Source organism: Rhodoplanes azumiensis, from assembly GCF_042682915.1.
Taxonomy (GTDB): Bacteria; Pseudomonadota; Alphaproteobacteria; order Rhizobiales; family Xanthobacteraceae; genus Rhodoplanes; species Rhodoplanes azumiensis.
In genome coordinates this window covers 113,642-170,458 of the sequence record NZ_JBHUIW010000003.1, presented here as the reverse complement: position 1 = coordinate 170,458, position 56,817 = coordinate 113,642, and the positions used below count along the sequence as shown (strand labels likewise).

49 protein-coding genes, 1 tRNA gene and 1 pseudogene (2 of these 51 only partly in view) are annotated in these 56,817 nt (G+C 71.0%); 32 read left to right on the top strand and 19 right to left on the bottom strand.

Annotated features, from left to right (window positions below):
• From ACFSOX_RS04355 to ACFSOX_RS04345, 3 genes are all read left to right on the top strand, one after another.
• Window positions 1–659: the 3' portion of an AraC family transcriptional regulator gene (locus ACFSOX_RS04355; protein WP_378476558.1), read on the top strand. It extends 145 nt beyond the left edge of the window; only the last 659 of its 804 coding nucleotides appear in the window; its start codon lies off the left edge, out of view; the stop codon is at window positions 657–659.
• Between the two features lie 44 nt (window positions 660–703).
• The gene (locus tag ACFSOX_RS04350) at window positions 704–1,627 is read left to right on the top strand and encodes a glycine/sarcosine/betaine reductase selenoprotein B family protein (RefSeq protein WP_378476557.1); all 924 of its coding nucleotides are present in this window, start codon (window positions 704–706) and stop codon (window positions 1,625–1,627) included.
• A gap of 193 nt (window positions 1,628–1,820) precedes the next feature.
• Entirely contained in the window at window positions 1,821–5,432 is a 3,612-nt protein-coding gene (locus tag ACFSOX_RS04345) for a hydantoinase B/oxoprolinase family protein (RefSeq protein ID WP_378476556.1), read from the top strand.
• 230 nt (window positions 5,433–5,662) lie between these two features.
• Here the strand turns inward: ACFSOX_RS04345 and ACFSOX_RS04340 are convergent, their stop codons facing one another.
• Window positions 5,663–6,559 carry an NmrA family NAD(P)-binding protein gene (locus tag ACFSOX_RS04340; RefSeq protein WP_378476555.1) on the bottom strand — a complete coding sequence of 299 codons (897 nt, stop codon included), beginning with the start codon at window positions 6,557–6,559 and terminating at the stop codon, window positions 5,663–5,665.
• A gap of 264 nt (window positions 6,560–6,823) precedes the next feature.
• On the opposite strand from ACFSOX_RS04340, the gene ACFSOX_RS04335 reads away from it, so the two are divergent.
• Complete coding sequence (locus ACFSOX_RS04335; RefSeq protein WP_378476723.1) at window positions 6,824–7,198, top strand: winged helix-turn-helix transcriptional regulator; 375 nt, start codon at window positions 6,824–6,826, stop codon at window positions 7,196–7,198.
• A gap of 75 nt (window positions 7,199–7,273) precedes the next feature.
• Here the strand turns inward: ACFSOX_RS04335 and ACFSOX_RS04330 are convergent.
• Window positions 7,274–7,358, bottom strand: a tRNA-Leu gene (locus ACFSOX_RS04330).
• 126 nt (window positions 7,359–7,484) lie between these two features.
• On the opposite strand from ACFSOX_RS04330, the gene ACFSOX_RS04325 reads away from it, so the two are divergent.
• Window positions 7,485–8,180: a flavin reductase family protein gene (locus tag ACFSOX_RS04325; RefSeq protein ID WP_378476554.1), complete on the top strand. Its 696-nt coding sequence runs from the start codon at window positions 7,485–7,487 to the stop codon at window positions 8,178–8,180.
• 22 nt (window positions 8,181–8,202) lie between these two features.
• On the opposite strand, the gene ACFSOX_RS04320 is transcribed toward ACFSOX_RS04325, so the two are convergent.
• The gene (locus ACFSOX_RS04320; protein WP_378476553.1) at window positions 8,203–8,724 is read right to left on the bottom strand and encodes a hypothetical protein; all 522 of its coding nucleotides are present in this window, start codon (window positions 8,722–8,724) and stop codon (window positions 8,203–8,205) included.
• A gap of 260 nt (window positions 8,725–8,984) precedes the next feature.
• Here ACFSOX_RS04320 and ACFSOX_RS04315 point away from each other — a divergent pair, with 260 nt between their 5' ends.
• Together ACFSOX_RS04315 and ACFSOX_RS04310 are read left to right on the top strand one after the other, a co-directional pair.
• Window positions 8,985–9,278, top strand: coding sequence for a hypothetical protein (locus ACFSOX_RS04315; protein WP_378476552.1), 294 nt, complete (start codon window positions 8,985–8,987; stop codon window positions 9,276–9,278).
• Between the two features lie 38 nt (window positions 9,279–9,316).
• Window positions 9,317–9,826: a hypothetical protein gene (locus ACFSOX_RS04310; RefSeq protein WP_378476551.1), complete on the top strand. Its 510-nt coding sequence runs from the start codon at window positions 9,317–9,319 to the stop codon at window positions 9,824–9,826.
• Between the two features lie 10 nt (window positions 9,827–9,836).
• Here the strand turns inward: ACFSOX_RS04310 and ACFSOX_RS04305 are convergent, their stop codons facing one another.
• The gene (locus ACFSOX_RS04305; RefSeq protein ID WP_378476550.1) at window positions 9,837–10,193 is read right to left on the bottom strand and encodes a DMT family protein; all 357 of its coding nucleotides are present in this window, start codon (window positions 10,191–10,193) and stop codon (window positions 9,837–9,839) included.
• Window positions 10,194–10,400: 207 nt separating this feature from the next.
• Between ACFSOX_RS04305 and ACFSOX_RS04300 the strand changes: the two genes are divergently transcribed.
• Window positions 10,401–11,321 carry a hypothetical protein gene (locus tag ACFSOX_RS04300; RefSeq protein WP_378476549.1) on the top strand — a complete coding sequence of 307 codons (921 nt, stop codon included), beginning with the start codon at window positions 10,401–10,403 and terminating at the stop codon, window positions 11,319–11,321.
• Here the strand turns inward: ACFSOX_RS04300 and ACFSOX_RS04295 are convergent.
• A complete protein-coding gene (locus ACFSOX_RS04295; RefSeq protein ID WP_378476548.1) occupies window positions 11,272–12,600 on the bottom strand; it encodes an NnrS family protein in 1,329 nt (442 codons plus the stop codon). The genes ACFSOX_RS04300 and ACFSOX_RS04295 overlap by 50 nt on opposite strands.
• A 402-nt stretch (window positions 12,601–13,002) precedes the next feature.
• Here ACFSOX_RS04295 and ACFSOX_RS04290 point away from each other — a divergent pair, with 402 nt between their 5' ends.
• Window positions 13,003–15,297 carry a TonB-dependent receptor family protein gene (locus tag ACFSOX_RS04290; RefSeq protein ID WP_378476547.1) on the top strand — a complete coding sequence of 765 codons (2,295 nt, stop codon included), beginning with the start codon at window positions 13,003–13,005 and terminating at the stop codon, window positions 15,295–15,297.
• A 363-nt stretch (window positions 15,298–15,660) separates the two neighbouring features.
• Here the strand turns inward: ACFSOX_RS04290 and ACFSOX_RS04285 are convergent, their stop codons facing one another.
• The 3 genes from ACFSOX_RS04285 to ACFSOX_RS04275 form a co-directional block, all read right to left on the bottom strand.
• Entirely contained in the window at window positions 15,661–16,251 is a 591-nt protein-coding gene (locus tag ACFSOX_RS04285) for a cupin domain-containing protein (RefSeq protein WP_378476546.1), read from the bottom strand.
• Between the two features lie 54 nt (window positions 16,252–16,305).
• Window positions 16,306–18,111, bottom strand: a complete 1,806-nt coding sequence (locus tag ACFSOX_RS04280) for a CocE/NonD family hydrolase (protein WP_378476545.1) — start codon at window positions 18,109–18,111, stop codon at window positions 16,306–16,308.
• A gap of 94 nt (window positions 18,112–18,205) precedes the next feature.
• Window positions 18,206–19,579 (bottom strand): MFS transporter, encoded by a 1,374-nt coding sequence (locus tag ACFSOX_RS04275; protein ID WP_378476544.1) that lies wholly within the window; start codon window positions 19,577–19,579, stop codon window positions 18,206–18,208.
• Window positions 19,580–20,109: 530 nt separating this feature from the next.
• Here ACFSOX_RS04275 and ACFSOX_RS04270 point away from each other — a divergent pair.
• Window positions 20,110–20,808, top strand: coding sequence for a TetR/AcrR family transcriptional regulator (locus ACFSOX_RS04270; protein ID WP_378476543.1), 699 nt, complete (start codon window positions 20,110–20,112; stop codon window positions 20,806–20,808).
• Window positions 20,809–20,847: 39 nt separating this feature from the next.
• Here the strand turns inward: ACFSOX_RS04270 and ACFSOX_RS04265 are convergent, their stop codons facing one another.
• Window positions 20,848–21,069: a hypothetical protein gene (locus ACFSOX_RS04265; RefSeq protein ID WP_378476542.1), complete on the bottom strand. Its 222-nt coding sequence runs from the start codon at window positions 21,067–21,069 to the stop codon at window positions 20,848–20,850.
• Window positions 21,070–21,355: 286 nt separating this feature from the next.
• Between ACFSOX_RS04265 and ACFSOX_RS04260 the strand changes: the two genes are divergently transcribed.
• A complete protein-coding gene (locus tag ACFSOX_RS04260; protein ID WP_378476541.1) occupies window positions 21,356–22,804 on the top strand; it encodes a hypothetical protein in 1,449 nt (482 codons plus the stop codon).
• A gap of 16 nt (window positions 22,805–22,820) precedes the next feature.
• Here ACFSOX_RS04260 and ACFSOX_RS04255 read toward each other — a convergent pair whose 3' ends face one another.
• Both ACFSOX_RS04255 and ACFSOX_RS04250 read right to left on the bottom strand, forming a co-directional pair.
• On the bottom strand, window positions 22,821–23,390 hold the full coding sequence (locus tag ACFSOX_RS04255; protein ID WP_378476540.1) for a cytochrome b: 570 nt from the start codon (window positions 23,388–23,390) through the stop codon (window positions 22,821–22,823).
• A gap of 91 nt (window positions 23,391–23,481) precedes the next feature.
• A complete protein-coding gene (locus tag ACFSOX_RS04250) occupies window positions 23,482–24,117 on the bottom strand; it encodes a glutathione S-transferase family protein (protein WP_378476539.1) in 636 nt (211 codons plus the stop codon).
• Between the two features lie 771 nt (window positions 24,118–24,888).
• Here ACFSOX_RS04250 and ACFSOX_RS04245 point away from each other — a divergent pair.
• The 9 genes from ACFSOX_RS04245 (at window position 24,889) to ACFSOX_RS04205 (ending at window position 31,837) form a co-directional block, all read left to right on the top strand.
• A complete protein-coding gene (locus tag ACFSOX_RS04245) occupies window positions 24,889–26,091 on the top strand; it encodes a pyridoxal phosphate-dependent aminotransferase (protein ID WP_378476538.1) in 1,203 nt (400 codons plus the stop codon).
• 229 nt (window positions 26,092–26,320) lie between these two features.
• Entirely contained in the window at window positions 26,321–26,731 is a 411-nt protein-coding gene (locus ACFSOX_RS04240) for a hypothetical protein (protein WP_378476537.1), read from the top strand.
• Window positions 26,732–26,770: 39 nt separating this feature from the next.
• Window positions 26,771–27,070, top strand: a complete 300-nt coding sequence (locus tag ACFSOX_RS04235) for a hypothetical protein (RefSeq protein ID WP_378476536.1) — start codon at window positions 26,771–26,773, stop codon at window positions 27,068–27,070.
• Between the two features lie 108 nt (window positions 27,071–27,178).
• A complete protein-coding gene (locus tag ACFSOX_RS04230) occupies window positions 27,179–27,724 on the top strand; it encodes an NUDIX hydrolase (protein ID WP_378476535.1) in 546 nt (181 codons plus the stop codon).
• An 89-nt stretch (window positions 27,725–27,813) separates the two neighbouring features.
• On the top strand, window positions 27,814–28,056 hold the full coding sequence (locus tag ACFSOX_RS04225) for a hypothetical protein (protein ID WP_378476534.1): 243 nt from the start codon (window positions 27,814–27,816) through the stop codon (window positions 28,054–28,056).
• A 76-nt stretch (window positions 28,057–28,132) separates the two neighbouring features.
• Entirely contained in the window at window positions 28,133–28,870 is a 738-nt protein-coding gene (locus ACFSOX_RS04220; RefSeq protein WP_378476533.1) for a phosphatase PAP2 family protein, read from the top strand.
• A complete protein-coding gene (locus ACFSOX_RS04215; RefSeq protein ID WP_378476532.1) occupies window positions 28,867–29,484 on the top strand; it encodes an NAD(P)H-dependent oxidoreductase in 618 nt (205 codons plus the stop codon). The genes ACFSOX_RS04220 and ACFSOX_RS04215 overlap by 4 nt, the downstream gene beginning before the upstream one ends.
• Window positions 29,485–29,564: 80 nt before the next feature.
• Window positions 29,565–31,292 (top strand): thiamine pyrophosphate-binding protein, encoded by a 1,728-nt coding sequence (locus ACFSOX_RS04210; RefSeq protein ID WP_378476531.1) that lies wholly within the window; start codon window positions 29,565–29,567, stop codon window positions 31,290–31,292.
• A gap of 8 nt (window positions 31,293–31,300) precedes the next feature.
• A complete protein-coding gene (locus ACFSOX_RS04205) occupies window positions 31,301–31,837 on the top strand; it encodes a carboxymuconolactone decarboxylase family protein (protein ID WP_378476530.1) in 537 nt (178 codons plus the stop codon).
• Between the two features lie 22 nt (window positions 31,838–31,859).
• Here the strand turns inward: ACFSOX_RS04205 and ACFSOX_RS04200 are convergent, their stop codons facing one another.
• Both ACFSOX_RS04200 and ACFSOX_RS04195 read right to left on the bottom strand, forming a co-directional pair.
• Complete coding sequence (locus ACFSOX_RS04200; protein ID WP_378476529.1) at window positions 31,860–32,885, bottom strand: NAD(P)/FAD-dependent oxidoreductase; 1,026 nt, start codon at window positions 32,883–32,885, stop codon at window positions 31,860–31,862.
• A 13-nt stretch (window positions 32,886–32,898) separates the two neighbouring features.
• A complete protein-coding gene (locus tag ACFSOX_RS04195; protein WP_378476528.1) occupies window positions 32,899–33,117 on the bottom strand; it encodes a DUF1328 domain-containing protein in 219 nt (72 codons plus the stop codon).
• 207 nt (window positions 33,118–33,324) lie between these two features.
• Here ACFSOX_RS04195 and ACFSOX_RS04190 point away from each other — a divergent pair, with 207 nt between their 5' ends.
• Both ACFSOX_RS04190 and ACFSOX_RS04185 read left to right on the top strand, forming a co-directional pair.
• Window positions 33,325–33,939 carry a hypothetical protein gene (locus ACFSOX_RS04190; RefSeq protein ID WP_378476527.1) on the top strand — a complete coding sequence of 205 codons (615 nt, stop codon included), beginning with the start codon at window positions 33,325–33,327 and terminating at the stop codon, window positions 33,937–33,939.
• Window positions 33,940–33,970: 31 nt separating this feature from the next.
• On the top strand, window positions 33,971–34,447 hold the full coding sequence (locus ACFSOX_RS04185; protein WP_378476526.1) for a hypothetical protein: 477 nt from the start codon (window positions 33,971–33,973) through the stop codon (window positions 34,445–34,447).
• Window positions 34,448–34,464: 17 nt separating this feature from the next.
• Here the strand turns inward: ACFSOX_RS04185 and ACFSOX_RS04180 are convergent, their stop codons facing one another.
• A complete protein-coding gene (locus ACFSOX_RS04180) occupies window positions 34,465–34,860 on the bottom strand; it encodes a VOC family protein (RefSeq protein WP_378476525.1) in 396 nt (131 codons plus the stop codon).
• Window positions 34,861–35,187: 327 nt separating this feature from the next.
• On the opposite strand from ACFSOX_RS04180, the gene ACFSOX_RS04175 reads away from it, so the two are divergent.
• On the top strand, window positions 35,188–36,444 hold the full coding sequence (locus ACFSOX_RS04175) for a DUF1015 domain-containing protein (RefSeq protein ID WP_378476524.1): 1,257 nt from the start codon (window positions 35,188–35,190) through the stop codon (window positions 36,442–36,444).
• Between the two features lie 17 nt (window positions 36,445–36,461).
• Window positions 36,462–37,364: a phosphoserine phosphatase SerB gene (gene serB / locus ACFSOX_RS04170; protein ID WP_378476523.1), complete on the top strand. Its 903-nt coding sequence runs from the start codon at window positions 36,462–36,464 to the stop codon at window positions 37,362–37,364.
• Between the two features lie 186 nt (window positions 37,365–37,550).
• Here serB and ACFSOX_RS04165 read toward each other — a convergent pair whose 3' ends face one another.
• The gene (locus ACFSOX_RS04165) at window positions 37,551–41,168 is read right to left on the bottom strand and encodes a YhdP family protein (protein ID WP_378476522.1); all 3,618 of its coding nucleotides are present in this window, start codon (window positions 41,166–41,168) and stop codon (window positions 37,551–37,553) included.
• 408 nt (window positions 41,169–41,576) lie between these two features.
• Here ACFSOX_RS04165 and bcp point away from each other — a divergent pair.
• Window positions 41,577–42,080: pseudogene (gene bcp / locus ACFSOX_RS04160) on the top strand (thioredoxin-dependent thiol peroxidase); the annotation flags it as partial.
• A 444-nt stretch (window positions 42,081–42,524) separates the two neighbouring features.
• Entirely contained in the window at window positions 42,525–43,913 is a 1,389-nt protein-coding gene (locus ACFSOX_RS04155) for a M23 family metallopeptidase (protein ID WP_378476722.1), read from the top strand.
• A 167-nt stretch (window positions 43,914–44,080) separates the two neighbouring features.
• Here the strand turns inward: ACFSOX_RS04155 and ACFSOX_RS04150 are convergent, their stop codons facing one another.
• Window positions 44,081–45,676, bottom strand: a complete 1,596-nt coding sequence (locus ACFSOX_RS04150; protein WP_378476521.1) for a glycosyltransferase family 39 protein — start codon at window positions 45,674–45,676, stop codon at window positions 44,081–44,083.
• A gap of 220 nt (window positions 45,677–45,896) precedes the next feature.
• Complete coding sequence (aptA, locus tag ACFSOX_RS04145; protein ID WP_378476520.1) at window positions 45,897–47,249, bottom strand: omega-aminotransferase AptA; 1,353 nt, start codon at window positions 47,247–47,249, stop codon at window positions 45,897–45,899.
• A 300-nt stretch (window positions 47,250–47,549) separates the two neighbouring features.
• On the opposite strand from aptA, the gene hisS reads away from it, so the two are divergent.
• Entirely contained in the window at window positions 47,550–49,100 is a 1,551-nt protein-coding gene (hisS, locus tag ACFSOX_RS04140) for a histidine--tRNA ligase (protein WP_378476721.1), read from the top strand.
• A gap of 361 nt (window positions 49,101–49,461) precedes the next feature.
• On the opposite strand, the gene ACFSOX_RS04135 is transcribed toward hisS, so the two are convergent.
• The gene (locus tag ACFSOX_RS04135; RefSeq protein ID WP_378476519.1) at window positions 49,462–50,340 is read right to left on the bottom strand and encodes a DMT family transporter; all 879 of its coding nucleotides are present in this window, start codon (window positions 50,338–50,340) and stop codon (window positions 49,462–49,464) included.
• Window positions 50,341–50,386: 46 nt separating this feature from the next.
• Window positions 50,387–51,286, bottom strand: coding sequence for a bifunctional DNA-formamidopyrimidine glycosylase/DNA-(apurinic or apyrimidinic site) lyase (gene mutM, locus ACFSOX_RS04130; RefSeq protein ID WP_378476518.1), 900 nt, complete (start codon window positions 51,284–51,286; stop codon window positions 50,387–50,389).
• 459 nt (window positions 51,287–51,745) lie between these two features.
• Between mutM and ubiE the strand changes: the two genes are divergently transcribed.
• From ubiE to ACFSOX_RS04105, 5 genes are all read left to right on the top strand, one after another.
• Window positions 51,746–52,525, top strand: coding sequence for a bifunctional demethylmenaquinone methyltransferase/2-methoxy-6-polyprenyl-1,4-benzoquinol methylase UbiE (ubiE, locus tag ACFSOX_RS04125; protein ID WP_378476517.1), 780 nt, complete (start codon window positions 51,746–51,748; stop codon window positions 52,523–52,525).
• A 196-nt stretch (window positions 52,526–52,721) separates the two neighbouring features.
• On the top strand, window positions 52,722–54,287 hold the full coding sequence (ubiB, locus tag ACFSOX_RS04120; RefSeq protein WP_378476516.1) for a 2-polyprenylphenol 6-hydroxylase: 1,566 nt from the start codon (window positions 52,722–52,724) through the stop codon (window positions 54,285–54,287).
• A 181-nt stretch (window positions 54,288–54,468) separates the two neighbouring features.
• Window positions 54,469–55,704: a bifunctional phosphopantothenoylcysteine decarboxylase/phosphopantothenate--cysteine ligase CoaBC gene (gene coaBC, locus ACFSOX_RS04115; RefSeq protein ID WP_378476515.1), complete on the top strand. Its 1,236-nt coding sequence runs from the start codon at window positions 54,469–54,471 to the stop codon at window positions 55,702–55,704.
• On the top strand, window positions 55,701–56,168 hold the full coding sequence (dut, locus tag ACFSOX_RS04110; protein WP_378476514.1) for a dUTP diphosphatase: 468 nt from the start codon (window positions 55,701–55,703) through the stop codon (window positions 56,166–56,168). Before coaBC ends, dut begins: the two co-directional genes overlap by 4 nt.
• Before the next feature lie 511 nt (window positions 56,169–56,679).
• Window positions 56,680–56,817, top strand: the 5' portion of a protein-coding gene (locus ACFSOX_RS04105) for a sensor histidine kinase (RefSeq protein ID WP_378476513.1). It continues 2,307 nt past the right edge of the window; only the first 138 of its 2,445 coding nucleotides appear in the window; it begins with the start codon at window positions 56,680–56,682; its stop codon lies beyond the right edge, outside the window.

The following is a 56,817-nucleotide window of genomic DNA, read 5'->3' as shown; positions in this document are numbered from 1 at the left end:
CGACGTCGGGCACGATGTTCGCCGCGATCGAGAACACCTGGTACGTGATCTCGCCGGAGCAGGCCTATTGGGTGCCGACCGGCGTCGTCCACATGACCGGCGCGCTGCAGGACGCCGAGTTCCGCAGCCTCTACATCCGCGACGACGTCGCCGCGAGGCTGCCGCGCGAGAGCATCGTGTTCTCGGTGACGCCGCTGATGCGCGCCCTGATCGTCGAGCTCACCGAGCTCGGCCGGACCGGCGAGCAGAGTGATTACGTCGAGCGCGTCGAGCGTCTGATTCTCGATCAGATCGTGCGGCTGCCGGGCGAGAGCTTCCACCTGCCCTGGCCGCAGAGCCCGATGCTCCTGAGAATGTGCCAGGAGCTGTTCGACAATCCGTCCGACGAGCGCGACATCGCGGCGTGGGGCCGCGAGCTCGGCGCCTCGCCGCGCACGCTGCATCGCCGCTTCGAGCGCGAGGTCGGCATCGGCCTGCGCGAATGGCGCAACCGGCTGCGCGTCTTCCGCGCCATCGATCTGCTCGGCGCCAGCGACAACATCACCGAGATCGCGCTCGAGCTCGGCTACAGCACGCCCTCCGCGTTCACCTACATGTTCCGCCAACGGATGGGTTGCGCGCCGAGCGAATGGCGTCGCACAATCCGCGCGACGCAGTAGCGCCGGCGCCTCCGCGGGCGGCGCCGCGTCGCCCGCGAGGCACGATGACCGAAGGTTCGCTGGACGCTCAGATCGACGCGCCGATCCCCTATATGGCGCGCACCCGCGCCTATTATCTCGCCCTCGGCTACGACACGCCCTATGTCTGGGCGCAGCACGACGACGTGCCGTTCACGCCGCTCTCGCAGCCGCTGGCGCAATCGCGCGTCGCGCTGGTGACGACCGCCGCGCCCTATCAGCCCGACAAGGGGCCGCAGGGGCCGGGCGCGCCCTACAATGCGGCGGCGAAGTTCTACACCGTCTACTCGGGCGACAGCGCGGTCGATCACGACCTGCGCATCGCCCATGTCGGCATCGATCGCCGTCACACCAGCATGGAAGACTCCGGAACCTGGTTCCCGCTGCCGCTGCTGCGCGCCGCCGCGGCGGAGGGGCGGCTGCGCCTCGCCCCGCGCTTCCACGGCTTCCCGACCAATCGCAGCCATCGCCAGACGACCGAGGTCGACGCACCGGAGCTGTTCGAACGCTGCTTCGCCGACCGGGTCGACGCCGTGATCCTGGTCGCCAACTGCCCGGTGTGCCACCAGTGCCTGTCGCTCGCCGCGCGCCTTCTGGAGGAGAACGGCATCCCGACCGTGGTGATGGGCTGCGCCCGCGACATCGTCGAGCACTGCGGCGTGCCGCGCTTCGTGTTCAGTGATTTCCCGCTCGGCAACGCGGCCGGCCGGCCGCACGACCCGGACTCGCAGCGGCTGACGCTGGACCTCGCCCTCGACCTGCTGGCGACCGCCACCGCGCCGCGCACCACCGTGGTGTCGCCGCTGCGCTGGAGCGACGACCCCGCCTGGAAGCGCGACTACGCGAATCCGGACCTGCTCGCGCCCGGAGAGCTGGCGCGGCTGCGCGCCGAGGCCGAGGCCGCCCGCCTCGCCGCCCGCGACATCCGCATCGCCGAGACGACGCGCTGACCCGGCGGCCGCGGGGCCGCCGACAGCCGCTCGGCAAGGCATCGTTTCGGCACGGCGCTTGCTCGTCCGCGATGTGCCCGGCAGCACGTCGTGGTGGGCGGCGTGCATGGATCATCACGGCGTCGACGACCGGCGGCGCGGCGACGCCGTCACGCGCACGAGCGTTCGGAAGCAGGTTGCAAAGAGAGTTTCGATGAGTTGGGATTTCTGGATCGACCGCGGCGGCACGTTCACGGACGTGATCGGCCGCGACCCGGCGGGCGCGCTTCACGCGGTAAAACTCCTCTCCGAAAACCCCGGCGTGTATCGCGACGCCGCGGTGGCCGGGATCCGCAAGCTCCTGGGGCTCGGGTCCGACGCGCCGATTCCGACCGGGGCGATCGGCGAGGTGCGCATGGGCACCACGGTCGCCACCAACGCGCTTCTGGAGCGCAAGGGCGAGCGCACCGTCTTCGTCACCACGCGCGGCCTCGCCGACGTGCTGGAGATCGGCTACCAGGATCGCCGAAACATCTTCGCCAAGCGGATCACGAAGCCCGATCAGCTCTACGAGCGAGTGATCGAGGCGGACGAGCGCGTGCTCGCCGACGGCACCGTGGAGCGCCCGCTCGACGAGGATCTCGCGCACCGCGATCTCCAGGCCGCCTATGACGCCGGCATCCGGGCCGTCGCCATCGCGCTGATCCACGGCTTCCGGTTTCAGGACCACGAAAAGACACTCGCACGCATCGCGCGGGACATCGGCTTCACCCAGATCTCGGTGAGCCATCAGGTCTCGCCGTTGATCAAGCTGGTCGGGCGCGGCGACACCACGGTGGTCGACGCCTATCTGTCGCCGATCCTGCGCCGCTACGTGGCGCAGGTGTCGGAGGAGCTCGACGTCGCGCGCACCGGCGCCCGGGTGATGTTCATGACCTCGGCCGGCGGCCTCACCGGCGCCGGCCTGTTCCAGGGCCGCGACGCGATTCTGTCCGGTCCCGCCGGCGGCGTGGTCGGCATGGCGGCGACCGGCGAGGCGGCCGGCTTCGACGCCGTGATCGGCTTCGACATGGGCGGCACCTCGACCGACGTCGCGCATTTCGACGGCACGTTCGAGCGCGCCTTCGAGACCGAGATCGCCGGCGTGCGGCTGCGCGCCCCTATGATGCTGATCCACACGGTCGCAGCGGGCGGCGGCTCGATCCTGCATTTCGACGGCGCCCGCTTCCGGGTCGGCCCCGACTCGGCCGGTGCCGTGCCGGGCCCGGCGAGCTACCGCCGCGGCGGCCCGCTCACCGTCACGGACGCCAACCTGATGGTCGGCAAGCTGGTGCCCGAGTTCTTCCCGGCGATCTTCGGCCCTGATCAGGACCAGCCGCTCGACGCCGAGGTGGTTCGTGAGAAATTCGCCACGCTCGCCGCGCAAGTCGGTGACGGGAGAAGCGCCGAGGAGGTCGCCGACGGGTTCCTGAAGATCGCCGTCGCCAACATGGCCGAGGCGGTGAAGAAGATCTCGGTGCAGCGCGGCTACGACGTCACGACCTACGCGCTCAACTGCTTCGGCGGCGCCGGCGGCCAGCACGCCTGCCTGGTCGCCGATGCGCTCGGCATGGACAGCGTGCTCGTGCATCCGCTCTCCGGGCTTCTCTCGGCTTACGGCATGGGGCTCGCGAGCATCCGGGCGACACGCTTCGAGAGCATGGGCGCGCCGCTCGACGGCGCCGCCGCCGCGCTGCGCGCGGCGCGTGAGAAACTCGGCCGCGCGTGCCTGGACGAGCTCGCCGGCCAGGGTGTCGCGGCGGCGGACGCGAGCGTCGCCGTGACGGCGCATGTCCGCTACGAAGGCACCGACACGACGCTCGACATCCCGGTGCCGTTCGACGGCGACACCCTGCCGCCGGCTGCGCTCGAGCAGATCGGCGAAAGTTTCCTGACGCAGCACGCGACCCGCTTCGGCTTCGTCGATCGCGAGAAGACCCTGGTCGTCGATGCCGTCTCGGTGGAGGCGGTCGGCGGCGCCGCGCCGCAGAGCGAGGCGACGCTCGCCGAAGCGCGGCACGAGCCGCCCACCCCGCACACGACCGGCCGCTTCTTCTCGGGCGGCGTCTGGCACGACGCCGGCATTTTTCTACGCACGCAACTGCTGCCCGGCGACGCCGTCACGGGTCCGGCGATCGTCATCGAGCCGAATCAGACCATCGTGATCGAGCCCGGCTGGCAGGCCCGCCTCACCGGGCACGATCATCTGGTGCTGCGGCGCGTGGTCGCGCGTCCGCAGCGCGAGGCGGTCGGCACCAGGGCCGACCCGGTGATGCTCGAGATCTTCAACAACCTGTTCATGTCGATCGCCGAGCAGATGGGTGTCGCGCTGCGGAACACCGCCTATTCGGTGAACATCAAGGAGCGGCTCGACTTCTCCTGCGCCGTGTTCGACGCCGCGGGCGCCCTGGTCGCCAACGCGCCGCACATGCCCGTGCATCTCGGCTCGATGGACCGCTCGGTCGAGACCGTGATCGCGCAGAACGACGTGATCAGGCCGGGCGACGTGTTCGCCCTCAACGCGCCCTACAACGGCGGCACCCATCTGCCCGACATCACGGTCTGCACGCCGGTGTTCGACCCGACGGGCGAGCAGATTCTCTTCTGGGTGGCGAGCCGCGGTCACCACGCCGACGTCGGCGGCATCGCGCCCGGCTCGATGAGTCCCAAGGGTACGACGATCGAGCAGGAGGGCGTCTACATCGACAACTTCAAGCTGGTCGATCGCGGCCGGCTGCGCGAGACGGAGCTGATCGCGCTCCTCGGCGGCGGACCCTACCCGGTCCGCAACGTGGTGCAGAACGTCAACGACCTGAAGGCCCAGATCGCCGCGAACCAGCGCGGCGGCGCGGAGCTGAACAAGATGATCGCCCATTTCGGGCTCGACGTCGTCCAGGCCTACATGGGCCACGTTCAGGACAACGCCGCCGAGAGCGTGCGCCGCGTGATCGACCGCCTCTCCGCCGGCAGCTTCGCCTACGAGATGGACGACGGCTCGGTGATCCGCGTCGCCATCACGGTCGACAAGGAGAAGCGCGAGGCGACCGTCGACTTCACCGGCACGCAGGCGCAGCGGCCCGACAACTTCAACGCGCCCGCGCCGGTGACGCGCGCGGCCGTGCTCTACGTGTTCCGCGTGATGGTCGACGCCGACATCCCGATGAACGCCGGCTGCCTGCGCCCGGTCCGGCTGATCGTGCCGGCAGGCTCGATGCTGTCGCCCGTCTATCCGGCCGCCGTCGTCGCCGGCAACGTGGAGGTGAGCCAGGCCGTCACCAACTGCCTGTTCGGCGCGCTCGGCGCGCTCGCGGCCGCGCAGGGGACGATGAACAATCTCACCTTCGGCGACGATCGTTATCAGTACTACGAGACGATCTGCTCGGGCTCGCCGGCCGGGCCGGGCTTCGATGGCGCCGCGGCCGTCCACACCCACATGACCAATTCGCGCCTCACCGATCCGGAGATCCTGGAGACGCGCTTTCCCGTAGTGCTGGAGGAGTTTTCCGTCCGCCGCGGCTCGGGCGGGAAGGGCCGCTGGAACGCCGGTGACGGCACGCGGCGCACGATCCGGTTCCGCGAGGCGATGGAGTGCGCGCTGCTCTCCGGCCACCGTCGGGTGCCGCCCTTCGGCCTCGCCGGCGGCCTGCCGGGCGAGACGGGCAAGAACCTCGTCCGCCGCAACGACGGCACGCTGGAGGAGCTGCCCGGCGCCGCCTCGACCATTCTCGAGGCGGGCGAGGCCATCACCGTGATCACGCCGACCGGCGGCGGCTACGGGATGGGGTGAATCGGACAAAGTGAGAGACTCCGGCTGCGGCTATGGGCGAACCGCCTCGCGCCTCATGGTGAGGAGCGCTCCGCAGGAGCGCGTCTCGAACCATGCGGCCACGAGGCCGATCTCGTCGATCGCCTCGTCGAGCAGCCGGGAGCGGAGAGCCGCCCCGCCCTTCGCGGCTCGCCTTCGGCGAGCACCTCAGGACGAGGGCGGAGGCGGCGGCAGCGCGGCGGTTCGTCTGCTCAATGCCCGCCGGTCAGCATCGCCTTGTTCTCGGCGAGCCAGGCGTCGAAGCTCTGCGGCCGGCGGCCCGTGATCGTCTGATAATCGTCCGTCACGTCGGCGAAGCGGCCGGCCGCGGCGGCCGCGTCGAACGAGGCGAACACGCGGGCGATCGGCTCCGGCATGCCGTGCGCCACCATGCCGGCGATCAGCGCGTCGATCGTCACCGGCACCACGGCGAGCGGCTTGCCGAGCGCCGCACTCACCTTCGCGGCGATCTCGTCGCGCGTCAGCGCCTCGGCGCCGGACAGCGTCCAGGTATGGCGCCCCGTCTCCGTGCCGGCCAGCACGGTCGCGGCCGCGCGGGCGAGGTCGTCGCGGGCGATGTCGGCATAGCCGCCGGCACCGGCGGCCGAGTACCAGTGCCCCGACGCGAGCGCGGCCGGCAGCGCATGGGCGAGGTTCTCGAAGTACCAGTGATTGCGCAGCACCGTGAAGCCGGGCAGCCGGCTCGCCGCCAGCGCAGCTTCCGTGCCGAGATGATCCGGCGCGAACAGGATCGGCGAGTTCTCCGGCAGCGGCATCGACGTGTAGACGACGTGGCGCACGCCGGCCCGCTCGGCCGCCGCGACGGCGGCCTCGTGCTGGGCGAGCCGCACCCCGGGACGATCGAGCGTGTCGGTCGAGATCAGCAGCACCCGGTCGACACCGGCGAAAGCCTTGTCCAGTGACGCCGCGTCGTCGAAGTCGGCGGCCCGCACCGTGACGCCTTCGGCGGCGTAGTCGGCGAGCACCGCGGGCTTGCGGGTCGTCGCGACGATGCGGCCGGCCGGCACGTTCAGGGTGTCGAGGAGATGGTGAAGGACGCGGCGGCCGAGATGGCCGGAGGCGCCGGTGACGAGAAGGGTGTCGGACACGGGGAAGGCTCCTGAGCGGGGATCGGACAGGCCGATGTGAAAGCTGGTCTCGTCTAAAGACCTGCTCTATATTGGAGCCCGACACCACCGGTAAAGACGGCAGCTTTTCGTCACCTGGTCACCCGCAGGGAACCACCCCACCAGGAACCGTCCACGAGAACCACCCGGGAGGAGCCCCCCATGGCTCGCCGCACCACCGCCCCGCCCCCCGACTGTCCCGTCGCCCCGGCGCGCAGCGCCGCGGTCGACACGCTCGTGCGCATCATGGCCGGCTTCAAGGGGCTCGACTTCGACGCCGCCAACTGTCCCGTGCGTGACGTGCTCGACCACCTCGCCGGCAAGTGGACGACGCTGTTGCTGATCCTGCTGGCCGAGCGGCCGCACCGCTTCGGCGAGCTGCGCCGCGGCCTGCCCGACATCTCGCAGCGGATGCTGACCCAGAGCCTGCGCGACCTGCAGCGCGACGGGCTGGTGAGCCGCCACGTCCACCCGACGGTGCCGCCGAGCGTCGAGTATCGCCTCACCCCGCTCGGCGAGTCGCTGCTGGCGCCGCTCGCGGCGCTGATCGGGTGGGCCGCCGACAACCACGCCGCGATCCGCACGGCCCGTGCCGCCTTCGCGGGCGCCGCGGCGGCATGAGGCGCCACGCGCGACACGGCGGCATCCGCGGCGTGCCGAAGGCCTTTCGAGGGGGGCTGTCAGGCAGGACAGTCGTGGTGCCGGTGGTCGGGATCGAACCGACACTCCTCGCGGAACACGATTTTGAGTCGTGCGCGTCTACCAGTTCCGCCACACCGGCGCGGCGCGGACTATAGCGGCGCGCGACGCCGCCGCCAACCGGCGACGCGGCATCCACGGCCGGGGTCGGCTATGATGACGGCGCCGCCGGAGTCGCTGCTCCGCCGTGCCGCCCCGGAGCCCGCCGATGCACGCCCGCAAACCTGTCCGCAAACCTGTCCGCAAGCCCGCCCGCAAGCCAGCCTCGACGGTCGCCTCGAAGCCCGCCGCGGCATCCGCCCGCGCCACCGCGACAGCGCGCCCCGTGGCGCCGCGACCGCGCCCGGTGAAGAAGGTCGACTTTCCGGTCGAGGACGTCCGCCGCTTCCTGGAGCCGGGGCCGATCGTGCTGGTCTCGTCGTGCTTCGAGGGCGAGACCGACATTATGACGCTCGGCTGGCACATGGTGATGGGCTTCGAGCCGTCGCTGGTCGGCTGCTACATCTGGAACGCCAACCACTCGTTCGGCCTGATCCGCCGCAGCAAGGTCTGCGTCATCAACGTGCCGACCGTCGACCTTGCCGAGACCGTGGTCGACATCGGCAACTGCTCGGGCCGCGACACCGACAAGTTCGAGACGTTCGGGCTGACGCCGCTGCCCGGCGTGATGGTGTCGGCGCCGCTGATCGCGGAGTGCGTCGCGAGCTTCGAGTGCCGGCTCGCCGACGCGAGCCTGATCGACCGCCTCGGCCTGTTCGTCTTCGAAGTGGTGAAGGCGCATGCCGCGCCCACCGCGATCCGGACGGCGCCGAAGACCCTGCATTATCGCGGCGACGGCGAATTCATGATCGCCGGCGAGACGACCCGCAAATGGCGCCGCCGCTTCCGGCCCGAGATGCTGTGAGCCGCGCGACCGGCCCCCGACCTCACCGCCGCTTGAGCGTGTAGATCACGTCGTCCCAGGCGAACAGCGCGGTGTTGCGGTCGCGGAAGTGGTAGGTGAAGTAACCGCCGGCGCAGTCGACGTCGACGCTCGGCACGTCGGCGCCGGCCTTGGTCAGGCCGAGTTCGCGGGCGATGCGATCTTGGCTGCCGTCGGGCAGCAGGCCGCGGAACAGCGCGTCGGTCGGATAGGTGCCGACCTGGTACATGGCGCGCTTGCAGGCGAGGCCCTGGTTGGTCGAGGCGATCGAGCCGGGCTCGAACGTCACCTCGGTCGCGACCAGCTTGCGGGCGTGCTCGACAAGCGTGTTGCGCTCCTTGCTGCGCACCCACGGCGCCGGCGCCGCCTCGACGATCGACCACTTGCCGATCAGCCCGTTCCGCTCGGCCGTGCCGGTCCTGTCGACCTTCTCGGTCTTGCCGGCCTTCTCGGCCGCCTGGATCTGGAGCGCACCGCCTGCACAGAGCACGAGCGCCGTCACGCACGTCAGCGTCCAGGTTCTCATCTGCTCCGGCTCCCCCCAGTCGTCAGTCCACCCGTGGAAGAAAAGCCAAAGCGCGGCAAAATTACGAACGCGCCGCGGCGGGGCGACCCGCGCCGGCGCCATGAATCCTGTGACGAGCGCCGACCGACCCGAGGTCGTTAACCCGCCGTTAAGAGGATGCCTCGCCTTTGCCCGATCGGGGCCGAATGCCCGCCCCGATGTCCCGGTACGAGGCTCCCGCGGCCCGACCGCGACGCACAACCGATCGTACCGGCAGTTCCATGACCCCGCCCACCCTCGCCCGCTGCGGCTTCGACGTGACCCGCGCATCCCGCTTTCCGCGCTTTCGCGCCGCCGTGCTGGCCGAGCTCGTCGCCAGCGCCGCGCTGGCCCTGTCGATCGTCGTGCTGATCACGATAGTCGGGCTGCAGATCGTCGAGGCGGCACCGCTCCAACCGCAACCGTCCGAGCGCGGGCTGCCGATCGCCGGGCTGGTGAGCTTCGGGCTCGTGGCGCTCGGCGGCCTCACGGTGCTGATCGCCGGCCGCGGCCGCGCACTGCACCCGCGCGAGTGACGGCGCATGATGGGACGGTCCTCACCGGAGGTCTTTCCATGCGCTTACCCCGCGCCCGGCTCCGACGCCTCGGCCTGACCGGCCTCGTGATCCTCGGCATGGCGATCGCGGCCGTGACGACCGCGACGGCCGGGTGGTCGACCCGTCGGGGCGGCGAGCTGGGCCAGCTGGTGACCACGTCGACGGCGGCCGGCGACGAGCTCTTCCTGTTCTGCGGCAAGGACGGCCTCGGCGTCGGCATCGTGGCGCGCCTGTCGCCGCGGCCAGGCGGACCGAGCGACCTCACCCGCGTGCCGCTCACCGTCGCGGTCGACGACCGGCCGGCGGTCGCGCTCGCGGTCGAAGGCTTCGAGGGCGCCTGGGTGGCGTTCGATCGCGACGCCGCGACGCTGGCGTCGGCGATCGCGACCGCCCGCACCCTCGTCGTGACCATCGCGCCGAGCCATGCCGACGCCTTCGCGGCGGGCCGTCAGGTGTTCGTGCCGGGCGGCGGCTTCACGACCGCGCTCGACAAGGCGCGTTTCCCGGCCCGCTGCCGCCCCGGATAGAGCCCGCCGCTCACCACTTGTGGAAGATGAAGAACGCCCCGACCGCCACGAAGGCGAAGCCCAGCGCGTGGTTCCAGGCGAGCGGCTGGTTGAGATAGAGCCACGAGAAGCCGGCGAAGATCACCAGCGTGATCACCTCCTGGATGGTCTTGAGCTGGGCCGGCGCATAGACGGTGGCGCCCCAGCGGTTGGCCGGCACGGCGAGGCAGTACTCGACGAAGGCGAGCCCCCAGGAGATCAGCACCACCTGCCACAGCGCCACCTCCTTGAATCGCAGGTGCCAGTACCACGCCGTCGTCATGAACAGGTTGGAGGCGATCAGGAGGACGACCGGCAGCACGTAGGGCGAGGTGACGAAGGACGGCATCTTGCAACCTTTCGGGGGCGACGGCGCGGACGGCCGGGCCCGCCGCGGGTCCGAGTCGTCGATGTGCGGTCCGTCATCTGATCACGCCGCGACGGAAATACGGCGGGCCGGCCGTAACGGGGTCGTAATTCGTGCCTAGCGTCGCGGTTCGCATCGAGACCGACGATGCCCAGCGCGATTGCCGCTCGTCACAACCGCGGAGCCCGCATGCGTCCCGTCCGTCCGTTCCCGACCGCCCTGCTCGCTGCCATCCTCGCCGCCGGACTCGCCGGTCCGGCGCCTGCCCAAAACCCCGCCCAGAGCCCCGCCCAGGCGCCCGCCCGGGCCCCTGCGAAGCCTCCGTCGGCCTCCGCCCCGCCGACCGCCGCACCCCGCCCCTATGCGTCGATCGCCGTGACGATGCCGAAGCCGGTCGCCGATCCGAGCTTCGAGGCGTTCCGAAAGCAGCTCGGCGAGATCGCCGGGCGCAAGGACCGCGCCGCCCTCGCCGGCCTGGTGGCGAAGGGCTTCTTCTGGACCGCGGCGCAAGGCGAGAAGGCCGACCGCAAGAAATCCGGCATCGACAATCTCGCCGCCGCGCTCGGGCTCGACGCCGCCGACGGCGAGGGCTGGGAGGCGCTGGCGAGCGCCGCCGCCGATCCGACCCTCGAGGCCGTGCCGCAGAAGAAGGGGGTGTCCTGCGCGCCGGCGGCCCCGGCGTTCGACGGCAAGGCGTTCGAGCAGCTCCTCAAGAGCACGCGCAGCGACGTCTTCGACTGGGCGTTTCCGGCGCTCGCCGATCTCCCGGTCCGCTCCGGCCCCGCCGCCGACGCGCCGGTGGTCGAGACGCTCGGCGCCGTGCTGGTGCGGGTCGTCGCCGAGCCGCCGCCGGGCGGTGCTCCGGGCGCGGCTCCGGCCGGCCCCGGCACCCCGCCGCAAGCGGGCGCTCCGCCAGCCGGTGGACCGCCGGCCGACCCGCCGGGCGCGTCCCAAACTGCCGCCGCCGCGCCGCCCCTCAAGGTGGTGACGCCGTCGGGCAAGACCGGCTTCGTATCGGCCGACGCGGTGCTGCCGCTGGTGTTCGAACAGCTCTGCTACATCAAGGACGCGAGCGGCTGGAAGATCGCCGGCTATCTGGGTGGCGAGTGAGCGCCGCGGCCGGCGGCGCCTGGACACCGGCCGGCGCGGCGCCCGACCGCTCCGGCGTCACGCCGGGCCGCACCAACAGCGGCCCGTAGACGACCAGAAAGCCCACATAGGCGGCGATCCACAGCCCGCCGGCGAGCGGCAGCAGCGGCAACGTCCAGGCCGGCACGAGCCCGCTGCCGGCCCGCGCCGCCGCAGCGAGCGCGATCGCCAGAACGATGGCGGTCGAGCCGCGCAGCGCCCGCGGCGGCCGGCCCGTGTGGCCGAGGCTCACCCGCGTCATCAGGGCGAGCGTCATCAGGCCGATGCCGCCGATCGCCCAGACATGGATCACGGCCGCCGCCAGCGCCCCGTCGCCCAGGAGCGCGCCGGCGCCCGCGATGAAAAAGCCGAGGGGCGTCATCGCGGCGCCGAGATGCAGGCTCCAGACGAGCGGCTCGTCGAGCGTTTTCAGCGGCGCCCAGCGGGCCTGACGGACGACGAGCAGCACGGCGGCGACGAGCAGCACGACGCCGGCGGCCGGCGCCGCGTCGTCGAGCCAAGGCGATCCCAGCCAGACGACGAGGGCAAAGAGGCCGAGCCCGGCGGCCGCCGTGTCGAGCCGGCGCACCGAGTCCGGCATCGGGGCGCGGCCGGTCTCGACGAGATAATCGCGGGTGAAGGCCGGGACGATGCGGCCGCCGAGCAGCATCATCTGAGCCGTGACGCCGGCGAGCGCGAGGCGGCTCGCGAAGGCACCGTCGTGGCCCGACGCGGCGGCGGCGTGGAACAGGATCTGGGCGACGACCAGGACGGCGAGCGACACCACGGCGGCGGCGGTGGCGACGCTTCGCGCCGCGACGATCTCGTGCGTCACCACGGCGGCGAGAGCGACCGTGAAGGCGGTCGCGACCGCGGCCACGGCGAACGGGCCGAGCCCGAGAAAACCGGCCACCGCGAGGCGGCCGACGATCCACAGCACGACGAGGGCGGCGAGTGGCGCAGTGGCGAGCGGCCGCCGACCGGTCCAATGCGGCACCGCGGTGAGCAGGAACCCGGCCTGGACGGCCGGCACGTAGCCGAACAAGAGCTCGTGGGCGTGCCAGGCGGCCGGCCCGAGCGGCGGGTCGAGGCGCGCGACCAGCGGAAAGGCGGCGCCCCACAGCCCGATCACCGCCACGGCCTGGAGCGCGCCGGCCAGGAAGAACGGCCGGAACGAGGCGCCGTGCCGGGCCGCGCCGGGGGCGCCGCTGCGGTCCGGGGGCGACCGGCCGGAGCGAGACGCAAGTGACGCGAACGACATGAGAGAGACCAACGTCGACCGCTCTACGTATTTATGCGCCATCAATGCAGCTTATAGCTATAGTTTTGAATCGCTTCAGATCGAGATACTTAGTTTTCATTGTTTCTAAACTTTGTAATTAGGGTTTGACTCGCCCTAAGCCAAATTCCTACTCAAGGCAACACGCTTGTTCCGGCGTCGCCCCCGCGCCGCGATCGCCCGCCAGCCAGCGCCTCGTCCGCGCCCGCCAGCCCCGCATTTCAACTCCGTCGCCACCGGCCGCCCCGCCGGGCCGGGCGTCGCATCGTCCGGACCGCCGACGCCGGCCGCCGTCGCTGTCACCCGCGGAGCGCAGGGGACCGCGAATGGCGGCCCTGCCCGGCGCGGCCGGACAAACCCGGATTGCAAAGGAGCCGGTTCGTGATGAGTGTCGTGTCGATCACCCGGAGCCCGACGACCGTGCCCGCCCATTCGCTGCCGATGATCCCGCATGCGCCGGCACCGCTCGCCGGCCGCGCCCGGCCGCGCGCCGCGCTCTCCGCCGCCGTCTCGGCCCTCGCCGTCACGGCCGCGCTGGGGCTCGCCCCGACCGACGCACCCGCCCAGTCGGCGGCGCCGGGCGCCACCGTGACGCTCGACGAGCTGGTCGTGGAGGCGGCGGGCGGCCAGCCGGGCGCCCCGGCGACCACCACCGAGGCGGAGGCGCGCCGAAGGCTCGCGGCGACCCCGGGCGGCACCGCCGTCGTCGATCAGCGTCAGCTCGAGGCACGCTCCGACGTGTCGATCGCGGATTCGCTCAACATCGTGCCGGGCGTCATCGCCAACAGCTTCCTCGGCGGCAACGACCAGCCGAAGATCCACATCCGCGGCTCCGGCCAGCAGACCAACCCGACCGAGCGCGGCCTCCTGATCCTGCAGGACGGGCTGCCGCTCAACCGCGCCGACGGCTCCTACATCGTCGGGCTGATCGACCCGCGGATGGCCGACTTCTTCGAGGTCTATCGCGGCTACACGGCGAACCGGCTCGGTGCCACCGTGCTGGGCGGCGCCATCAACTTCGTGTCGCCGACCGGCTCGGGCTCGCCCGGCGCCCAGCTGAGCGTCGAGGGCGGCAGCTACGGCTATGTCCGCACCCAGGTGCAGGGCGGCGACCGCAAGGGCGACTATGACGCCTTCGTCCAGTACTCCTACGACCAGCGCGACGGCTACCGCACCTGGAACGGCTCCGACCGCACCATCTTCAGCGCCAATGCGGGCGCCAGGATCAACGACACCATCGCGACCCGCGTGTTCGTCGGCTACACGGATCTCGGCTTCGAGATCGCCGGCCCGCTGTCGTGGAACCGGATGAAGGCCGATCCGACCCAGGCGGCGCCCGGACCGATCACGGTGAACGGCGTCGCCACCGAGCCCGGCCCCAACGCGCTGCGCGACAAGCCGCGCCGCGACACCGAGCAGGCGCGCATCGGCTCGCGCACCACCGCGACCTATGGCGAGCACGTGTTCGATCTCGCGCTCGGCTACACCTACACGGACGACACGTTCCGCTTCCCCGTCGGCACCGGCTATCGCATCACCGACGGCGGCGACTTCACCACCTCGGCCCGCTACGCCTATCGGCCCGACAAGACCGCGGCGCTGCCGCTGTTCGAGACGACCGCCATGTACGTGGTCGGCAGCGCCGACCGCACCTGGGCCAACAACTATCGCAGCGCCAGGACGACGACGTTCGGGGCGAACGAGCTCGAGGCGCAGACGCTGTCGGTGTGGTCCGGCTTCAACGTGCCGGTCGGCGCCGTCACGATCTCGCCGGCGCTCTCCTACATGATGGCGACGCGCGACAACACCGACACGTTCGGCGCGGCGCGGCGGCCGACCATCAACGCCGTCTCGGGCGCCACCGGCTCGGTCGCCGCCACCAACACCAGCTTCTCGCGCTCCTACGACGCCTTCAATCCGAGCCTGGCGTTCCTCTACGATCTCGCCCCCGGCAACGTCGTGTTCGCGGCGGTGAGCCGCACCTACGAGGCGCCGACCTTCGACGATCTGCTGGAGGCGACCGGCGGCACGCCGAACACCAGCCCGACCGGCTTCGCGACGCCGGACCTGAAGGGCCAGAGCTCGATCACGGCCGAGACCGGCACGCGCGGCACCTTCGACCGCTTCGCCTGGGACGTGGTGACCTACTATTCGTGGATCGAGGACGAGCTGATCCGCACCACCAACATCTCCGGCGCGCTCTCGACCGTGAACGCCGACAAGACTCGGCATTTCGGCGTCGAGCTCGGCGGCCGCGTGCGGCTCACCGATGCGCTGACCGCGCGCGTCACCTACACGTTCCAGGACTTCCGCTTCTGGAACGATCCGCTCTACGGCGACAACCGCATCGCCGGCGCGCCGCGCCACGTCTTCCTGGGCGCGCTGCGCTACACGATCAATCCGCAGCTCTGGGTCGAGGGCGAGATCCAGTGGGTGCCGGACGACGTGCCGGTCGACAACGCCAACACGCTGTTTTCGGAGGCGTTCGCCACCGTCAACATGCGGGCCCACTACAAGTACGACGCGCGGTGGAGCGGCTACGCCGAGGTGCGCAACCTGTTCGACGCCAATTACGCCGCCTCGACGCTGACGATCGGCCGTGCGACGCGCGCCGACCAGGCCGCCTTCCTGCCCGGCGACGGCCGCGCCGTCTACGGCGGCCTCAAGGCGCGCTTCTGATCAGGAGACGCCGCGCGTGTTTCCAGTGACCTTTCCTCGCGAGGGACACTGATAGCAGACGTCATGTGCACCCAAACATCTCCCGGTCATGGCCGGGCTCGTCCCGGCCATCCACGTTCTTTCTTACGCAGGGCAGTCAAGACGTGGATGGCCGCGACGAGCGCGGCCATGGCGAGTCGGAGTGTCTGGAGGCTGGCATGACTCATACGCACGGCCTCCAGTCTGACTCTCACCGTCATCCTGAGGCGCTCGGCCGGAGGCCGAGCCTCGAAGGATGCGGCCCCGGGCCGTCGCCCTTCGAGTCCCGGCTTTCGCCGGGCGCCTCAGGGTGACGGAGAAAGTCAGCATCAACAGGCTTTGGACTCACTCCAGCGGCAGCGCGTCGATCAGCACGAAGGCGACGATGCAGGGCTCGCCCGAGCGGTTGGCCCAGGCGTGGTTGGTGCCCCGCTGGACCAGCATGTCGCCGGCGACGAGCTTGGTCTCGCCGACATCCATCACGGCCCAGATCTCGCCCGACAGCACGATGGCGTAGTCGATCGAGCGGGTGCGGTGCATGTGGGCATGACGGACCTCGCCGCCCTTGCTGGCCGACTTCGCGGTCGCGTCGATCGCCACGGCGCCCCCCATCGCGGCCGCCTTGGCGGCCCAGTCCGCGTCGGGCGGAAACTGCACGACGCGGAAGACGCTGCCGCCGGCCGGCGGCGCCACCTGGATCGGCAGGCCGCACGGATCGGCCTGCGTCGCCGGGCCGTTGTCGGCCGGGGTCGAGAACGTCTTCCAGAAATCCGTCACCGCGAAGTTCGGCTGATCCATGATCGGCATCACGTGCGGCGACGGGGCGTCGCTCGCGACGATCGAGTTTCCCTCGGCGTCGTGACCGGTGACGACGACACGGAAACGCCGGATCTCCGGCCCCGGCGCGACGGCCGGGCGGGCGGCCTGCTCAGTCATGAGGATGGCTCCTGTTTTCTGATCTCGAACGACGACCGGACGCGCCCCTGACGGTCACGCCTGCGGGATGACGGGCAGCAGCAGATGCGAGGGCCGCGCGGCGTCGTGATAGATTCTGTGCAGCGTGGTCCGGCTGGAGACGATGTGGTTCGGCACGTATTCGGCATTGGTGGCGCCGCCGACGCCGGTCGGCATGTCGGCGCTGGCGATCTCGACGCAGATGCGGTGGCCGCGCCGGAACAGGTTGGCGGTGGCGAGAATCTCGATCGCGTATTCGGTCACCTCGCCGGGCACCACTTTTTGCTGGGCAGCGCGGGTGAGCGGGTGCCACGGCCGCCACGGCGTCGAGCGCTCCGGATCGACCGCCCGGTGCGACGCCTTGAGCCAGCCGCGCGTCACCTCGCGCTCCGGCAGATCGGCCGGGATCTCGCGCTCGCCCTCGCGCACCGAGCGCACCGACACGTCCGGCCCGACATCCTTGACGGTGACGAACCAGTTGGTGTCGTCCTGGTCGATCGCGGCGAACAGATTGAGCACCATCGGCCCGGCGACCAGGAGATCGGCGGGCAGCGGATCGGTGAGATAGCGCAAGCTGGCGACCTTGTTGGTCTGGGTCGGCGGCATCTGCACGAAGGCGTCCGGCGGCCGCTCGTCGTCGACGCTCGACGGCACGAAGGGATCGGGGCGCAGCCGCTCCCAAGAATCGAGATAGAGCTTGGTCCACTGCGTCTCGGGCAGCGGCCAGTCGGCACCCTCGCGCCACTCCTCGGCGCCCATCACCCAGTAGCGCACCGGCGGCTCGTCCATGATGCCGGTGTCGAGACCCTTGAGCCAATGATCGTGCCAGCGCAGGATCTCGCCGTGCAGGGTGTGGAACGGGCGCTCGAGATGGGCGGGCCCGGCGAACATCAGCTTCTTGGGCGCGGAGATCTTCTCGTAGTAGCTATGGGCGCCCTGCAGATGGGTCTTGTACGTGTAGGCGTACCAGCCGGAGCCCGTGTAGGTCGGCACCGTGATGTCGGCGAGCTTCGCCTCCGCCTCGCGCACCGCCTCCTCGCGGTCGTAGGGGTCGATCAGCAGGTCGAAGTAAGGCGGCATGTGCTGGCCCTTCTGGGTCAGCACGTTGAGGATGTGCGGATACATCCGGTAGTCGGGATTGCGCATCGCCTCCTGCCACAGCGCCTCGCGCTCCGGCGGCAGCGCACCCGGCTTGCCGCGGCTCCCGTGGATCGCGGCAAAATGCATGATCAGATAACGGAAGAGATGCAGCACGCCGCCCGGATACTCCTCGCGGAAGCTGCCCAGCACGCCGTAGGCGCCGCGCGGATCGAGCGGGAAGATCGCCTTCAGATGCGGCGGCTTCTGGCGCGCGACATGGAGCTGCTCGGCACCGAACCCGGAGATGCCGACCATGCCGACATTGCCGTCGCACCACGGCTGCTGCGCGATCCACTCGATCAGGTCGTAGCTGTCGAACAGGCGCGAGCCGCCGCTGTCGGACTTGCCGACGTTGCGGGGCGAGCCGATGACGTGCACGTAGCCGCGCGAAACGAAGTACTTGGTGTCGCCCGCTTCGAGCAGGCCGGCCCACAGCGACGACCAGGCCGGCTGCGGCGGCAGCGTGGCGGCGACGTCGGGGCCCTGCAGATCCTTGTTGTAGATCGAGAAGGCGAGCAGCACCGGCAGCTTCTCGTCGGTGTCGGGACGATAGACGTCGACCGAGAGAGCGACGCCGTCGCGCATCGGCACGGCGACGTCGCGCTCGGCGATCAGACCGGAATGGGTCGGCGCGCGGTCGTAGGCGACGGGCGGACGATCGGCGGAATGGGGCAGCCCGGCGGGGCGATTCGAAGCGGTCATGGCGAAACGGAACCTCTCGGGAGAGCGGCCGCCCGCCCGTGACGGGCGGCCCGGATCACGCGGCGCCGGCCGGGCACCGCAGCGGAAACGCCAGTCAGGGCGAGATGTCCTCGAGCACCCGGCCCTTGGTCTCGACGGCGAAGATCGCGACGACGACGCAGGCCACCGCCGCCACCGCACCGAAGGCGAGGAAGACGTTCTCCAGCCCGCCGGCGATCATCATGCCGACCATGGTCGGGCCGATCATCGAGGCGAGGTTGCGCCACGCTCCGCCGGCGCCGACCCCGATGGCGCGGACGCGCGTCGGGTAGAGCTCGGGCGTGTAGAGATAGATGCCGATGGAGAGCACCGACGAGCAGAAGAACGCGGTGCTGACCAGTACCAGAACGCGCTCCGGACTGCCGGCGCCGAACAGCCACAGCGAGCCGAGCGCCAGCGCCACGCCGGCGAAGGCGACCGCGAACCACGGCCGCCGGCCGACGTGATCGATGGTGAGGGCGCAGGTGAGCGTCCCGAACAGCCCGACGATCTGGGTGATCAGGCCGTACTGGAGCGACTGCGCCAGCGGCAGATGGAACACCGTGCGGTACATGGTCGGCACCCACACGACGAGGCCAAACGTGACGATGAAGGCGGCGAACCAGATCGTCCACACGACCAGCGTCCGGCGCAGATAATGCGGCCCGAACAGATCGGCCCACGAGGCCGGCTTCTCGTGGGTGACGACCACGGGCTGCACGGGCGGCAGCGGCGCACCGGTCGCCCGTGCCGTCTCGGCCTCGATGTGCGCGAGCGCCGCCTCGGCCTCCTGATCGCGGCCGCGCGCCGCCAGCCAGCGCGGCGACTCGGGCAGCAGGCGCTGCATGAACACGGCCAGGATCGCCGGCAGCGCACCGATCACGAACATGTACTGCCAGCCGAAGGTCGGCACGATCCAGCTGCCGAGAAACCCGGCCGAGACGAGGCCGATCGGGAAGATCAGCTCGTAGAGCAGCACGAAGCGTCCGCGTCCCTTGGCCTTGGCGATCTCGCTGATGTAGACGGCGGCGATCGGCACCTCGCCGCCGAGGCCGATGCCCTGGACGGCGCGGAACACGAGGAGCGACTCGTAGTTCCAGGCGAACGCGCAGGCGAGGCTCATGATCGACAGCACCAGCACCGACCACACCATCGCTCGGACACGGCCGAATCGCTGGGCGACCCAGCCGAAGAGCAGCGCGCCGGCGAGCTGGCCGACATAGCCGACCGAGATCATCAGGCCGATTTGCGGCGGCGTGAGCTTCCACAGCGGCGCGAGCACCGGCAGCACGAAGGCGATGGCGAGGCCGTCGAAGGCGTCGAAGAAGGTGGCGACGCCGACCACGACGCGGGTCTTCACGTGCCACAGCGAGATCGGCAATCGCTCGATGCGGGCGACCACGTCGTCGACCTTCGAGCAGGCGGGTCTTGTCAGGATCGCGTCGGACATGCGCGACTCTCCCGGAGCAGTCTGTCGGTTGATGCGGCGGACGAGCGGAGCACGGAGGTGCAGCCGCGGCGTGATCGGGCGAAGCCGGACGGGTCGGGAAGGTCGAGCGTCGTCATGACTCCGCCTCCCACACCTGCGGCAGCGCCGCGTTCGGGATCGACACAGAGAAATCGACACAGGGGCTCGTCGAAGCGGCGCGCGTCGTGCGCTGCTCCGAAACCGGCCGGTCAGGGGCCCGGCCCGTGACTACTCGTGGGGGTGTGGTCGATAGGCCGGGAGGGCTCCGGCCGTCGGGTAGAGATCGCGGCGTCGCGGTCGTTGCGTTTGTCTCATCCGTCGTCTCCCGGCCGTGGACACGAGATCCCCGGCGCTAGCGTTTCTTCCCGAGGCGACACCGCGGTTTTCTCCGGCTACAAGGAGAGCGGCGTCTTTATTGAACGCGTTCATTTTTGAACGTGTTCACTTTCGTGTCAAGACGTCAGGCCGCGGCGGACACCGCGGCCGGGTTTGTACGGATGTGGACCGGAGCGATGGTGGAGCGAGACACACGAGAGCAGGCCGGGCGGGAGCCCGCGTCCGAGGACGCGGGCCCGGCGGCTCGCGGCAAACCGGGACGCCGGGAGAGGAACAAGGAGGACAAGCTCCGCCGGATCAAGGAGGCGGCGCGCGAGCTGTTCGTCTCGAAGGGTTTCGACGACACGACGATCCGCCAGATCGCCACGCAGGCCGAGGTCGGCCTCGGCACCGTCTTCATCTACGCCGCCAACAAACGCGACCTGCTGTTCCTGATCGCCAACGAAGGCCTCGACGAGGTCGCGGGCGCGGCCGCCGCCGCCGTCGATTCGAACGCCGCCCTGATCGACAATCTCCTCGCGGTGTTCCGGCCGCACTACGCCTTCTTCGAGCGGCAGCCGGAACTGTCGCGCCTCGTGCTGCGCGAGATGACGTTCTACGACAGCGGCGCGCAGGCCGGCTCGTTCCGGAAGACCCGCGAAGCGCTGATCGAGCTGCTCGGCGAGGTCGTCCGTCTCGCAGCCGAGCGCGGCGAGATCACGATCGACGAGACGACCGCGTTCGTCGGCTGGACGATCTTCTGCATCTATCAGGTCGAGCTGCGGCGCTGGCTGTCGGACGGCACGGTCGACGTGGAGAGCGGTCTCGACCGGCTGCGGCGCGCCCTGCTGCTGCTCATCTACGGCCTCGGCGCGGCCGCCCCTCGCGGCGGCTGAGGCCCGCGGCGCCGTGACCCGCGCCGATGCCGGACGGCGTCACTGCATCCGCAGACGTCGCGCGCGGGCCGCGGAGCGGCGGCAGTGGGCGGCGCTGGCCGAGGAGATGCGCTCGAGCCGTGCGTGGTTCTCCGGCGTGAACGGGTTCTCGCCCAGCGCCTTGAAGAAGCGCACCAGCGCCTGGTGATAGACCACATGGGCGTCGGCGAGCTCGTCCGGCGTGAGCTCGTGCCAGTGTTTTTCGAAGAACGACTTTTGCATCGTGACGAGGAATCGGTTCGACTGGAGAAGGACGGGGCCGCGCCCGGGCGTGCCCCGGACACCGTGATCATTGTGTTCCAACAAATGAGAAGCCGTTACTTTCGTGCGGCGAACTGATTCAAATTGCGGCGACGGCACTCGTCTTCGATTCACCGCGAGGCGTCTCGCCCTCGCCCAGGGGGATTGGTGATCATCCCGACGGCGTCGCCGATCTATGCCGAAAGGGCTTGAAATCCGCCGCGCCGCCTCGATGATCGCCGGCGTGACCCGCCCGATCGACTCTCGCATGCCTGCCATGACGGACCTGCCGATGACGGACCTGCGCGGACTCGTCGTCGGCGCCGGCCTCACGTGGGCGCTCGCCTTCGTCGGGGTCGGGCTCGGCGCCGATCTGCAGGTCTGGGGCGACGGGGCGCTCTTCTCCTACGCCGTCGCGGTCCGCGACACCTGGGGCTTCCACTGGCACAACATCCCGGGCCGCCTCGTCACGCATGTCGTCGCGCATCTCCCGGCCGAGGCGTCGGTCGGACCGACCGGGTCCGCGCACGCCGGCATCGTGCTCTACGGGCTGCTGCTCTTCGCCGCACCGCTCCTCGGGCTCGGCGCGACCGTCGTGGTCGACCGCACGCCCGGGCGCCGTATCTTCGTCGCCGCCTGCCTGTCGACCGCCCTTCTCTGCCCGCTGGTGTTCCCCTGCCCCACCGAGATGTGGATGGCGCACGCGGTGTTCTGGCCGACGCTCGCGCTGTGTCACGGCGCGCCGCTGACGCGCGGCGCCACTCTCGCGATCGCGGCGGCGCTGCTGGCGCTCGTCTTCACCCACGAGGGCGGGGTTGTGCTGGCGGCCGCGATCCTCGCCGTGCAGGCGCTGCGTGGTCCTCGCACGACCCGGTTTCTCCGGACCGCGGCGGCGCTGGCCGTGGCGCTCGCCGCGTGGGCCGTGGTGAAGCTCACGATCCGTCCCGACGACTACATCAGTGCCGTGCTGACCACGGCGGCGTTCCGCTTCGTCGATCCGGACAATCTGCTCGATCCCGTCGTGCTGCTGATCGCCGCGGCGGTCGCGATCTTCGCCGGTCTCGCCGGCGCGCTGCGCCGGATCGGGATCGCGGCGGCGGTCGCGTGCGCCTTCGGCGCGACCGTTCTGCTGCTCGTCGCCTATTGGCTCGTGCTCGACCGGGCGCTGCTCGCCGAGAACCGCTATCCGCTGCGCACCGTGCTGCTGATCGGTCCGCCCGTGCTGGCCGGTCTCGCCGTCGTGAGGACGCTCGACGACGAGGGCCGGCTGCCGACCTGGCTGCGCCGGCCCGCCGCCGATCTCGCGATGCGCGCGCGCCGCATCGGCCCGGTGATCGCGGCCGGCGCGCTCCTGCTGGTGATGCTGATCCACGCGGTGGAGACGACGAAGTTCGTCCTCGCCTGGCGCGACTATGCGGACGCGGTCCGGCGGCTCGCGACCGGCACGGCGTCGGACCCGGCGCTCGGCGATCCGCGCTTCGTCTCGGCCACCCGCATCGCCCCGGCGCTGCAGCGGCTCGCCTGGAACTCGACGACGCCCTACCTGTCGGTGCTGATCGCGCCGGGCTTCGCGCCGACCCGCCTCGTCGTCGATCCGACCGCGACCTATTTCTGGATCTCCTGCGCGACCGCCACGCGAAACGCCGCCGAGACGAGCGGCATCCCGCCGGACGCGCGCGATCTGCTGCGCCGCCTCGCCTGCCTGCACCGGCCGTGAGCGACCGGCGTGGCGGCTACGCCTCCTCGTCGCGCGGCCACATGCGGCGGAAGACGCCGTCCTGACGGATCAGCGCGTGGAACAGCGCGGCGCCGACATGAACCAGCACCAGCCCGATCAGCACGAAGGCGGCGACCGCGTGGGCGACGAACACCGGCTCCGACATCTTCTGGTCCGGCGCCGTCAGGGCCGGCAGCGTGATGCCGAACGCCGTCAGGGCCGGATAGAGCGAGACGCCGATCCAGCCGAGCAGCGGCACGACGATCAGCAGGAGATACATCCAGGTGTGGACGATGTTGGCGGTCTCGGCCTGCCAGGCGGCGATGCTCGGGTCTTCGGCCGGAACGCCCTGGCCGATCCGGTTGGCGAGGCGCACCAGCACCAGGGCGAGCAGCGCCACGCCGAGCAGCTTGTGGACGTCGTAGAACGACAGCGCCGTCGAGAGCCCGGCGAGCGTGCTGCCTTCCGGCGCCCAGGTCATCACGATGCCGATCGTCGCCTGGACCAGAATCAGGACCGCCATGGTCCAATGCAGGACGCGTGCGGTGGTGCCGTAGACGGCGTGCGCGGACCATGGCCTCGGCATCGTGCCCCCCGATGATTCTCACCCGACATTCCCACCCGGATGTCTCACCCGGATGTCGGCGGCTGGTCGTCGTCGTCGCGGGAAGGGATCGTCATCCGGCCGCCACGAGGGCGCCGGGCACGTCCTCCAGCATCGTCACGTGGCGCGGCTGGCGCGCGACGCGGGCGAGCCAGCGCCGGATCGCCGGATAGCCGGCGAGATCGAAGCCGGCCTGGTCGGCGATGTGCGTGTAGGCGTAGAGCGCGATGTCGGCGATGGTGTAGCGGTCGGCGGCGAAGAAGCGGTTCGCCTCGAGGTGCTCCTCCATCACGCCGAGCGCGCCGTAGCCGGCCTCGGTCCAGCCCTCGATCTCGTGCATCTTCAGATCGCGGCCGCCGCGCACCAGCGTCAGCCAGAAATAGGCGGCGCCGATGCTCGGCTCCATGCTGTTCTGCTCGAAGAACATCCAGCGCAGCGCCTCGGCGCGCTCGAAGCGATCCTCCGGCGCGAGCGGCGTGCCGCCGGCGATGTACCACAGGATGGCGTTCGATTCGGGCAGCCAGCGGCCGGCCGCGACCTCGAGCAGCGGCACCCGGCCGCTCGGATTCTTGGCGCGGAACTCGGGCGTGCGGTTCTCGCCCTTGAGCACGTCGATCTCGACCAGTCGATAGGGAATGCGCAGCTGGGTCAGCGCGAGGCGGACCTTGTAGCAGTTCCCCGATCGCTGCATCGAGTAGAGCGTGTACATGCGTTCCCGTCCGCGGCTCCCGCCCGTCGCACCCATTCACCCATCCTGACTGACGCACCGCACCGCCGGTCGTCCGCGCGCATCGCGACAACGTCACGCGCACCCACGTCGTCACCGACATCGCCGCGCGAAGACCCGAGCACCGGCTTCCAGGCCCCCTGACTCGGGGCGGGAAAATGGGTCGTAGGGTGTCCGTGACGGCGAGAGCCCCTTGCGGACGCAACCAGCATTGCATGCTCGAATTGCGACTTCAATTAGGACGCGGCCGAAGTTTCGCCAGTGGTTCGATCGGAGAAGCGGAAGGCAGCGCAGCAATGTCGGCGATCGTTTTTGCATCGCCACAAGATCGTGATCAGCAGCGCGAGACTCACGATCGTGCCGAGGAGAATCGTCAGGTGCTCGGCGGCGGCCCGGGTGGAAAGAGGGCACCACATGGACGCGCTTCGGGAGCGGGTTCGCTCCGGCCCGCATCCGTGCCGCGCGGCGGCGGCGGGCGGCGCACCGGCGCCGGGGCCACCTCTCTCGCATCGCGGGCGGAATCGCGCCGTTGCACGACAAGAGGGTGGCGCCATGGAGCGGCGTGAAGCGTGGGCGCGGGGCGCCTCCGGATCCACGAAACGCCCCCCACCCGACAGCCGTGCCCGCTGCGCGAACGTCGAGCTCTTCCCACGCACGGGGAGAGGTCGAAGCGTTCGCTCCGGTCACGCCGCCCCTTGCCCCGGCGGCGCCCGCGCTCTACGACACTCGGCGCCTGAACCAGGAGCTTCGACAATGGCCTTCCTCGCCGACTCGCTCGCCCGCATCAAGCCGTCCGCGACCATCGCGGTGGCCGACAAGGCGCGTGCCCTCAAAGCGGCGGGCCGGGACGTGATCGGTCTCGGCTCGGGCGAGCCCGACTTCGACACGCCGGACAACATCAAGGACGCCGCCATCAAGGCGATCCGCGACGGCAAGACGAAGTACACGAATGTCGACGGCATCCCCGAGCTGAAGGCGGCGGTCGCCCGCAAGTTCGAGACCGAGAACGGCCTCAAGTACAAGCCCTCGCAGATCTCGGTCGGCACCGGCGGCAAGCAGGTTCTCTACAACGCCTTCATGGCGACCCTGAACCCCGGCGACGAGGTGATCGTCCCGGCACCCTACTGGGTCAGCTACCCGGAGATGGTGCTGCTCGCCGGCGGCACCCCGGTCGAGGTGCCGACCACGCAAGCCTCGGGCTTCAAGCTGACGGCCGAGGCGCTGGAGCACGCCATCGGCCCGAAGACCAAGTGGCTGCTGCTGAACTCGCCCTCGAACCCGAGCGGCGCCGCCTACACGCGCGCCGAGCTGAAGGCGCTCACCGACGTGCTGCTGCGTCACCCGCATGTGTGGGTGATGACCGACGACATGTACGAGCACCTCGTCTACGACGACTTCGTGTTCACCACGCCGGCCCAGGTCGAGCCCGGGCTGTACGACCGCACCCTGACGGTCAACGGCGTGTCGAAGGCCTATTGCATGACCGGCTGGCGCATCGGCTTCGCCGGCGGCCCCGAGCCGCTGATCCAGGCGATGGCGACCATCCAGTCGCAGTCGACCTCGAACCCGAGCTCGATCGCCCAGTGGGCCTCGGTCGAGGCGCTCAACGGGCCGAAGGACTTCATCCCGGCGCACAACGCGGTGTTCAAGGAGCGCCGCGACCTCGTCGTCTCGATGCTCAACCAGGCGAACGGGATCGACTGCCCGACCCCGGAGGGCGCCTTCTACGTGTTCCCGTCCTGCGCCGGGACGATCGGCAAGGTCGCCCCGTCGGGCAAGCGCATCGAGACCGACCAGGATTTCGTCACCGAGCTCCTGGAGGCGGAAGGCGTCGCGGTGGTGCAGGGCTCGGCCTTCGGTCACGGCCCCAATTTCCGCATCTCCTACGCCACGGCGACGAGCGCCCTGCAGGCCGCCTGCGAGCGCATCCAGCGGTTCTGCGGGAACCTGAAGTGACGGGTAAGCAGAGGTTATCGGTTCCGGGCTCGGCGCTTTCGCGCCGCCCCGGAACGACGACGCGCCTCTGCAATGATCTCGCGCCGGCGGACGACCCGGCATCCACCGGCCTTCGTCAAGTCAGCCGAGAAGCTGCGGCGTGCCGGGTGCTCCGCTTGCGCGGAGCACGACGGCGGAGAGGCTTCGGACCTGACGTCGGCGCCGATGCGGCCGTGCCCGGAAGCCGCGCGTGACGCGGGCGCCCGCTCGCGTCGCGATCGGCCTCGCCGTGTCACTGGGGATGATCGGACCGCTGCAGTTCGGCGCCGTCACGGCGCTCGACATCGGCGACCCGCCTGCCGCCGTGGCGATGTTCGCGGCCGCCGTCGTCATCGTCGCCGTCGTCTTCGCCGCGGCGACGGGCTGGCGGTGGAGCCCGCAGGTCGTGCGGTGGACCGCCGTGCTGCTCCTCACCCTGCTGCTCGCGATCGGCGCTGCGCTGCTCGGCTACGCGATCCACGGCGAGCACACCCCGTTCGGGCGCAATCTGATGCTCGGTATCGCGCTGTTCGTCGACGCCGTGGTTCTGGTGCCGGCCGGCCTGTCGGTGCTGGTCCACTGGGCGCTGCTGCGCCGTCCGCCGCCGGCTGGCCCGGGATGACCGACCCCCGGGTGACGGACACCGGGTGACGGACACCGGGTGACGGACCCCGGATCCGGAGCGCGACCGGGCAGCGCCGTCGCGGCCTTCGTCGCCCCGGTCGTGTCGCTGCGCGACCGCCTCGCCGGCGCGACGCTGGGGGCCGGCCGCATCGGCCTCGGCGCCGTCCTCCTGGTGCTGGTGTTCGAGGGCATCGTGCCCGTGCACCTGCAGCCGCAGGCCTTCACCCGGTCGCGCCTGCGGCCGGTGCTGTCGCGGGCCGGCGCCGCCGGGCTGACGACGCGGCCGCCCGAGATCGAGGCCCTGATCGACACGCTCGCGCGCGAGGACCGGAGCTGACGGCGACGCCCTCCCCGGCTCGGTCGCGGCACCGCCGCGGCATCGCCCCATTCTCTGGTATGGTGCCGGAGTTCTCGACACGACGGATCAGGCGGCGGCGGACCCGGCATGGCACGCAGACATATCGTGGCGGCGGGTGGCATCGTCGTCCGCCCCGGCGCGACCCCGCTCGTCGCCGTCGTCCAGCGCCGCAAGGACCGCGTCTGGGTGCTGCCCAAGGGCAAGCTCGACGCCGGCGAGGCGCCGATCGACGGCGCAAGGCGCGAGGTGATCGAGGAGACCGGACACGAGGTCGCCGTGCACGAGTTCCTCGGCGTGATCTCCTATCCGAACCGCGGCACCGTGAAGGTCGCGCAGTTCTGGCGCATGGTGCCACTCGACGCGCCGCCGCGGCCGCTGATGCGCGATGTGCGGGCCGTCGACTGGCTGCCGATCGAGGCGGCCGTCGCCGTCCTGGCGTTGCCGTGGGAGCAGGCGTTCCTCGACGGTCTCGCCGGCCGCGGCCTCGCCGACGCCGCGACCCCGCTCGCGCCGGCCGACCCGCCGGTCGCCGCGCCGGTGACACCGCGCCCGATCGAAGCCGCGGCGGCGATCCCGCTGGCCCGCGACACCGGGCTCCTGCTGCGCCTGTGGCGCGGCCTCACCTCGCCGTGAGGGAAGAGCACCGCCCCCGGGGTCTTGCGGCATTCCGCCACCGCCGGAACCGCGGTACACTCGTGTGGTTCACGACACAGGAGGACGCGATGACCCGCACCGTGACTCTCCTCGCTGCGACGCTGCTCGCCGGGCTCGTGACGGCCGAGCCGGCGCACGCCGCCTATCGGGTGATCCGCTGGTCGACCGGCATCTGCCAGGTGTGGAACTACAGCCTGCCGACGCGCCCCTTCCCCTACGACTACCGGGTTCTCACCGGGCCGCTGCCGAGCTTCTGGGCGGCGTCGCGGGCGAAGTCCCGGCTGTGGCGTACCGGCCGCTGCCTGATCTGATCGGACGCGCCGCGGCGCCGGAGCTTTCACGCCGTCGGCGCGATCCTGCGGCCGGCGCCACCAGGCTGGAGGACTCGTGCTGCAACGTCTGATGCCGCGCGCAGCGATTGCGCTGCGGCCGCGCGCGTGGTCGGAGCTCGCGCCGCTCCTGACCCTGTTCCTGGTCGCGGCGGCGCTGTTCGGCTTCGTCGAGATCGCCGAGGAGGTGGTCGAGGGTCACAACCACGTCTTCGACGAGGCGATCCTGACGTTCCTCCGCAATCCGGCCGACCTCGCCGATCCGGTCGGCCCGGCCTGGCTCGAGAAGGCGATCCGCGACCTCACCGCGCTCGGCAGCGTCACGGTGCTCACCCTGCTGACCGTGCTGGTGCTCGGCTATCTGGTGATCGACGGCAAGCGCGCCGCCGCGCTGTTCGTGCTCGTCTCGGTCGCCGGCGGGGCGCTGCTGATCGACGGCATCAAGCTCGTCGTCGCCCGGCCGCGGCCCGATCTCGTCGCCCACATGGTCGATGTCTCGACCTACTCGTTCCCGAGCGGCCACGCGACCGCGTCGGCCGTCGTGTTCCTGACGCTCGGCGTGCTGCTGGCGCGGATCGGCCGGCGCCGACGCGTCAAGGCCTATGTGATCGGCACGGCGATCGCGCTGACGCTCGCGATCGGGGCGAGCCGCGTCTATCTCGGCGTCCACTGGCCGAGCGACGTGCTGGCCGGCTGGTGTCTGGGCGCCGCCTGGGCGATGCTGTGCTGGCAGATCGGCCTGTGGCTGCAGCGGCGCGGCCGCATCGAGCGACCGGACGAGCCGGCCGCGGAGTGAGGAAGCCGGAGGGGGGCGACGTCGTGAACTGCCTGGTCGTCGTCGCCCATCCACTGGAGACGAGCCTGTGCGCCGCCTTCGCCCGCACGGCGGTCGAGACGCTGACCCGACAGGGCCACGCCGTCACGGTGCGGGATCTCCACCGCCCGCCCTTTCCGCCGGCCCTCACCGAGGCCGAGCGGGCGAGTTTCTACACGGGCGCCTACGACCGCAGCGAGGTCGCCGCCGAGATCGACGCGCTCGTCGCCGCCGAGGCCGTGGTGCTGGTGTTCCCGACCTGGTGGTTCGGCTTTCCGGCCGCGCTGAAGGGCTGGTTCGACCGGGTGTGGGCGCCCGGCGTCGCCTTCACGCACACGCCGGACTACGGCCCGATCCGGCCGCATCTCGCCGGCCTCCGCCACATGCTCGCCGTGACGACGCTCGGCTCGCCCTGGTGGGTCGACCTCGTGGTGATGCGGCGCCCGGTACGGCGCGTGCTGAAGACCGCCATCGTCGGCGGTTGCGCGCCAGGATGCCGGTTCGAGATGATGTCGCTCTACGGCGCCGAGCGCCCCGATCAGGCCCGCGCCGACGCTTTCGCGGCTCGCCTGTCGGCGCGGCTGCGCGCCTGGTGACGGCACCTCGACGCGCGCCGTCGCGCCGACCCGACATCACATACGGCCGGCGCGAGCCGGTCCGCCGACAGGAGGCCGGCATGGCGAAGGGGACGGACTTCATCCTGGCGGCGCTCGCCGCCGAGGGGCTCGACCATCTGTTCATGGTGCCGGGCGGCCTGATCGACCCCTTGCTGCCGGCGATCGGCCGGCAGACCGCCCTCACCCCGATCGTCGCCGCCCACGAGGGCGGCGCCGCCTACATGGCGGACGGCTACGCGCGGGCGAGCGGGCGCTTCGGGGCCGTCGTCGGCATCGGCGGTCCCGGCCTCGCCAACATGGCGACCGCGGTCGCGGCGGCGCGGACCGACTCGTCGCCCGTGCTGGTGCTGAGCGGCGAGGTCGCCCGTGCCATGGAGGGGCTCGGCGCGTTCCAGGACGCCAGCCAAGCGACCCTCGACGACACCGCGCTGATGCGGCCGCTGACCCGCCTGTCGGCGACCGTCACGGACGCGGCCGGCCTGAACCACTGGCTGCGACACGGCCTGACGACGATGCTGGCGCGGCCGCGCGGACCCGTGCATCTGTCGCTGTCGCGCGACGTGCTGACCGGCGACGTCGACGCGGCCTATGCGCCGGTGTCCCCCTATTTCGCCGACCTCGCGCCGCTCGGCCTGCCGCAGGCCGAAGCGGCACTCGCCGCGTTGACGGTGGCGCTCACCGGCGGCCGGACGCGCCGCGCGATGATCCTGGCCGGCGCCGGCGTCGCCGATCCGGCCTCGGCGGCGCTGCTGAAGGAGGTCGCCGAGCGCTGGGCCATCCCGGTCGCCACCACGCTACGCGCCAAGGACGTCTTTCCGGAGGATCATCCGCTGTCGCTCGGCGTGTTCGGCTATGCCGGCACGCGGCACGCCACCGCGGCCGTGTTCGCGGAAAATCTCGATCTGCTGCTCGTGCTCGGCTCCGGCCTGAACGAGCGCGACACCATGCACTGGACGCTGCGCGCCCGCAGCAAGGCCGCCGCCATCCACGTCAACACCGACATGGACGAGCTGACCGCGCATTGCGAGGTGACGCATGCGGTGCCGGGCAGCGCCCGCGCCTTCCTGGATCTGATGAGGAATCGTCTCGACGACGGCGCGGCAGCGGACGCCGGTCGCGCCGCCCGGCGGTCGTGGCTCGACACGATCAAGGCGGCCCCGCGCTTCTACGACACCGACACCTGCGCGCGGCCCGGTGCCCCCATCCATCCGGCGACCGCCGTGACGGCGCTGCGGCGCGCGTTTCCCCGCGACGGCATCGTGCTGGTCGATTCCGGCGCACACCGCGCCTTCATGGGCCACCACTGGACGGCCTACGAGCCCGGCACCTACGTGTCGGCCACCAATCTCGGGCCGATGGGCTGGGCGATCCCGGCGGCGGTCGGCGTCCAGTGCGCGCGGCCCGACCGCCGCGTCGCGGTCGTCACCGGCGACGGCTGCATGCACATGCACGGCATCGAGGTGCAGACGGCGGCGCGCCACCGCATGCCGATCGTCTATGTCGTGCTCAACAACGCCGCGCTCGGCAATGTCTGGCTGCGCGCCCACACCGAAGGCCCGGTGCCGGCGGCGCTGACCTCGCTGCCCGACCACGACTGGGCCGGCTTCGCCCGCGCGCTCGGTGCCAGCGGCTTCACGGTCACGGATCCGGCCCGGCTCGACGAGACGTTCGCGCAGGCGCTCGCCTGCGGCACCACGGCGGTCGTCGACGTCAAGACCGACAAGGCCTGCCCGACGCCGGTCTACGATTTCGCCGCCGGCGTCGCGGCGTGGTCTTATCACGAGTGAGGGACGCGATGACCGTGCTGATCATGGACCCGGACGCGCTGCCGCCCGCCGCCAAGGCGCTCCACGACGAGATGGCGGCACGCCGGAACGCGCAGGGCGAGCATTTCGGCGGCCCCTACATGGCGCTCCTCAACCATCCGGAGCTGGCGCGTCGGATCGAGGCGCTCGGCTACTTCCTGAAGTTCGAGGGTGTGCTGCCGCGCCAAGCCTATCAGTTCGTTGTGCTGTCGGTCGCCAAGGCGACGGGCGCCGCCTTCGAATGGCAGGACCATGTGGCGCACGCCCGCGCCGCCGGCCTGCCCGAGGCGGTGATCACCGCGGTCGGCGCCGGCGACGCGAGCGCCCTGCCCGAGCCCTACGATCTCCTGCACGCGGTGCTGAGCCGCACGCTCGCCTGGCAGGCGGTGCCGGACGCCCTGCAGGCGCGTGTGGTCGAGCGGTTCGGCCGCGAGGGGCTGGTCGAGCTCGTCGTCCTGTCCGGCTTCTATCAGATGTTCGCGGCGATCAACCAGGGTTTTTCGATCGGCGTCCCGCCGCACACCTGATCACGACCGTCCTGTCACCTGATCACGCCGCCGGAAGATGCCGGCGGTTGGCGGCCCGCATCAGGCGCTGCGCAAGGCCTGCGAGCGAGAACAGCGTCACCTTCCCCTTGTCCCAGGTGCCCTGCCCAACGATCTCGTCGGCCGCCATCAGGCCGCTCTCGACCGCCGGGCCGATCCCCTCGCCGAGATCCATGGTGGCGAGGCCGGCCGAGTCGCCGATCAGCAGGCAATGGTCGGCCCGCACGGCGCCGTCGCGGGTGAACAGGTAATAGGGATGCCCGGTCTCGTTCAGGCCCGCCGCGGTCGCCGCGTCGAGCCGGCCTTCGGCGATCAAGTCGTCCAGGAAGGCACGGAAATGGGCGTGGATGTCAGTGCCGCTCTTGCGCAGATGCTTCGCCTTGGCGCCGAGACCGATGTTCACGTGGCCGTCGCCCTTCGGCACCACCCAGGCGTAGCCGACGAGGCCGCGCTTGAAGTAGAGCCGGCAGATGTCCTCGCGGGCCGGATGGAAAAACTCCTTCTCCAGCGTGACGATCTGGCGCGACTTCGACCGCTGGCCCGGGAACACGGCGCGCCGCACCGGGCACATCGTCCCGCCGGCGCCGATCAGCCAACGGCACGCATAGGCGTCGTCGACGATCCAGCGGTCGTCCTCGCGCCGGATCGACCGCACGTCGTGCCGGATCACCTCGGCGCCGGAGCGGGCGAGCAGCCAGGCGTCGAACTCGATGCGGCGGATCGAGTAGTTCTTCCCCGGCGTCGGGAACCAGCGCAGGGCGAACGGCACGCCGCGCAGATGCGAGCGGATGTCGAGCGGCAGCATCGGATGGGGATAGTCGCCGGGCGCGATCTCGAGGTCGCGCAGGACTTTTTCGGTGATCCAGCCGGCGCACAGCTTGAGGCGGGGAAAGGTCGCCTTGTCGAGCACGACGACGTCGCGGCCGTGCCGGCGCAGGCGACGGGCGCAGGTGCTGCCGGCCGGCCCGCCGCCGACCACGATGGTCTCGATCTCGCGCATGGCCGGCAGCGATACGACGACGCCGGACATCGACGCAAGCCGGTCAGGCGGTCGTCACGGCGGCGACGAGAGGAGCCGCCGCGCGGCCGGCCTCGAACGCCTCGCCGAGCAGATAGGCGAAGCCGAGCAGCGCCAGGAAGCCGAGAAAGAGCAGCCCGAACAGCACCAGCGACACGCGCGCGGCGATCCGCGACACGATCGTCAGCCCGATCGCCCCGGCGATCAGCGACACGACCAGCAACACGACGGCGTATTTCAGCATCGAGCGTCTCCTCCGGCTCGGCATGAACGAGCCCGGGCGGCACCCGGTTCCGACCCCGGTCGGACGACCGGAGGACCAGCCGCGAGAGGCACGACAGAAGGCGCGCGGCATGCCCGACCGCCGTAACATGAAACCACACAACGATTGATTGCAGCATCAGATTATAGTACCAAAGAGCTATAGTTCGGGGCGGCGTCAGGAGCGCCCGTGGGGAGCAGGCTCACACCATGGCTGACGGCCGTGCTGGCCGGCACAGCGGCGGGCTGCATCGTGCAGGATCGATCCTACGTGCAGGATCGGCCGAGCGAGTCCGTGGGCAGTTGGCGCATCGAGCATCGCATCGACCGGATCACCGGCAAGCCCGCCCCGAGCGCCACGGTCGTCACCACATCCACCAACAACAAGACAGCCGATATTCGCGACGCGCTGCTCCAGGTGACCTGCTTCGAAGCCCGCCCGGTGGTACGGTTCTCCTTCGACCTGCGAGTCGGCGCGGATCGGAACTCGACCTTCGCCTATCGGGTCGACGACCGCCCCGGCGACGAGGTCGAGGCGACCTTCCTGCAGGACCACCGCACCGTGGTGATCGACGATCCGACGACCGTGGCGAAGTTCATCGAGGACGTGTCGCGCGGCAGCCTGCTGATCGTGCGGACCGCCTCGCTGTTCGCCGGACGCACGGTCGCGGAGTTCCGCGTCGTCGGGGCATCGGCGGCGATCGCTCCGGTGCTCGCGGCCTGTCCGCTGGCCGAGCCCGGGACGCAACCCGAGCCCGCCCGACGGAAGGCCGCCCCCAACGACCGCCGACCGGGATCGGGGTGATGGGGGCAGGGGCCGAGAGGCGGGCCGCGCGATGGTGATGCTGGTGGCGCTCTCGAAATCTCACGTGCCGCTCTCGGCCGAGAGCGTGCGGGCCGAGTTCAAGACGATCTATCCGCGCCACTTCCTGTCCACGGGCGACGACGGCAGCTTCGTCACCGAGGGGCCGCAGCTCCACATGGATGCGATCGTCAAGTCACTGGTGCCGGGAGCCTCCGGCTTCTTCATGCTCCACAGCGTGCCGTTTCCCTATTCGGACCAGTCGAAGCTGCCCGGCCGCATCCCCGATCCGGCGCTGCGGCAGCTCGCCTGCGCGCAGACGAGCTGGATGTCGGTCGAGCTCGTCCACACCTGGGCGGGCGCCGACGACGCCAGACGCTTCGTCGCTCGCGCGATGGCGTGCCTCGCGCCGCCCGACTCGGTCGTGCTGATCTGCCCCGGGAGCGGCACCGCGGTGCCGTTCGACGAGGCCGTGCGCAAGCGCCTCGCCGCCGGCGACATGGTGTGCTGACGGCCGCGGTCGGGTGGTCAGGCTCGGACCGGGCTGCGCTCCAGGAGCTCGATGGAGATGTTCTCGGGCCCCTGGATGAAGCAGAGGCGGATGCCGGGGCGCGGCGAGTGCGGCTCCTTGGTAAACACGACGCCCTTCTGCTTCAGCGCGGCCGCGACGGCGTCGAGCCCCTCGACGAACAGGCCGAAATGATCGAGCCCACGGCACGGCAGGGCGGGCGGCGGGGCGACGCCGTCGCCCTCCGTCACCGGCGCGACGAAGATCTTCATGCCACCGAGCTTCAGGTCGATGCGCGGCTTGCCCTGCTCGACGCTGCGCAGCACCTCAGCGCCGAGCACCCGCTCGAACCACTGCGCCATCGCCTCGGGATCAACGGTGCGCAGGTGGACGTGGTCGAACGTGATGGCGGCCATGGGATGCTCCGGGGAGACGATATGGGAGACGCGGGGGGAGACCCGTCGGGCCGCCACATTACGGCGGCCGGCGTGTCGCGTCACGCTCGGGAGAATCGGTCGGGACTGGAGACGTATGCGGCGCGGTTCACTCTCTCCGGCGGGGAGAGGGCCGAGATGGGGGGCGACGTCGGCTCGGTCATCGAGCGCGCGGCCCGCTCACCCGCCCCCGCTCCGCGCGGGCACGCTCGTCCGCGCGGGGAGCGGGACGAAGAATTCCGCCCTTCCCCCGGGCGCCCGAGGTGCTAAACCGGGGCCGAAAAAATCGACCCCCGTCGGAGAGTTCCCGTGCCCCTGGTCCAGCCTTTCCGTGCCCTTCGCCCCGCGCCGGGCCGCGCCGCCGAGGTGCTGGCGCCGCCTTACGACGTGCTGTCGAGCGACGAGGCCCGCACCCGCGCCGCCGGCAAGCCGTGGAGCTTCCTGCACATCTCCAAGCCCGAGATCGACCTCGATCCCGGCATCGACCCGTATGCGCCGGCCGTCTATGCCAAGGCGCGCGAGAACCTCGACCGGATGATCGAAGAGGGCGTGCTGATTCGCGACGACCTGCCCGGCTATTACGTCTACCGGCTGACCTGGCGCGACCGGGTGCAGACCGGCCTCGCCGTCACGGCCTCGGTCGCCGACTACGACACCAACCGCATCCGCAAGCACGAGCTGACCACGCCGGCCAAGGAGGACGATCGCGTCCGCCAGATCGAGGCGGTCGGCGCCCAGACCGGGCCCGTGATGCTCGCCTATCGGGATTGCGCGAGCCTCGACGCGCTGCTCGCCCAGATCACGCAGACCGAGCGCGCCGTCGACGTGACGGCCGACGACGGTGTCCGCCACGAGATGTGGGTGGTCGCCGGCCCGGCGACGGTGGCCCAGCTCACCCGCACCATCGACGCCCTGCCGAACCTCTACATCGCCGACGGCCATCACCGCTCGGCGGCGGCCTCGCGGGTCGCCGCGGCGCGCGGCGGCCCCGCCGCGCCGGGCAGCGCGGGTTCGTCGAGCGGCGCGGGGTCGCACGGCCGGTTCCTCGCCGTGATGTTCCCCGATCATCAGATGACGATCCTCGACTACAACCGGCTGATGAAGGATCTGAACGGCCGGTCGCCGGCCGAGCTGCTCGCCGCGCTCGGCGAACGCTTCGACGTGACGCTCTCCGACGGTCCGGTGCGCCCCGCCGCGCGCCACGAATTCGGCCTGTTCGTCGACGGCACCTGGTACGCGCTCGCCCTGCATCCCGAGCGGGTGCCGGCCGACGACCCGGTCGGCCGCCTGCCGATCACGCTGCTGACCAAGAACGCGATCGAGCCGCTGTTCGGCATCACCGACCAGCGCCGCGACAAGCGCATCGACTTCGTCGGCGGTGGCCGCGGGGTCGAGGAGCTGGCGCGGCGCGTGCAAGCCGGCGACGCGGCCGCGGCATTCTCGCTCTACCCGACCCAGATGGTGGATCTGATGGCGGTCGCCGACGCCGGCGAGATCATGCCGCCGAAGTCGACCTGGTTCGAGCCCAAGCTCGCCGACGGCATGGTCAGCCACGTGCTGGATTGAGGCGGGCCGCTTTCTCCATGACCCACGTCGCGACCTTGATCGTCGATCCTGCGGCGCCCGACCTCGACGCCGCCACGGCGGCGCTGGCGCGCACCGCGCTGCCGTCACCCGGGCTGCCCGACTGGCTCGCCCCCGGCATCGCGGTCGACCTGCCGTTCACGCCGCGCGGCGCGCTCGACGAGCGGGCGCTCGCGACGCGGCTGCGCGAGATCCTGGCGCCGCGGCCGGTCGATGTCGTCGTCCAGCCGGTCGCCGACCGCCGCAAGCGGCTGCTGCTCGCCGACATGGACTCGACCATGATCGGCCAGGAGTGCATCGACGAGATCGCCGACATGATCGGCCGCAAGGCCCACATCGCGGCCATCACCGAGCGGGCGATGCGCGGCGAGATCGCCTTCGAGCCGGCGCTGGTCGAACGCGTCGCGCTCTTGGCCGGCCTGCCGCTCTCCTTCATCGACGAGGTGATCGAGACCCGCATCACCATCAATCCCGGGGCGCGCGCGCTGGTGCGCACCATGGCGGCGAACGGTGCCCACACCTGCCTCGTCTCCGGCGGCTTCACGCTGTTCACGGCGCGGGTCGGCGCGACGATCGGGTTCGCCGAGCATGTCGGCAACGTGCTGGAGATCGGCCCGGACAAGCGCCTCACCGGGCGCGTGCTGCCGCCGCTGATCGGCCGCGAGGCGAAGCGCACCGCCCTGCACGAGCGTCGCGAGAGGCTGCGGCTCGCCCAGCACGACACCATGGTGGTCGGCGACGGGGCGAACGATCTCGCGATGATCGACGAGGCCGGCCTCGGCGTCGCCTATCATGCGAAGCCCGCCGTGGCGGCCGCCGCCGACGCCCGCATCGACCACGCCGACCTCACGGCGCTGCTCTACGCGCAAGGCTATCGGGCGAGCGAGTTCGTCGAGGCGTGAGCCGGGGGCGGTGGTCGTCATGCCGGGGCGACGCACAGCGTCGAACCCGGAATCCAGCCCGGACCTCGGAACGTGTGGCGGGATTCCGGGTTCGGGCCTTCGGCCCGCCCCGGAATGACCGGCACCTGATCACGAAATGACGACCCGCCGCGCCCGGGACACGAAACCGCACTGGATGACGGCGCGTCACTGAATCGCCGAGCGCACGTCGGGCACGGTGGCGCCGCGGTCGCCACCCGACAGCGTGCTCGGAAACTCGAAGAACTTGCGCAGCACGCCGGGCGCCACGGCCGAGATCGGGTTGACGCGCAGCACCGGCGTGCCGGGCGTGCCGACCACCTCGTAGGTGACGCCGAGCAAGCCTTCCTTGTCGCCGCCGCCGAGGAACAGGCCGACGATCGGGATCTGGCCGAAGGCATTGTTGAGCCCGTAGAGCGGCACGAAGGTGCCGCGCATGCGCACCTCGTTGGCGGCGAAGTCGAGCGCGCCCTCGAGCGTCGCCCCCACCATCGGGCCGCGCACCACGCCGTCGCGCAGCATCAGCCGACCCGGCGACTTGGAGAACTCCACCCGCATGCGCGAGAACTCGACGCCCGGATTCTGGGTGCCGGGCGCGCCGGACGCGGCGACCCGGTCGAGCGAGGCCTCGCCGCGCACCCAGAAGTCGCGGACGTTGAGGACGCCTTCCTTCGGCCGCTGATCGGGGCTCGGCGGATCCATGGCGACCCACATCTGGCCGCCGAACATGCGCGGATAGACGTCGGTGAAGCGGAACAGCGCGCCGGCATCCTTGCTGTCGACATAGATCACCTGGCCGCCGCCGCCGACACGACCGCGCAGGTCGCCGATCAGCGCCGCGTCGGCGCCGATCTTGGCGGAGAGGTTGAAGGCGTCGATCTTGCCGCCGCGCCGCACCAGCTTGAGGTCGACGGCGCGCAGCGCCTCGCCGTTGAAGCCGGCGAGCGCGCCGATCTTGGCGTCGACGTCGAGATCCATGGCCGGGCTCTGGCGCTTGGGATCGTGCCCCGAGCCGCCCATCACCGACTTGACGAGGCCGCGCCCGTCGAACACGTCACCCCGGATCGTCACCTTGATCAGGCCGTCGGCGCCGCGCTCCGCCTTGAGGGTCGCCTTGTCGCCGTCGGAGAGCCCGAACACCGGGAACGAGGCGGCCAGGAAATCGCCGTTCGGATCGATCTCGACGCCGCCCTTCACACCGACGCCGGCGCCGTCGATGCTCAGATCCTCGAAACGCGCCGCCTTGCCGCGTCCGACATAGGTGAACACCGCCTTGGCCGGCTTGCCGGGCGGCTTGGTCCAGCCGGGCAGCAGATTGTCGATTCGGGCCGGGCCGAGATCCGATTCGACGAGCAGTCGGTTGTCCTGGTCCGGGCTGCTCGCGAGCCGACCCGAGAGCTTGATCGGGATCGGGCCGGCGACGACGTTGCCGACGTCGAAGCCGAGCTTGGCGCGCGCCGCGTCGTCGATGGTGGCGGTGAGACGCAGCTCGGCGTCCTCCTCGCCCTTCGTCTTCCTGTACTCGATCACGGCCGGCACGCCGCCGACCTTGACGTCGCCCTTGACCTGATAGCCCTGCTGGGTGGCGGCGACCCGCAGCGTCTGCGCCTCGAGCTTCTGCGACAGGGCGAACTTGTCGACGCCGAAATTGGTGACGTCGGCCGCCACCGTGTAGTTGAACGTGCCGGGTGGCGGATCGGACTCGATGCGGGTCGAGACCGTCACCTGAGCGCTCACCGTGCCGCGCACCGTGGCGGGGTCGAGCGGCACGCCGGCGCTCTCGCGGATATGGTCGAGGGCGAGGAACTCGGCCGCCGCCGGGGCCGGGCCGTCGACCCGCGCCCGCACCTTGGCGGGCGGCTTCGGCCCGTGCGAATCCGGCACCTCGAACAGGCCGTTGGTCACCGTCATCCGGCGCCCCGACGGCAGTTCGGCGACGCCGCGGCCGAGCGCCACGGCGATCTGGCGGCCGCGCACCCGCATCACGAGGTCGGAGTCGCGGATCGGCGGCAGCGCCTCCATCAGCTTCACCTGGGTGCCGTTGGTGACGATCTCGATCGAGAGACCGTCGTCCGGCACCGGCGGGCCGCCGGCCCGCAGCGTCGAGAGCGGCGCGTTGGTGGCGATCTCGATACGGTCGAGGGTGCCGCCCGCCATGTTGTCCATCACCCATTCGCGCACCGGCGGGTTCACGAAGGGCGGCCAGAGGCGCTTGAACGAGGTGGCCGACATGTTGCGGGCCGCCATGCCGACCACGAGGCGCGGATCGCCGCCGGCGAGATCGACGAAGCCCGACATGGCGACGTTGACGTCGCCTCCGCCGGCCTCGCCGTGCTGGATGTCGAGCCGGCGGGTCGCCGGATCGAAGCGGCCGCGGATCAGCACGCGGTTGACCAGCAACGGAGCCTCGCCGTCGGCGGCCGAGCCGAGCACGACGCTGCCGCCGCGCAGCGCGAGCTGCCACGGCTTGCCGGCCGCGGCCGGCGGCTCGGCCTGGCCGATCAGCGTCATGCGGGTGGAGCCGGAGACCAGCTGGAACGGCGTCACGATCAGGCCGCGGGCGGCGTCCCACTCCAGGCTCGCCTCCAGGCGATCGACCGTGACGCGGTTCAGCGCGTCGCCGAGCTCGCCGATCATGCCGGGGCCGACGAGCAGGCGGCCGCTGGCGAAGCTCGGCACGCCGTCAGCACCGATCTCCGCCTTGAGGCTCGCCGAGATCGGCAGATCGGACTCGACCGCACCGTCGAGCCGCAACGCCATCAGGATGTCGCGCACCGAGACCTTGCGGGCCTCGACCCGCACGGCCCGCGTCCCCTGCGGCGTCGTCCTGACGGCCCCGACCACGACCCAGGGCTTGTCGGGATCCTGCGAGCCGAGCGTGACCGACAGCTCGCCGGGCTGCGGCCGGGTCATGCTGACATGGATGTTCTCGAAGCGCGACTGGCGGCCGCTGCGCTGGTCGTCGACGACCAGGTTGCCGCTCTTGAGGCCGACCTCGGTGAGCGCGCCGCCGTCCAGCCCCAGCTTGCCGAGGCTGTCGATCCAGGCGAGCACGGCCGCGAAGCTCTCGGCAGCGCCGCGCTGCGGCTCGGCCGATCCGTTGGTGTCGGTGGCGATGCCGCCGGTCGGCGGCTCGGCCTTCAGGCCGACCGGGGTCGAGCCGGCGGCGGCCAGCACGGGCGAGGTGGCGATCGGGCGCTTGTCGGCCCCGGCGAACACCGTGACCTTGCCGTCGGTCTCGACCCGCAGCGCGATCTCGGCGCCGACCAGGCTGATGCTCTCGGCCCGCGGCCGGCCGGACAGCAGCGTGCCGGCCGTGAAGCCCGCCTCGGCCTTCGGCGCGGTCGCGACCACGGCGCCGTCCTGGTCCTTGACCACGACGTCGCGGATGCGGACCGCCATGCGGCGGCCCTCGTCGAGTTCGATGACCGTGCCGCCGACCTCGACCGTGTAGTTGTTGCCGAGATTCTCCGCGATCGCGGCGGTGAGCCACGGGGTGGCGATGTCGAGCGGGATCGGCCCCATGGTCAACCGCCACCACAGGCCGCCCCCGACCAGGGCGACGAGCAGGACCGGAACCCCGGTGCCGAACAGGCACACCCGGGTGGCACGGCGGCTGCACGTGTAGACGAAGGCCCGGCGCGCATGCCAGGCGGCGCCGCGCAAGTCGAAGGCGGCGAGGTGGCGGAGCGCAGCCGCAGCGGCGAGCTTGGCCGAGCTCGTCGCGCCGGCGCCGAAGGCGGCACAGCCGGCGACGAAGCGATGGCCGAGCGGGCGCGCGTCCACGGGTCTGCCCGAGCGATCGCAGCCCGTCGCCACGCGCCCGGCGCGCGGACGACCGGCCGACGGCGGCGCGGCGTGCGATGAACCGACGGCCGCGGAGGCGACAGTCGAAGCGGAGGACACAGCGGAAGCGGAGGACGACGATCCGGCGCGACCCGCGTGGGCGGCCTGGTCGGAGCGGTCGCCGCAAACGCGAGCCCGGGCGGCCTCCGCACACTTGTGCAGATGCAGGCTCGCCTCCAGGCTGCGCAAGGCAGCGAGTTTCGGACTCAGCTTGTCGTCCGCCATGCGTTCTGGACGGCCCCGTTCCCTACCCGCACAATGCCCCTTCGCGGTTCCGGCGAGGCGGACGCGACGCCCGACACATCGGTCGCTCGGTCAGGGACTTATTCCAGATAACCCCACGCGCCAAAGAGCGCTTCGAAAGCGTCGAAAGGAAGGCAAATGCCCTTGAAGCTGCGCGAAGGCGATCCCGCTCCCGACTTCCGGCTGCCGCGCGACGGCGGCGGCGAGGTGTCGCTCGCCGATTTCGCCGGCCGCAAGCTGGTGTTGTACTTCTACCCCAAGGCCGACACCCCCGGCTGCACCCGCGAGGCGCAGGCCTTCTCGGCCGCCAAGGCTGCTTTCGCCAAGGCGAAGACCGACATTCTCGGAGTCTCGGCCGATCCGGTTAAGAAGCAGGACGCCTTCGTGAAGAAGCACGCCCTCACCATCCCGCTCGCCTCCGACGAGACTCACGCGATGCTGGAGGCGTACGGGGTGTGGGGCGAGAAGTCCATGTACGGCAAAACCTTCATGGGAATCACCCGGACCACCGTCCTGATCGGCCCGGACGGCCGGATCGCCCGCATCTGGCCGTCCGTGAAGGTCGACGGCCATGCCGACGAGGTGCTGGCCGCGGCGAAGGCGCTCTAGGCCGGCCGGAGGAGGCCCGGCGGTACCGGCGCGATTCGCGGACATCGAAAATTCCGCGATATCGCCGTGATTCGTTTGGGAATTCTTTACCATGCAGGGGGACATTCGAGGCTCGTCCGGACCGGCACCAAAGCCGGCCCGCAGGGAGCGTGAATGTCTCAACGGGCCCAACACGATCACGGCCAGCGTGACCGGTCGACGCACGACCGCGCCCCGGCCGAGCGTCCCCGGGAGGCGCACGAGCGCGCCGCACATCACCCCGCCGCACACCCGGCCCCCCCGCGCCACACCGAGCAGAATCACCGCAACGCCGAGGTCTATGCCGAGCTGATCGCCGCCCATCGCGGCGCGCACCATGGGCATCCGGCGAGCGCCGACCACCGTCGGGCGCGGCCCGACTGGTCGCATCCGGCCGAGGAGCCGCCCCATCCTCCGGCGCGCGCCGTGGCGCCGCCCGCCCGGCCGCATCAGCATCAAGCTCCGCATCAGGCTGTGCATCAAAATCCGGCGCCCCGCCCGGCGCCCCGTGCCGCCGCGCCGCCCCGGTCCGGCCGGCCGGCCCGCGCAGAGGCGGCGCCGAAGCGTCAGCCCTTCACGTTCGGCTACGGCCGCCGGCAGGTCCGGCTCGGCCCGGTCGCCTTCTGGACCGTGGTCGGCACGCTGACCATCATGGCCGGCTGGTCGGTGGTCACGGCCACCTACTTCGCCTTCCACGACGACGTCGTCGCCCGCATGGTGGCGCGCCAGGCCGAGATCGAGGCCGCCTACGAGGACCGCATCGCCGAGATGCGCTCGCAGGTCGATCGGGTGACGACCCGGCAGCTCCTCGACCAGGAGCAGTTCGAGCAGAAGCTCGAGCAGGTGATCCGCCGGCAGAGCGTGCTGGAGAGCCGCGCCGGCGCGCTCGGCGGCATCGGCAATGCCGGCGCCGCGGCCGGCGCCGACGTGACGGGCGCGATCCGGGCGCCGGGCCGCAACCTCCCGGCCGAGCCGGCGACGCCCAAGGCCTCGCCGATCAGCGACACCGTGATCTTCAAAACCCCGCCCGACCGCCAGGCGCGGCTCGAATCCCGCCAGCCGCCGACGACGCTGGCGGCGGCGACGAGCCGCAACGTGCTGCCCGGCATCGAAGGCAAGATCGCCCGCCTGCACGGCGCGCTCGATCGCCTCGAGGGCCGCCAGACCGCCTCGCTCGCCTCGCTGGAGGAGACCTACGAGACGAAGGCGAAGCGCATCCGCGGCGTGCTCGCCGATCTCGGGCTCGAGCGCGCCGTCCCGGGCGGACGGGCCGAGCGGGACGTCGGCGGGCCGTTCGTGCCGTACCGGCTCGCCTCGGTGCAGCCGGTGTTCGAGCGGCAGGTGCAGCGCGTCCGCCTCGCCCGCGAGCAGGCCGAGCGGCTGACCCGGACACTCGCGACGATCCCGATCCGCAAGCCGGTCGCCGGCGACGTCGACTTCTCCTCCACGTTCGGCGTGCGGCTCGACCCGTTCCTCGGCCGCCCGGCCATGCACACCGGGCTCGACTTCCGCGGCGCCGTCGGCGAGCCGATCCGCGCCACCGCCAACGGCACCGTGACGACGGCCGGCTGGGGCGGCGGCTACGGCAAGATGGTCGAGATCGAGCACGGCAACGGGCTCGCCACACGCTACGGCCACATGTCCGAGATTCTCGTCCGCCAGGGCCAGAGCGTGAAGATCGGCCAGGTGATCGGCCGCATCGGCTCGACCGGCCGCTCGACCGGCCCACATCTCCATTACGAGACCCGGGTCTCCGGCGAGGCCGTCGACCCCCAGAAGTTCCTCCGCGCCGGCCTGCGCATCGGCGCGCTGTGATTTCGCTTCCGCCCGATCGGGACTTTGTCATTCCGGGGCGCAGCGAAGGCGCGAACCCGGAATCCAGCCGCAAGCTCTGCCGTCGGGATTGGATTCCGGGTTCGCGCCTTCGGCGCGCCCCGGAGTGACCACCGTGCCCTCCGCCGAGAGTCGAACGAATCTTCTGATCACTTCGGCGGCGGCACCGTGCCGGGCGGCAGGATGATCAGCGGGGCGCCCTCGGGCGGCACGATGGCGTATTGCAAGAGGACCGGCGCGACCTTGCCACGGGCCTGACGCGGCAGCGTCAAGCGGCCCCGCACGGTGGCGCCCGGGAAGGTCTTCATCCACTCCGGTACCAGCCCCTCGCCCTGCGGCTCCCACACGATCAGCACGCCGCGCCTCTTCACGTCGGCCATGTCGATCCAGGGGCTGAGCTTGGGGTCGCCGTGGACGATCACGTGCGGCCGGGTCGGTCCGTAGACCGCGACATTGTTGGCGGCGAACTCGGTGCCGGTGACGTAGGCGAGCGGCTGGCCGGTCTTCTCGAAGAAGTCGCGGGTGACGATGTCGGCGAGCCGCCGGCCCGGAAACTGCGTCGCCTTCGGACGGTCGCGCAGCATCGGCTCGACCTCCTCGGTCAGCACATAGGCGAGCGGCATGATGACCAGCACGGCGACGACGCCGAGCGCGAAGCGGATCAGCCGGACGTCCTCGAAGCCGACGCCGCGCCAGGCGACGACCGCGAGCGGCAGCACGCTCCACAGCGGATAGCCCCACATGGCGACCGGCAGCCGGCCGAGCAGCATCGCGACCAGCGTCGTGACGGCGAACGGCCCGAGTGCCATCCAGGCGAGGAAGCGGCGGTCGAAGGCGCCGGGCGCGATCACGTTCGGATCGACGTCGCCGAGCGTGAGCGGGCGCGGTGCGCCGGCGCCCGGGCGCAGCGGATAGAGCAGCGCGAGCAGCGCCAGCGTCGGCAGCAGGAAGCCGAGCTGCCCGAACGTCCATTGCAGCGGATACCAGGCGACCTGCCACCACTGGGCCGCCGTCTTGGCGCGCGCGTCGACATAGCGGAACGGCAGGAAGTCGCTTTCCACCAGCGCCCAGGCATTTGGCGCGATGACGAGCGCGAAGGCGAGCGCCATCACATAGGGGCCGGGTGTCTTCCAGGCTTTTCGCGCCTCGCGGTCGACGAGAAGAAACAGGCCGAGCGTCGCGGCGAGCGCGAAAGCGGCGTACTTCGACCAGAACGACAAGGCGAGGAACACGCCCGCCAGCGCCCAATTCAGCAGCCGCCGCCGATCCTCCTCACGCGTGAGCGCGCGATGGAAGAGCAGCATGGTCAGCGCCCAGAACGGGAGCTGACACTGGTCGTGCGCGAACTTGATCACCGAGAAATTGAAGAAGTGCAGGGCTTCCAGCGCCAACACGGCGACGAGCGCCGGGAAGCCGCCGACGATGTCGCGGCCGAGCCGCCACACGGCCCACATCGCGACCGCCGAGGCGAGCGGGCCGAGCACGTAGATCATCCGCACGTCGCCGGTGAGCCGATAAAGCCCGGCGGCGATCCACCACGGCAGCGGCGGATGCTTCCAGTAGACGAGCTGCCACTCGCGGCCGAGCGCCAGATCCTCGGCGAGGTCGAGCTGCAGGTTGGCGTTGAGGAGCGCCGGCATCAGCGTCCACACCAGCACGTGGCCGACCAGGACGATCAACAGCACCTCGAACGGCTCGCGCCGCGCGTAATCGACGAGCCCGGCGAGACCGGTGCGCTTGCTCATGGGGAACTCCGAAAGCCTACGCCACTCTTCACCTCTCCCCTGCGGGGAGAGGTCGGATCTCGCGCGTCTGCGCGAGATCCGGGTGAGGGGGTGCCGAGAGCTCCATCAGCTCCGTAAACCCTCACCCCGGTCGCGAGCTGCGCTCGCGCCCGACCCTCTCCCTCAGGGAGAGGGTCACGTGCCGCGAGCACGCGCTTCGGCAAGGCAAAGCGCGCGCCGCTCATCCCACCGCCCTGATGATCCGCGCCGTTTTTTCCACGATCTCGCCGATCTCGTCCTCGCCGACGATCAGGGACGGCGACAGGGCGATGGTGTCGCCGGAGACGCGCACGATTGCGTCCTGGCGAAAGAAGCCCTCGTCCATGGCGGCGTAGCCGCGCTTGCCCGGACCGTCCGGATGCGGCGCGAGGTCGATGCCGGCCGCGAGGCCGACGGTGCGGATGTCGACGACGTTCGGCAGGCCCTTCAGGCTCATCACGGCGTCGGCGAACTTTCCTTCCAGCGCGGCACTCCGGGCGAAGAGATCCTCGTCGCGGTAGAGATCGAGGGTCGCGAGGCCGGCCGCGCAGGCGAGCGGATGGGCCGAATAGGTGTAGCCGTGAAACAGCTCCACCACATGCTCCGGACCGCGCATAAAAGTGTCGTAGATGTCCTTGCGGACGATCACGCCGCCCATCGGCACGGTGCCGGACGTGACCCCCTTGGCGAACGTGATCATGTCGGGCACGACGCCGTAGCGTTCCGCTGCGAAGCAGGGCCCCAGCCGCCCGAAGCCGGTGATCACCTCGTCGAAGATCAACAGGAGGCCGTGCTTGTCGCAGAGCTGCCGCAGCCGCTGGAGATAGCCCTTGGGCGCCGGCAGCACGCCCGTGGACCCCGCCATCGGCTCGACGATCACGGCCGCGATGGTCGAGGCGTCGTGCAGGCCGACGATGCGGTCCAACTCGTCGGCGAGATGTGCACCCCACTCCGGCTCGCCCTTGGTGAAGGCCTGCCGCTCACGATCATAGGTCGTCGGCAGATGGTCGACGCCGGCGAGCAGCGTGCCGAACATCTTGCGGTTGGGCACGATGCCGCCCACCGAGATGCCGCCGAAGCCGACGCCGTGATAGCCGCGCTCGCGGCCGATCAGCCGCGTTCTCGAGCCCTGCCCCCGGATGTTGTGCCAGGCGAGCGCGATCTTCAGCGCGGTGTCGACCGCCTCGGAGCCCGAGTTGCAGAAGAACACGTGGTCGAGATCGGCCGGCGCCAGCGCGGCGATGCGCCCCGCCAGCTCGAAGGCGCCCGGATGGCCGTGCTGGAACGCCGTGACGTAGTCGAGCTCGGCCGCCTGGCGCTGGATCGCCGCCACGATGGGATCGCGGTTGTGGCCGGCGTTGCAGCACCACATGCCGGCGATGGCGTCGATCAGGGTCCGCCCGTCGACGGTCGTCACCCGCATGCCCTTCGCCCGCACGACGAGCCGCGGCGTCTGCTTGAAGGCGCGGTTGGCCGTGAACGGCATCCAGTAGGGCGCGAGGTCGTTGGGCACGCCGGCGGCGGCGCTCGCGGGGCGGTTCGGGGCGACCGGCATGGCCAAAAGCTCCTTCCACGGCCCGGGCGGACCCGGCCCGCCCGGCGGCGCGGACCCTAGCCGGATTTGCCGGCCAGCGGAACGGCTTGCCGGGGGCGGCCCCCTGCGTTACGAACCGGCGCCCGCCGCGGCCGTTTCGGGTCGTCAGCCCCACGGCCGCACCTGTCGGGCGCGGCGAAGCGCCCTTTCCGTCACCCTGAGGTGGCCGTGCGGCTGCGCGAAGCGCAGGTGCGTGGCCGTCGAAGGGCGACGGCCCGGGCCGTGCATCCTTCGAGGCCCGGCTTCGCCGGGCACCTCAGGATGACGGGTCGGGCGGGATCAAGACCTGGACCGGACTCGATCATGGCCACCGACAAGAAGAGCAAGCTCAAGGCGCGGCTGCCGCGCGGCCTCGCCGACCGCGGCCCCGGCGACATCGCCGCCACGCAGACGATGATCGAGAGAATCCGGGCCGTGTACGAGCTGTACGGCTTCGAGCCGGTCGAGACCCCGGCGATCGAGTACACGGACGCGCTCGGAAAATTCCTGCCCGACCAGGACCGGCCGAACGAGGGCGTGTTCTCGTTCCAGGACGACGACGAGCAGTGGCTGAGCCTGCGCTACGACCTCACCGCGCCGCTCGCCCGCCACGTCGCCGAGAATTTTCAGCACATCGCCCTGCCCTACCGCTCGTATCGGTTCGGCTGGGTGTTTCGGAACGAGAAGCCCGGCCCCGGCCGCTTCCGCCAGTTCATGCAGTTCGACGCCGACACGGTGGGGTCCGCCTCGCCGGCCGCCGACGCCGAGATCTGCATGATGGCGGCCGACACCATGGAGGCGCTGGGCATTCCGCGCGGCTCCTATGTGGTGAAGGTGAACAACCGCAAGGTGCTCGACGGCGTGATGGAGGCGATCGGCCTCGGCGGCGACGAGAATGCCGGGCGCAGGCTGACCGTGCTGCGGGCGATCGACAAGCAGGATAAGTTTGAGTGGAGCGAGGTCGCGAAATTACTTGGGCCTGGCCGAAAAGACGAGAGTGGCGACTTTACAAAAGGCGCTGAACTCAACGAGGACCAAATCGAGGTCATTCGTGAATTCACCGTCGAGTACAGTGATGGGTCTTTCACGTCGATAACACCGTCTACTCATATGGGTCTTGTCGAGAGTGGGCTGGAGCTGAAAAAGGCGGGCCAGTTCGAACTTCTCGAGATTGAAGCACTGGTACGCAAATCTGGCTACGGTCCGGACCGCATCCGCATCGACCCCTCCGTCGTCCGTGGCCTGGAGTATTACACCGGCCCCGTTTTCGAGGTTGAACTGCTGCTCGACACCAAGGACGAGAAGGGCCGGCCGGTGCGGTTCGGCTCGGTCGGCGGCGGCGGGCGCTACGACGGGCTCGTCTCGCGCTTCCGCGGCGAGCCGGTGCCGGCGACGGGTTTCTCCATCGGCGTGTCGCGCCTGCAGGCGGCGCTGCAGCTCATCGGAAAGATCGATACGACGCCCGCGCCCGGGCCCGTGGTCGTCACGGTGTTCGATCGCAACCGCCTCGCCGATTATCAGAAAATGGTCGCGACGTTGCGCGCGGCAAAAATCCGGGCGGAGCTTTATCTCGGCAATCCGAAGAACATGGGCAACCAGCTCAAATACGCGGATCGGCGCAAGAGCCCGTGCGTGGTGATCCAGGGCTCCGACGAGAAGGCCGCCGGTCAGGTGCAGATCAAGGATCTGATCGAGGGTGCGAAGGCCGCCGCAGCCATCGCCTCGAACCAGGAGTGGCGCGAGAGCCGGCCGGCTCAGTTCGCCGTTGCAGAGGACAAGCTCGTCGACGCCGTCCGCGAGGTGCTGGCGCGCCACGATGTAACGTGGGGATAAGCGACCGGTTCGCCGCGATCTCCTGAGCCGTCATGGCCGGCCTCGTGCCGGCCATCCACGCTCTTGAAGCGTCGCCGGCGGCGAAGACGTGGATGGCCGGGACGAGCCCGGCCATGACGCGGCATGAGCGTGATGCCGCATTCGGGACGCGCCGCGCCGCAGCGTAACCCTCTCCCTGAGGGTCGCGCTCTTGCGCGACAAGAGGGTCGGGCGCGAGCGCAGCTCGCGACCGGGGTGAGGGTTTACGGCGCCGATGGAGGCCTCGGCACCCCCTCACCCGGATCTCGCGCCAAAGCGCGAGATCCGACCTCTCCCCGCTGGGGAGAGGTGAAGCCGCGCTCCGGAATGACAAAGGCGATCCTCACCGCCGGAGCTGGAACGCGAACAGCGACGCGATCATGATGGCGGCGCCCAGCGCCTGCACGGGGGAGAACACCTCGCCGAGAAACGCCGCGCTCAGCAGCGTCGCGAGCAGCGGCTCGAGGTTCATGGTCAGCGCGGTGCGGAACGGGCCGATGCGGGTCGTCGAGATGAAGATCACGGCGACGCCCGTGGTCGTCGTCACGCCCAAGAGCACGATCCACAGCCAGCCGATGGTGACGACCGGCGGCACGAAGTGCAGCGTCACGAGCGAGCCGCCGCAGAACAAGAGCGCCGTCGCGATCGCCGAGTACCAGGTGGAGAGCCGCGCGTCGGCCTTCATCAGGCGCTGCCGGCTGACGATCAGCACGGCGACCCGGCAGGCCATGGCCACCATGGTGCACAGAAGCCCGGCGATCGACAGGTCGGACGGCGAGGCGCCGATCATCAGCGCGAGCCCGCAGAACGCCGTGAAGGCGGCGAGAAGGCCGCGCCAGCCGAGCTTGTCGAGCCCGAGCGCGGCGCCGACCATGCCGGTGACCAGCGGGTAGCTGAAATAGACCAGGATCGCCATCGGCACGGTCAGAAGCTCGATGGCCTTGAAGATGAAGAAGATGATGCCGGCGTAGAGCACCCCCATGCCGTAGGCGGTGCGGCGCTCGTCGCGGGTCAGCGGCAAGGGCGTCGGCCCGAGCGCGATCCACAGCGCGGTGAGGCCGATGCCGAGGATCGAGCGCGTCGTCGCCAGCGTGATCACGTCGGAGCCGGCCATCAGGCCGAGCTTGGTGAGCACGTCGGCGCCGGCGAACGATACCGCCGCGGTAAGGCCCGGGCCGTAGTCGAAGAGTTTTCGGCCGATGGTCGATGAGGGGGAATTCACGGAACCTCGCACGGGTGCGCCCCTCCTTCCGAAGAGGCGGCGCGAGCTATTTCTGGCACACCGGGCAGAAGAAGGTCGAGCGTCCCGACTGCACGATCCGGCGGATCTGCCCCACGCAACCTTGCGTGGCGCAAGGCTCGCCCTCGCGGTCGTAGACGCGGAAGCGGTGCTGGAACAGGCCGAGCGTGCCGTCCGTCCGGCGGTGGTCGCGCAGCGACGAGCCGCCCGCCTCGATCGCCTCGGCCAGCACCGCCTTGACGGCCTCGACGAGCGCGACCAGCCGCGGCGTCGGGACGCCGCCGCGTGCCACCAGCGTCCCGGCCTTCCGCCGCGGCGAGAGATGGGCGAGGTGCAGAGCCTCGCAGACATAGATGTTACCGAGGCCGGCCACCACGGTCTGGTCGAGCAGCGCCGCCTTCAGGGGCGCCGCCTTGCCGGCGAGCGCCGTGGCGAGCCGGGCGGCGTCGAAGCCGGGATCGAGCGGCTCCGGCCCGACCTCGCGCATGAGCGGGTGCTCGGCGAGCTCCGCGGCCGGCACCAACAACATCAGCCCGAAGCGTCGCGGATCGTTGAAGACCAGCCGGGCACCCGACGACATGGAGAACACCACATGGTCGTGGGCGAGGGTCTCGGAGCGCGCGTGATAGTAGGCGCCGGGCACCAGCCTCGCGCCCGCTCGGCCGGCGTCCGGCCCCACTTCCACCCGGAACGAGCCCGACATGCCGAGATGCATCAGGAGCACGTCGCCGGTCGACAGATCCGCAAGCAGGTACTTCGCACGGCGCCGCAGGGCCTTGACGGTCGCGCCCTCCAGCCGGCCGCGGAAATCGTCGGGGAACGGCCGGCGCAGATCCGGCCGCCGCACCTCGACGGCGACGAACCGCGCCCCCTCCATGGCCGGCGCCAGCCCGCGCCGGACGGTCTCGACCTCGGGCAGCTCAGGCATGGGGCGACCCGGGCGCGACCGCGGGGAGCTTCTCGGTCGTCCCGGGACGGCGCGCCGGATCCCGGGCCTGCCCGGGATCCGTCCTATCGAGTGCCGAAGTCGGCAGAAGCCGACTTCGGTGCGCCGAGCCCGGGATCCATGACCCCTGTCTGTCGTGAGCCACGGATTCCGGGCGAATGGATCCCGGGCTCGCGGACCAGAGCCTGTCCTCGGGCCGGCCGCAGGCCGGACCCGAGGGGTCCGCGCCCCGGGATGACGGGCGATCGACGGGAACAAAACGGGACAGCGGGGACATGACCTCAGAGATAGCGCCCCCGGTCGACGCGCGCCAGAACACGGTCCGATCGAATCGGACCGCGTTCCGGTTCTTCTGGTCGCATTTTCCCCGGCGAACCGGGGTCCACTTCGCCGGAAAATGCTCTATGGTCCGGCCCGCAAAACGCGAGACCGTCCGACATCATGCCGACCGATCATTCCCAGAACAGTCCTTCGCAAGACACCCATTTCGGATTCCGCACCGTTCCGCTGGCCGAGAAGCAGGCCCTGGTGGACGACGTGTTCCACACCGTGGCGCGCCGCTACGACCTGATGAACGACCTGATGTCGGCCGGCCTGCACCGCGCCTGGAAGGACGTGCTGGTCACCGGCGTCAACCCGCCGAAGAGCGACCGGCCGTTCCACCTGCTGGACGTCGCCGGCGGCACCGGCGACATCTCGTTCCGCACCGTCGCGGCGGGCGGCGCCGGCACGCGGGCGACCGTCTGTGACATCAACACCGACATGCTGGAGGTCGGCCGCGAGCGGGCGTTCCAGCGCGGCGTCGACGACGTGGTCGAATTCGTCGAGGGCAACGCAGAAAGCCTGCCGTTCCCGGACAAGAGCTTCGACGCCTACACGATCGCCTTCGGCATCCGCAATGTGCCGCGCATCGAACTGGCCCTGCAGGAAGCGTACCGGGTGCTCAAGCCCGGCAGCCGCTTCCAGTGCCTGGAATTCTCGACCGTCGACATCCCGGGCCTCGACCGGCTCTATGACCTCTATTCGTTCAACGTCATCCCGCGCATCGGCAGCATGGTGGCGGGCGACGCGGATGCCTACCAGTACCTGGTCGAGTCGATCCGGAAATTCCCGAAGCCGCAGGCCTTCGCCCGGATGATCGCCGACGCCGGCTTCCGCCGGGTCGACGTGCGCATGATGTCGGGCGGCATCGTGGCGCTGCATTCCGGCTGGCGGCTGTGAGGCACGGCCCTCACCCCGCGCGCCGCTTCACCTCTCCCCGGCGGGGAGAGGTCGACGCGCGCAGCGCGGCGGGTGAGGGGGAGCCGACCTCACCGCACTGCCCGTCCCCCCTCACCCGGGGCTCGCGCCTTCGGCGCGAACCCCGACCTCTCCCCACAGGGGAGAGGTGACAACCGGCGCCGTGCCTCGGTTTGAAATGATCCCTCCCTTTTCCCACCTGATCCGCCTCGCCCGCGCCGGCTTCGTGCTGGCCCGCGAGGGTGTCTTCGCGCTCGTCGATCCGGAGCCCCTGCCCGCGGCGGCGCAGATCGGCGTCAGGCTCGCCCGCCTGCTGGAGCGACCGACCAGCGCCTCGGGTGCGGCGCGGCTCTCCACCGCGCTGGGCAAGCTCGGGCCCAGCTACGTCAAGCTCGGCCAGTTCCTGGCGACCCGGCCCGACGTCGTCGGCCAGGCGATCGCGACCGATCTCGAAAAGCTCCAGGACAAGATGCCGCCGTTCCCGCAGGACGAGGCGGAGACGGCGATCGAGCGGGCGCTGGGGCGGCCCGTCCATGCGATGTTCGCGACCTTCGGCCCGCCGCTCGCCGCCGCCTCGGTGGCGCAGGTGCATCGCGCCGAGATCGAGACGCCGGAGGGCCGGCGCGCCGTCGCCGTCAAAGTGCTGCGGCCCGGCATCGAGAAAGATCTGCGCGCCGACATCCAGGCCTTCTTCTTCGCCGCGCGGCTCGCCGAGAAATTCTCGGCCGAGGCGCGCCGGCTGCGGCTCGAGCAGGTGGTGGCCACCCTCGCCCGCTCGGTCACGGTCGAGCTGGATCTCCGCCTCGAGGCGGCCGCCGCCTCCGAGATGGCCGACAACATCGCGGACGATCCGGATTTCCGGGTGCCGCGGGTCGAGTGGGATCTGACCGCCCACAACGTGCTGACCACCGAGTGGATCGATGGCACGCCGCTGTCCGACCGCGCCGCATTGGAGCGCCGCGGCCTGGATCTTCCGAAGCTCGGCCGCACCGTGATCCAGAGCTTCCTGCGCCACGCGGTGCGCGACGGCTTCTTCCACGCCGACATGCATCCGGGGAACCTGTTCGTCGACGATGCCGGGCGCCTCGTCGCGGTCGATTTCGGCATCATGGGCCGGCTCACCGAGAACGAGCGGCGCTTCCTCGCCGAAATTCTCTACGGCTTCATCAGCCGCGACTACCGGCGCGCCGCCGAGGTGCATTTCGAGGCCGGCTACGTGCCGGCGAGCCAGTCGATCGACGAGTTCACCCAGGCGATCCGGGCGATCGGCGAGCCGATCCACAACCGCAGCGCCGAGGACATCTCGATGGCGAAGCTGCTCACCTTGCTGTTCGAGGTGACGGCACTGTTCGACATGAAGACGCGGCCCGAGCTCTTGCTCCTGCAGAAGACCATGGTGGTGGTCGAGGGCGTCGGCCGCATGCTCGATCCCAAGCTCGACATGTGGACGACGGCCGAGCCGGTGGTGCGGGCGTGGCTCGAGCGCCATCTCGGGCCGGCCGGCCGGGTCGAGGGCGCGGTCGAGGGCGTCGGCGAGGTCGGCCGCTTCCTCGGCGCCGTGCCGGCGCTCCTGTCGCGCGCCGCGCGGCTGTCGGCCCAGATCGACGTCGCCACCCGCGACGGGCTGCTGCTCGCCCCCGAGACGGTCGCCGGCATCGGCGAGGCGGAGGCCCGTCGTAACCGCGGCACCACGGTCGCCCTGTGGGTCATCGCCGTGCTGCTGCTGCTGAACCTGTGGCGGTGAGCGCGGCGATTTTGATCGGCGCCGCGCGAATGTTAGGGTCGCGCCACTCATCGACCTCCGTCATGCCCGGCCTCGTGCCGGGCATCCACGATGCGGCGCAGGCCGCAAACGACGTGGATGGCCGGGACGAGCCCGGCCATGACGATGAAGGGCTTCTCACAATCGGCGACTCCCGAGCCTCATGACCCTCGCCTCGAAAAAAATCCTCCTGGTCGTCAGCGGCGGCATCGCCGCCTACAAGGCGCTGGACCTGATCCGGCGCCTGCGGGAGCGCGGCGCCGGCGTGCGCGTCGTGATGACCCGCTCGGCGACCGAGTTCGTCACGCCGCTGTCGGCCGGCGCGCTCGCCGGCGAGCCGGCCTACACGGACCTGTTCGACGCCAAGACCGAGTTCGACGTCGGCCACATCCGGCTGGCGCGCGACTGCGACCTCGTCGTCGTCGCGCCGGCGACCGCCAACCTGATGGCCAAGATGGCGGGCGGCCATGCCGACGACCTCGCCTCCACGGTGCTGCTCGCCACCGACAGACCGGTCCTGATCGCCCCCGCCATGAACCCGGTGATGTGGGCCGCGACGGCGACGCGGCGCAACGTCGCCCAGCTCGTCGCCGACGGAGTCGCGATGGTCGGGCCGAACGCCGGCGAGATGGCCGAGACGAACGAGGCCGGCGTCGGCCGCATGGCCGAGCCGCTGGAGATCGTCGCCGCCGCCGAGGCGCTCCTCGCCGCCGGCGATCCGGCGAGCCGGCCGCTCGCGGGCAAGAGACTGCTCGTCACCTCGGGGCCGACGCACGAGCCGATCGATCCGGTGCGCTACATCGCCAACCGCTCGTCCGGCAAGCAGGGCCACGCCATCGCGGCCGCGGCTGCGACGGCGGGCGCCGCCGTGACGCTGGTCTCCGGCCCGGTGACGCTCGCCGATCCGCCGGGTGTCCACGTCGTCCATGTGGAAAGCGCGCGCGACATGCTGGCCGCCGTCGAGGCGGCGCTGCCGGTCGACGTCGCCGTGTTCGCGGCCGCCGTCGCCGACTGGCGGGTCGCGAGCGCCGGCACCCAGAAGATCAAGAAAGGCGCGGCCGGCACGCCGCAGCTCGCCCTGGTCGAGAACCCCGACATCCTGAAGGCGATCGCCACCCGGACCACGGGCCGGCCGGCACTCGTGGTCGGCTTCGCGGCCGAGACCGAGAACGTCCTCGTCCATGCGCGAGAAAAACTCGCGAAGAAGGGCTGCGACTGGATCGTCGCCAACGACGTCTCGGCCGACAGCGGCATCGCCGGCGGCGTGATGGGCGGCGACCGCAACAGCGTGCATCTGGTGACGCGGGATGGCGTCGACTCCTGGCCGGTGCAGTCGAAGGACGCGGTCGCGCGCGCCTTGGTCGGGCGCATCGCCGCCGCCCTGAAGGATCCCGCATGAGCATTCCCGAGCTTCGCGTCGTGCGGCTGCCGCACGGCGCCGACCTGCCGCTGCCGGCCTATCAGAGCGAGGCGGCGGCCGGCCTCGATCTGATGGCCGCGGTGCCGGCCGATGCGCCCGTGACGATCGCGCCCGGCGGCCGCGCCCTGATCCCGACCGGGCTCGTGATCGCGCTGCCGCCCGGCACCGAGGGCCAGGTGCGGCCGCGCTCCGGCCTCGCCGTCCGCCACGGCGTCACGGTGCTCAACACGCCGGGGACGATCGACGCCGATTACCGCGGCGAGGTGCAGGTGATCCTCGCCAATTTCGGCGAGGTGCCGTTCGAGGTCGCGCGCGGCAGCCGCATCGCCCAGCTGGTGATCGCGCCGGTGCTCCATGTCGCCGTTCGCGCATCCGAGACGCTGGACGAGACGGCGCGCGGCGCCGGCGGCTTCGGCTCGACCGGCCTGCACGGGGCGCGCTGACGGCGCACGGTCTGCGCCGACGCTCGGACGGCGCGCCGCCGGGCGGAAAATTCGTCATCGACCCGACCGATCGGCGGGCGGCGCGGACCGGGTGACGGTTTCGGGTGTCACCCGACGAACCGGCATGGCGGAATTTCACCCCACCGTCCCCACGTTCACTCTCTGGACTCTTCCGGCGCGACTCGGCTTGAGGCACATTGATCGGCGATTCGCGACGCCGCGTCCGTGCGGCGCGTCGCGGGGCGGCGGCGGGGCGTGTCCCCCGGCGCCGGGGGGTTCAGTTTCCGCGTCCAAAAAAAACCGAGCATACCGCACGCCTTCTCGGGCGCGCGCGGTGCATTGACGAGTCGATCGGGCCGGTCCGGCAGATGCGGATCGGAACCGAAGGGGTGAGCAGGCGATGCGGGACGAGGGCGCGACGAGAAGCCGAGGCCGTCGTCCGCCACGTCGGCGCGGCCCCGCGGTCGTCCTGTGCCTCGCCCCGATCGAGACCATCCGCCCGGTGACGCTGATGCCCGCGATCTCGATCGCGGCCCTGCTGCTCGGCGCGGATCACACGGCCGCCGCCGGGCTGCTCGACGGAACGCCGCTCGATGCCGCGTCCAGGCTCGGCGTCCAGGCTCTGGCGACGCTCGTCTTGTTGATCGGC

Bases quoted from the DNA above. Each gene is read 5' to 3' on its own strand.
- ACFSOX_RS04295 (WP_378476548.1), bottom strand. From the start codon at position 12,600: ATGTCGTTCGCGTCACTTGCGTCTCGCTCCGGCCGGTCGCCCCCGGAC.
- hisS (WP_378476721.1), top strand. From the start codon at position 47,550: ATGACGGGTCGGGCGGGATCAAGACCTGGACCGGACTCGATCATGGCC.
- ACFSOX_RS04315 (WP_378476552.1), top strand. From the start codon at position 8,985: ATGACCCCGCCCACCCTCGCCCGCTGCGGCTTCGACGTGACCCGCGCA.
- ACFSOX_RS04250 (WP_378476539.1), bottom strand. From the start codon at position 24,117: ATGTACACGCTCTACTCGATGCAGCGATCGGGGAACTGCTACAAGGTC.
- ACFSOX_RS04290 (WP_378476547.1), top strand. From the start codon at position 13,003: ATGAGTGTCGTGTCGATCACCCGGAGCCCGACGACCGTGCCCGCCCAT.
- ACFSOX_RS04270 (WP_378476543.1), top strand. From the start codon at position 20,110: ATGGTGGAGCGAGACACACGAGAGCAGGCCGGGCGGGAGCCCGCGTCC.
- serB (WP_378476523.1), top strand. From the start codon at position 36,462: ATGACCCACGTCGCGACCTTGATCGTCGATCCTGCGGCGCCCGACCTC.
- ACFSOX_RS04245 (WP_378476538.1), top strand. From the start codon at position 24,889: ATGGCCTTCCTCGCCGACTCGCTCGCCCGCATCAAGCCGTCCGCGACC.
- ACFSOX_RS04150 (WP_378476521.1), bottom strand. From the start codon at position 45,676: ATGAGCAAGCGCACCGGTCTCGCCGGGCTCGTCGATTACGCGCGGCGC.
- aptA (WP_378476520.1), bottom strand. From the start codon at position 47,249: ATGCCGGTCGCCCCGAACCGCCCCGCGAGCGCCGCCGCCGGCGTGCCC.
- mutM (WP_378476518.1), bottom strand. From the start codon at position 51,286: ATGCCTGAGCTGCCCGAGGTCGAGACCGTCCGGCGCGGGCTGGCGCCG.
- ACFSOX_RS04300 (WP_378476549.1), top strand. From the start codon at position 10,401: ATGCGTCCCGTCCGTCCGTTCCCGACCGCCCTGCTCGCTGCCATCCTC.
- ACFSOX_RS04205 (WP_378476530.1), top strand. From the start codon at position 31,301: ATGACCGTGCTGATCATGGACCCGGACGCGCTGCCGCCCGCCGCCAAG.
- ACFSOX_RS04210 (WP_378476531.1), top strand. From the start codon at position 29,565: ATGGCGAAGGGGACGGACTTCATCCTGGCGGCGCTCGCCGCCGAGGGG.
- ACFSOX_RS04225 (WP_378476534.1), top strand. From the start codon at position 27,814: ATGACCCGCACCGTGACTCTCCTCGCTGCGACGCTGCTCGCCGGGCTC.
- ubiE (WP_378476517.1), top strand. From the start codon at position 51,746: ATGCCGACCGATCATTCCCAGAACAGTCCTTCGCAAGACACCCATTTC.
- ACFSOX_RS04180 (WP_378476525.1), bottom strand. From the start codon at position 34,860: ATGGCCGCCATCACGTTCGACCACGTCCACCTGCGCACCGTTGATCCC.
- ACFSOX_RS04350 (WP_378476557.1), top strand. From the start codon at position 704: ATGACCGAAGGTTCGCTGGACGCTCAGATCGACGCGCCGATCCCCTAT.
- ACFSOX_RS04310 (WP_378476551.1), top strand. From the start codon at position 9,317: ATGCGCTTACCCCGCGCCCGGCTCCGACGCCTCGGCCTGACCGGCCTC.
- ACFSOX_RS04280 (WP_378476545.1), bottom strand. From the start codon at position 18,111: ATGACCGCTTCGAATCGCCCCGCCGGGCTGCCCCATTCCGCCGATCGT.
- ACFSOX_RS04345 (WP_378476556.1), top strand. From the start codon at position 1,821: ATGAGTTGGGATTTCTGGATCGACCGCGGCGGCACGTTCACGGACGTG.
- ACFSOX_RS04275 (WP_378476544.1), bottom strand. From the start codon at position 19,579: ATGTCCGACGCGATCCTGACAAGACCCGCCTGCTCGAAGGTCGACGAC.
- ACFSOX_RS04230 (WP_378476535.1), top strand. From the start codon at position 27,179: ATGGCACGCAGACATATCGTGGCGGCGGGTGGCATCGTCGTCCGCCCC.
- ACFSOX_RS04320 (WP_378476553.1), bottom strand. From the start codon at position 8,724: ATGAGAACCTGGACGCTGACGTGCGTGACGGCGCTCGTGCTCTGTGCA.
- ACFSOX_RS04335 (WP_378476723.1), top strand. From the start codon at position 6,824: ATGGCCGGCTTCAAGGGGCTCGACTTCGACGCCGCCAACTGTCCCGTG.
- ubiB (WP_378476516.1), top strand. From the start codon at position 52,722: ATGATCCCTCCCTTTTCCCACCTGATCCGCCTCGCCCGCGCCGGCTTC.
- ACFSOX_RS04200 (WP_378476529.1), bottom strand. From the start codon at position 32,885: ATGTCCGGCGTCGTCGTATCGCTGCCGGCCATGCGCGAGATCGAGACC.
- coaBC (WP_378476515.1), top strand. From the start codon at position 54,469: ATGACCCTCGCCTCGAAAAAAATCCTCCTGGTCGTCAGCGGCGGCATC.
- ACFSOX_RS04285 (WP_378476546.1), bottom strand. From the start codon at position 16,251: ATGACTGAGCAGGCCGCCCGCCCGGCCGTCGCGCCGGGGCCGGAGATC.
- ACFSOX_RS04305 (WP_378476550.1), bottom strand. From the start codon at position 10,193: ATGCCGTCCTTCGTCACCTCGCCCTACGTGCTGCCGGTCGTCCTCCTG.
- dut (WP_378476514.1), top strand. From the start codon at position 55,701: ATGAGCATTCCCGAGCTTCGCGTCGTGCGGCTGCCGCACGGCGCCGAC.
- ACFSOX_RS04195 (WP_378476528.1), bottom strand. From the start codon at position 33,117: ATGCTGAAATACGCCGTCGTGTTGCTGGTCGTGTCGCTGATCGCCGGG.
- ACFSOX_RS04255 (WP_378476540.1), bottom strand. From the start codon at position 23,390: ATGCCGAGGCCATGGTCCGCGCACGCCGTCTACGGCACCACCGCACGC.
- ACFSOX_RS04325 (WP_378476554.1), top strand. From the start codon at position 7,485: ATGCACGCCCGCAAACCTGTCCGCAAACCTGTCCGCAAGCCCGCCCGC.
- ACFSOX_RS04260 (WP_378476541.1), top strand. From the start codon at position 21,356: ATGCCTGCCATGACGGACCTGCCGATGACGGACCTGCGCGGACTCGTC.
- ACFSOX_RS04265 (WP_378476542.1), bottom strand. From the start codon at position 21,069: ATGCAAAAGTCGTTCTTCGAAAAACACTGGCACGAGCTCACGCCGGAC.
- ACFSOX_RS04185 (WP_378476526.1), top strand. From the start codon at position 33,971: ATGGTGATGCTGGTGGCGCTCTCGAAATCTCACGTGCCGCTCTCGGCC.